This window comes from Labrys sp. LIt4, assembly GCF_017813775.1.
Classification (GTDB): Bacteria; Pseudomonadota; Alphaproteobacteria; order Rhizobiales; family Labraceae; genus Labrys; species Labrys okinawensis_A.
Genome location: NZ_JAGIPY010000014.1, coordinates 57672 through 115342, shown reverse-complemented (window position 1 = coordinate 115342; position 57671 = coordinate 57672). Strand labels below are relative to the sequence as shown.

The following is a 57671-nucleotide window of genomic DNA, read 5'->3' as shown; positions in this document are numbered from 1 at the left end:
GGCAGGGCATCGACAAGGCCTATGGCATCGCCAAGCTGCGCGACCGGCTGGGCATCGCCATCGAGGAGATGATCTTCGCCGGCGACGCGCTCTTCCCGGGCGGCAACGACTATGCGGCCAAGGAGGCCGGCGTCGACTCGATCCGCGTCAGGGATCCCGAGGAGACCAAGAGGGTGATCGAGACCATCATCGCCTGCCTGGGGTGACTGGTTCATTCATTGAGAGCCATATTTCGCCGTCCGATTTACGCAACGCGCCGCAGCGCTGCGATATGCTTGTCCAGCGCCACCGCGACCTTCTTGGCTCCGTAGCAGCGGAAGCGGAACGTGCCCCCGTCATGCTCGACGGCCACGATGCCGGTGACCCAGCCGAATTCCCGCCGGACCTTGCGGATGGCGGTCATCGGAATGTGGACGGGCTGCAGGCCGGTATGAAAAGCCCTGTTCAGGCCATTGGCGGCGAAGGAGACCCCTTCCGGCGTGATCTCGACGCGACCGCCGACCCACAGGCCTCCCGCCTTGCGGCGTATGCGATCGGCCGCATTGATCGCGACGCCGGGCGCCAGCTTCGACGGCGTCGCATCGGGGATGAGAGCGTTGCAAAGCTTGCGGATGTGAAGATCTGACATAGAGGCTCGCCCTATCCGAAAATTCCCATTAGAGATATTTGTCTGACAACGGAAGCGTCGCTCTGCCTTGCGGTACTCCGCCGGGCTGGACCGCGCGTTGCAACACAAATCGAATTGGAATCGGGAGGAACCCATGTCGGGTCAAGGAAAGATCGCCATCGCCACGGGCGCCGCCAGCGGCATCGGCAAGGCCGTCGCGCATGCGCTGCTGGCCGATGGCTGGTCTGTCGTGTTTACGGGGCGTCGCAAGGAGGCCCTGGAAGCCGCCATCGCCGAAAGCCCGCATGCGGCCTCTGCCCGCGCCATCGCCTCTGACGTCACCGATCCCGCTTCGGTCACGGCGCTGTTCGACGCCACCGTCGCCGCGCTCGGCCGCGTGGACCTCGTCTTCAACAATGCCGGCACCATCGCGCCCGGCGTGCCGATCGAGGACCTGCCCTTCGAGCAGTGGAAGGCGGTAATCGATACCAATGTCACCGGCGTGTTCCTGTGCACCAAGGAAGCCTTCCGCGTGATGAAGGCGCAGGAGCCGCGGGGCGGGCGCATCATCAACAATGGCTCGATCTCGGCCACCTCGCCGCGCCCGAATTCGGCGCCTTACACCGCCTCCAAGCATGCAGTGACTGGCCTGACCAAGTCCTCGTCGCTGGACGGCCGCAAATATGACATCGCCTGCGGCCAGATCGACATCGGCAACACGCTGACGCCGATGGCGTCCAAGATGCCGGGCGGCGTGCCGCAGGCCGACGGCTCGATCAAACCCGAGCCGACCTTCGACGTGAAGCATGTCGCCGACGCGGTGGTCTATATGGCCGGCCTGCCGCTCGAGGCCAATGTGCAGTTCATGACGGTGATGGCCACCAAGATGCCGCTGGTGGGGCGCGGGTAGGCGAGGAACCGGGCGCGCCGATGCGGCCGCGCACGGCGTTCGAAGCACGGTGTGCCGATCTCCAGATCGGCACCATCCCCTTGCCGGTGAGCGCTTTGGCGCGAGAATGCCGATCTGGAGATCGGCACACCAAAAAGGGCCTCAGGCCCCTCTTCTCGCCGCCGGCAGCGCGCAGATCTCCTCGCCCGAGAAGGCGCGCGAACGGGTGATGAAGCGCTTTTCCGTGCCGTTCTCCAGGGAGAACATGCCGCCGCGCCCCGGCACCACGTCGATGATCAGCTGGGTGTGGCTCCAGGCGGTGAATTGCGGGGCGCTGATATAGACGGGCGCCTCGCCGATGCTGCCCAGCAGCACGTCCTGGTCCCCGATGATGAACTCGCCTTGGCTGTAGCACATCGGCGAGGAGCCGTCGCAGCACCCGCCCGACTGGTGGAAGAGCACGGGGCCGTAGCGGGCCTGGAGGCTGGCGATCAAGTCGAGAGCGGCGGGCGTTGCCGTTACCCGTTCGAGACTGGCATCGGGCATGATCGCTCCCCTTTTCATAATGAATCACCATCTCGCGTCATTGCGAGCGCAGCGAAGCAATCCAGAAGCCGCAAATGCCGTGCCTGAACAAGCCTGGATTGCTTCGCTGCGCTCGCAATGACGGCAAGGTCGCCGATGTCTCACTATCTTGCAAAAAGGGTCGCCCGGTACGAGACCGGGCGACCAAGTCGATCCGAGCACGGATCAGAAGAAGCCAAGCTTCTTGGGGGAGTAGCTGACCAGCATGTTCTTGGTCTGCTGGTAGTGATCGAGCATCTTCTTGTGGTTCTCGCGGCCGATGCCGGACTGCTTGTAGCCGCCGAACGCCGCATGGGCCGGATAGGCGTGGTAGCAATTGGTCCAGACGCGGCCGGCCTGGATGGCGCGGCCGAAGCGATAAGCGCGCGTGCCGTCACGCGTCCAGATGCCGGCGCCGAGGCCGTAGAGCGTATCGTTGGCGATAGAAAGCGCTTCCTCGTCGTCCTTGAAGGTGGTGACGGAAACCACCGGGCCGAAGATCTCCTCCTGGAAGATCCGCATCTTGTTGTGGCCCTTGAACACCGTCGGCTTGACGTAATAGCCGCCGGCGAGCTCGCCGGGCAGGTCGGCACGCTCGCCGCCGATCAGCACCTCGGCGCCTTCCTGGCGGCCGATGTCGAAATAGCTCAGGATCTTTTCGAGCTGCTCGGAGGAGGCCTGCGCGCCGATCATGGTGGCGGGATCGAGCGGATCGCCCTGCCTGATGGCGGCGACGCGCTTCAGCGCCTTCTCGATGAAGCGGTCATAGATGCTCTCATGCACGAGAGCGCGGCTCGGGCATGTGCAGACCTCGCCCTGGTTGAGGGCGAACATCACGAAGCCCTCGATTGCCTTGTCGAGGAAATCGTCGTCCTCGGCGGCAACGTCCTTGAAGAAGATGTTGGGCGACTTGCCGCCGAGCTCCAGCGTCACCGGAATCAGGTTCTGGCTGGCATATTGCATGATCAGGCGGCCGGTGGTGGTCTCGCCGGTGAAGGCGATCTTCGCGATCCGGTTCGACGAGGCCAGAGGCTTGCCGGCTTCCAGCCCGAAGCCGTTGACAATGTTGAGCACACCGGGCGGCAGGATGTCGGCGATCAGCTCGGCCAGGACCAGGATGGAGGCGGGCGTCTGCTCGGCCGGCTTGATCACCACGCAATTGCCGGCGGCGAGCGCCGGGGCGAGCTTCCAGACCGCCATCAGCAGCGGGAAGTTCCAGGGGATGATCTGGCCGACGACGCCGAGCGGCTCATGGAAATGATAGGCGACGGTGTCGTGGTCGATCTCGGAGATGCCGCCTTCCTGGGCGCGCAGCACGCCGGCGAAATAGCGGAAATGATCGACACCGAGCGGCAAATCGGCGGCCATGCTCTCGCGGATCGGCTTGCCGTTGTCCCAGGTCTCGGCCAGAGCGAGCGTTTCCAGATTGTCTTCCATCACCTGGGCGATGCGCAGCAGCAGCAGCGAACGCTCCGCCGCACTGGTACGGCCCCAGGCGTCCTTGGCGGCATGGGCGGCGTCGAGGGCGGCTTCCACGTCGGCTGCATCGGAGCGGGCGACCTCGCACAGAACCCGACCGTTGACGGGTGAAGTGTTCTCGAAATATTTGCCGCTGCGTGGCTCCGCCCACTGGCCGCCGATGAAATTGCCATAGCGTGGCTTGAACAGCGTTCCGGGCGAGCGGACGATCTCGGGCTTATTCATGCAACTTCCTCCTTGAGCGCGCCAATTGATGGTTCTGGGCTGGCGTCGTCGGGGAAGGAGGATGGGCGTGACGGGGGCGCTTGTCAGGATAGGCGCGGACGATGGCGGCAGCGATGTGTCTCAGGGATGAGACAGGTTGAGATACCAGATCGCCCTTTCGGCATGCCGATTTCCTCAGCTCCATCAAGAGATGGAGCGGGATCGGCACACCGAAGTCAGCTCTCCCGCCCCAGGCCCAGCCGCGCGATCTTGCGATGCATGGTGGCACGGCTGACGCCGAGCAGGCGGGCCGCGGCCGAGACATTGCCCTTCGCCCTCGACAGCGCCTGGCGCACGGCGGCACGCTCACCGGCGAGCAGCCCGTCGCCGGGCCGAACCGTTTCGCCATCGACGAGATCGCTGGCCGGGAAGGGATTGCGCAGATGCTCGTCCGTCAGCCCATAGACGAGGCGCGCGGCCCGGCTGGCGCCGATAACGAGATCCTCCCTGTCGACGGCGAGCAGGCCGGCCGGGCCGGCCCCTGCATCGGGCCCGACCAGGATGCGCGCATGGCGGAAGGCCTCGCGGAAATGCTGGGTCTCGATGCGGGTAGCCGCGTCCCGTGTCGCAGCCGCTACCAGTTTGAGGATGCCAGGCGTCAGGTCGGATCGGCAGGTCGAGACGTCGAGCGTGCCCATCAGGCGGCCATTCGCGTCCCAGATCGGCGCCACCGTGCAGCTCAGCCCGATATTGCGGGTGAGGAAATGCTGGTCGCGATGGATGGTCAGCGCGCGCCCTTCCGCGATGCAGGTGCCGACACCGTTGGTGCCCTCGCTCTGCTCGCTCCAGACCATGCCGGTCCACAGGCCGAGAGCCTCGAAATCGGCATCGTCCCCCGCTACGCCGCGCCGATCCAGCGGCACGCCGTCATCATCGGTGAGGAGCACGCAGCAGCCGGCGTCACCGACCGCCTGGAACAGGCGGTCGAGCGTTCCCTGCGCCAGCCGTACCAGCAGCTCCATGCGCGACAAGGCCGCCTTGAATTCGCTGTCGCCGAGGCGAAGGGGCGGCGGGGCATGGTCGGGATCGAGACCGTAATGGCTCATGGAGCGCGACCAGGAGGCTGCGACCGCTGACTGCGCACTCGAGGTGCCGTCATTCAAGGTGGCATAGACCAGATCCGCGTGATGCGGACGGTCCGACTTACCCATTCCCGGCATTCGCTCCGCCCTCCGCATGCATTCCGACAGGGGGAGCCCGACAGGTCACTCCCGGCATCGACGCGGTTGCCGGTATCTTCCGCCGGAATTTCCCAGCCTGTCAATTGCAGCAGCGATTTTGGCCCATTCCCAAAGCGCTTTGGAGAACGAATTTGTCATTCGATGCGTCAACATCGCGCAGAGGCGGCAGATTCAACCTCCTTCCGGCTTACGATACAGTTGCAGTTCCTGTTCCCGGCGGCCTCTATCGTCATTGCGAGCGCAGCGAAGCAATCCGAGGGCCGAGAAACACGGCATCCGTGGCTTCTGGATTGCTTCGCTACGCTCGCAATGACGGTGGAACAACAGAACTACGACTGTAGTCCTACACACTGATCCTGGGCCGGCCCGACGCCCGGGCCGTCACCAGCGCCTCCACGAACAATTCCCGGCCCTCGGCCACGACCTTTTTCTCGTCGACGCTCACCGAGGTCTCGACGGTAGCGGCGCCCGCGGTAAGCGCGTCGCCCTCGGCCTGGACCCGGGCCGCCTCCTGCGCGTGAACCAAGGCTTCACCGAGATCGAGAATGTCGCGCGTCCCCGAGCGGGTGAACACCCGGAAGATGCCCTCCACCGGCTGCAGCACCTTAACCTCGGCCGAGACATGCACGCCGCCGACCACGGCGCCGACCGCATTGGCGACCTCGGCATGTTCGGGCACCAGCGAGGGCGCGCCGACCAGGCCGGCGATGTCGCCGTAATAGGTCGCGGCGGAAGCGCCGAGCCCGACCACCGGCGCCGTCAGCGACAGGCCGATCCTGACGAGGCCGCTATGGCCGTCGAGTGCCGCCACCGCCAAGGCATGGCGCGACAGGCCTGCTTCTCGGAAGCCGTCCTCGGCCAAAGCGCATTCCAGCAGGAACTCGGCCGAGCGGCGGGTCAGGGTCTCGATGATCCGCCGCGCCAGTTCCTCGGCGCTGTCGGCAAAGGGCAGCCCCATGGCGTTGCGCCGCCTGGCGAACAGCGTCAGGCCCTTCTCGGCCGCCGCCTGGTCCCAGGCGCGATGCAGCCCGAGTTGGTGGGCGGCATCGGAAGGCGTCAGCGCCGCCATGATGGCGAGGCGCCGGTTGACCAGGCGCTGCAGGGCGTTGAACTCGCGCCGGTTGTTGATCAGCTTGTCCGCGGCCATCGGCCCGGCCTCCAGCCGCGCCAGCACCTCAGCCTCCAGCGCGGGCAATTCCGCCAGGGGCGGATGCAGGCGCAAGGCGAAGCGGCCGAAGAGGTCGTTGGGCAGATCGGCCCTGAGCTGGCGCTCGAGCGTCGAATGCACGAGGTCGGCATGGCTTTCGGCGAGCAGGGACAGGGGCACGGCACGGCGGGGGCCGAGCTTGAGTGCGGTATCCAGGCCATGCTGCTCGATCGCCACCTCGCTGTCGCCGCCAAGGCCGCAGGTGCGGATGGCGATGGCTTCCACCATGGTGCGGAAGCCGCCGATCAGGGCGCCGGCCGGATCGATGCGGGGCCTCGCACCGCGCAGCACGACGACATCGGTGGTGGTGCCGCCGATGTCGGAAATCAGGGCGTCCGGGGCGCCGGCGAGGAAGGCGCCGCCCACGGCGCTGGCGGCCGGGCCCGAAAAGATTGTCTCGATCGGCTTGGCCTTGGCGACCTCGGCCGCCACCAGCGAGCCGTCGCCGCGCACCACCATCAGGGGCGCGGCGATGCCGAGTGCGGCGAGCCGCCCCTCGGTCGCGGCGATCAGCGCCTCGAGAAGATGGATCAGGCGGGCATTGAGCACGCAGGTGAGCGCCCGCTTCGGCCCATCCAGCCTGGCGGAGAGCTCGTGGCCGCAGGTGACGGGCAGGCCGGTTTCACGCCGCAGGATCTCGCGGGCCGCGATTTCATGGCTGGGATCGAGCACGGCAAAGCGTCCGGTCACCGCAAACCCGGTCAGCCCCGGCGCCAAAGCGCGGGCCTGCTCGGCGAGGCCGGCCTCGTCGAGCGGCGCGCGGGCCTGGCCCATGGCGTCATGGCCGCCGGCGATCAGCAGGACCGGATCGCCGTTCAACGCAGCCTTGAGATCCGGCCGCTCGGCGTCGTCGGCATCGAAGCCGATATAGACGAGGCCGACGCGCCCACCCTGCCCCTCCACCATGGCATTGGTGGCGAGCGTGGTGGAGAGCGAGACCAGGGCGATATGCGCGGGCGCGACGTCGGACTGGGCCAGCACCGCGCCGACGGCCCCGCCGACACCGATGGCGAGATCATGATGGGTGGTCAGCGACTTGGCCTTGGCGAGAACGCCCTTCTCTTCGTCATAGAGGACGGCATCGGTGAAGGTGCCGCCCGTATCGATACCCAACAAAACAGCCATGATGTCAGCTACGCCCTATCAGATCTTTCTTGCTGATACGCGAATTCGAGGCGCGCCGCTTGCCCATACCGGCATTTTTTTGGACGGTGGCAGTCTTTCCCCGGGGCGTGGCGCGTTCAGGGCAACGCAGGTTTAGGCGAAAACGCTGCTTTGCTCTAACTCTTCGCTTCGATGCGCCTTTGCGATTCGAGGTGAGTCGGTGAAATCGTAAAGCGCTTCGGCTATAGGGCGATGCAGCGCCTCCGGGTGTGGAACTTCCTCCGTCGGCTGCGGATGTCCGCGATATCGATGACTTGAACGTCCTTTCAGTATTTGAGAAATGCGAGGCTGCCCATGATCACCGCTGCCCAGATGCGCGCTGCCCGTGCCCTGCTCGGCATCGACCAGCGCCAGCTCGCTGACCTGTCGGGGGTTTCCCTGCCGACGGTTCAGCGCATGGAGGCGAGCGAGGGCAATGTTCGCGGCGTGGTCGATACGTTGACGAAAGTGATCGAGGCCCTTGATCGAGCCGGCGTCGAGCTGATCGGCGACAACGCCGTCAGCCGCGAGGGTGGGCGAGGCGTGCGCCTCAAGCTGCCCAAATCGCCGGAAAGCCCCTCGGCCTGATCCGGAGTGCGGCTCGCGGCGGCGGCCATCGCGCAGACCGTCGCGCCCGGCTCACGGTACCGAGGGATGCAAGTCCTGTTGTCGCTAGCGTGCAACCTCGATCGTGACGGCAATGTTCTCCGGTGGATTATCTGCTGGATTGATAAAGTCCGTGTGCAATTGAAGCGTATCCACCCCAACATATCCCGGGTTTGATCGATAATTTACCGCCGCCATCGGAACCTTAACACTATTGCATCGATAGTTATCATTCCATTCCGGATAGTTGGTATAGCCCATCTTTCGAATAACGGTGGCCGTTCCATGCTGAGGCGGAACGATGATCTTTACTGAGGGTACAGCCGAATTCGTCTCGCAGGGCCTCTTGAACTGATAGGCCGTGTAAAATTCGACCTCTTTCCCTGATTTCGCATGATGCGTAAAAGCAGAGGTAGCCCTCAGATTGGCACCGACAGGAGCATTGCCTGTCACGCACCCCGCTGAAATTGACGCAACCATGAGAGAGGCAAAAGCAAGAGCGATCTTCACGGCAATGTTTTCCCCGATGGCACCGACTTCATAAATAGAGAGCGAAGCGGGAAAGAATGCGACGACTGGAAATAACATCGCCACGCAAAATATTCCGACCTCGGAATACCCTTGCGGCCGGAATGAAAAAGGCCGGCCGGGACGATGTCCGGCCGGCCAGGCTGCGCCGCGACGGGCCGAGGCGAGGCCCCGTCGTTCGCTGGAAGGAATCAGGCGCCCGCCTTCTGCGGCAGGGGCTGGACCGGCATGCCCGGGAAGATTTTCTGGATGTTGCCGGCGATGATCTGGTCGGTTTCCTTCACCCCCTTGGTCACCGCGATCAGCGGCCCCTGGGCCGGGCCGAGTTCGACCAGGCGCATCTCCACCTTGTTGCCCTCGCCGACGACATAGACATATTTGCCGAGCTGGCTCGAACCGAGGGCGGCCTGCGGCACCAGCAGCGTGTCGGGCCGTTCGCCGATGCTCAGCCGAAGATTGACATATTGGCCGGGCAGCAGGCTGCGGTCGGCATTGGCGGTGGTGGCGCGGGCGGTGATGGTGCCGGTGGCGCGGTCGACGACATTGTCCAGGAAGGTGAGCTCGCCCTGATGGCTCGCCTCGTTCTGGCCGGGCACGATGATGTCGGCCAGGACCTTGCCGGCTGCCTTGGCCTTGAGGATCTGCGTGAGCTCGGCCTCCGTCGGCGTGAACGTCACATAGATCGGGCTGAGCTGCACCAGCGTATTGAGCACGGTGCCGCCAGGGCTGACCAGCGTGCCGGCCGCGGCCTGGTTGCGGCCGAGCCGTCCGTCGAAGGGAGCCTTGATCTCGGTATAGGCAAGGTTGAGTTCCGCCGCCTGGATCGCCGCCTTGTCGGCAAGGAGAGTCGCCTCGCCCTGCTTGACCGCGCTGGTGCGCTGGTCGAACAGGTCCTTCGACAGGAAGCCTGTCTTGCTGAGGTCATTGCCGCGGGTGAGGCTGGTCTTGGCATATTCGAGCGCGGCGGTATCACGCTCGGCCTGGGCCTTCACCTGCGCCAGCGCGGCCTGATAGTCGCGCGCGTCGATCCGGTAGAGGATGTCGCCCTGCTTCACATCGGTGCCATCGGGCACGGCCTGGTCGAGCATATAGCCCGAGACCTTGGCCTGCAGGGCGATGCTGCGGATCGATTCCGTACGGGCGGGATAGTTGAGGAAGAGCGGAATGGACTTCTTGACCACGGAGGCGACCGGCACCGGCATGGCCTGCATGGCCGGTGCCGGATTGGCGGAGGCCGGCTTGCTCAGCACCCCGGCCAGGAGTTCCTGGCCGGCGGCGAGGAGATGCGGCTTGTCCTTGAGGTAGTAGCCGCCGCCTGCGGCGGCGACCACGACGATGGCGGTAGCGATTTTCCAGATACGCATCGGTATCCCCTTATTCGGCGGCCTGGATCCGGGGCGGCACAGCGTCCTCGGACTCGTCAGGCGTGCTTTCGGTATGGCGTGAATCTTTCCTGGCGGAGAGCCGGCGCTCGCGCCAGCGCTCGATGATGGCGTAGAACACCGGCACGAAGAGCAGCGTCAGCACGGTGGCCACCAGCATGCCGCCGAACACGGCCGTGCCGAGCGACTGGCGGCTGGCAGCACCGGCCCCGGTCGCCTTCACCAGCGGCACCACGCCCAGGATGAAGGCGAAGGCCGTCATCAGGATCGGGCGCAGGCGCAGGCGGCCGGCTTCCATCGCCGCCTCGACGATGCCATGGCCCTGCTCGCGCAGATGCTTGGCGAACTCCACGATCAGAATGGCGTTCTTGGCGGCGAGGCCGATCAGCATGACGAAGCCGATCTGCGAATAGACGTCGAGCTGCATGGCGCGCAACCAGATGGCGAGCAGCGCACCGAACAGGCCGAGCGGCACCGCCAGCAGCACCATGAACGGCATGGACCAGCTCTCATACTGGGCGGCCAGGATCAGGAAGACGAACACGATGGCAAGGGCGAACACCGCCGCCGCGATCGAGCCGGCCTTGAGCTCCTGGAAGGTGATGCCGGTCCATTCATAGTTGAAGCCATTCGGCAGGGTTGCGGCTGCCACCCTCTGCATCGCCTCGATGGCCTGGCCCGAGGAGTAGCCGGGCGCGGGAGCGCCATTGATGAGGGCGGCCCCGTAATTGTTGTAATGGGTCACCGTCTCCGGCCCGACGATCGGCTTCAGCGCCCCCAATGTCGACAGGGGCACCATGTTGCCGGTGGCATTGCGGACATAGAGGCGGCTGATGTCGCCGGGATCGGCTCGCGAATCCTTGTCGGCCTGCAGCGTGACGCGGAAGGTGCGCCCGAACTGGTTGAAGTCGTTCACATAGAGCGAGCCAAGATAGATCTGCAGCGTGTTGAAGATGTCCGGCAGATTCAGGCCGAGCAGCTTGGCCTTGTTGCGGTCGAGGTCGTAGTTGAACTGCGGCGTCGAGGTCGAGAAGGTGGTGAACAGGGTCTGCGGGTTGAGCTCTGGCTGCTTGCGCGCCTCGGCGAGCAGGGCCTGCGCCGCCTCGTTGACCGCGAAGGGACCGCGCCCGTTCAGGTCCTCGATCTGGAACTCGAAACCGCCGGTGGTGCCGAGGCCCTGGATGGAGGGCGGTTCGAAGGCCAGCACGAAACCATCGGTAATGCCGAACAGCTTCGGGCGCACCTTGTTGACGATATCGGTGGCGCTAAGGCCGGGTCCACGCTCATCCCACGGTTTGAGGATGGCGAACTCGACCGCGGCGCTCGATTGCTGGGCATTGGTGAGGAAGTTCAGACCGGAGATCGACATGATGTCCTCGACACCGGGCTCGGCCATCAGGATCTGGCGCACCTGCTTGGCGGCGGCGTCGGTGCGTTCGAGCGAGGCGCCGTCCGGCAATTGCAGGACGACGAAGAAGTAGCCCTGGTCTTCCGAGGGAAGGAAGGTGGAGGGCACCCGCGTCGAGATCCAGTAGGTCGCGGCCAGCACGACGGCAAACGCGCCCATCATCAGCCAGCGCAGCTTGATGAAGCCGCGCACCGAGGCGGCATAGCCGTGCGACAGCCTGTCGAAGCCGGCATTGAACCAGCGGAACAGGAAGAAGCGCGAGGCCGGCTTGTGGCTGAGGAAGGCGGCCGACAAGGCCGGGCTCAGGGTCAGCGAGTTGAAGGCCGAGATGCCGACCGAGATCGCCACGGTCAAGGCGAACTGGTTGTAGAGCTGGCCGGCGACGCCGGGAATGAAGGCGACGGGAACGAACACCGCCATCAGCACCGCCGTGGTGGCGACGATCGGGCCGGTGACCTCCTTCATGGCGATCTTGGCCGCCTGCAGCGGGGGATGTCCCGCCTCGAGCTGTCTTTCGACGTTCTCCACCACCACGATGGCATCGTCGACCACCAGGCCGATGGCGAGCACCATGCCGAGCAGGGAGAGCATGTTGAGCGAGAAGCCCATGGCGAGCATCACCACCATGGTCGCGATCAGCGACACCGGGATGGCGATGACCGGGATGAGCACGGTGCGCCAGTTCTGCAGGAAGATATAGACGACGAGGACGACGAGGATGAGTGCCTCGACCAGCGTCTTGACGACATCCTCCATCGCGGCCGACACGAAGCGGGTCGTGTCGTATTTCATCGAATATTCGATGCCCTTGGGGAACCGCGCCGAAAGCTCCTTCATCTTGGCTTCGACGGCTTCCTTCAGCTTGAGCGAGTTGGAGCCGGGCGCCTGGAAGACGCCGAGCACCACCATCGGCTTTTCGCCGTGATAGGCCGAGGAGGAATATTGCAGCGAGCCGAGCTCGATGCGCGCGACGTCACGCAGCCGCACCACCGAACCGCCGGCCGGATTGGCCCGGACGACGATGTTGCCGAACTCCTCCGGATCGCTGAGGCGGCCGGTGGCGTTGACCTGCATTTCGAAAGCGGTGCCCGCCGGCGCCGGGTTCTGGCCGATCTTGCCGGCCGCGACCTGCACGTTCTGCTCGGCGACGGCATTCTGCACGTCCACGGCCGTGATGCCGAGATTGGCGAGCTTGTCGGGATCGAGCCAGATGCGCATGGAATAGCGCCGCTCGCCGAAGATCCTGACGTCGCCGACGCCCGGCAGGCGCTTCAGCGGGTCGACGATCTGCAGATAGGCGTAGTTGCTGAGCGCGACCGAATCCACCGAATTGTCCGGCGAGGTCAGGTCGACGATCAGCACGAAGTTGGGATTGGCCTTGGTGACCGAGACACCGGACTGGTTGACGATCGCCGGCAGCGAGGAGGCTGCCTGGGCCACGCGATTCTGCACGTCCATCGCCGCGATGTTCAGGGGATAGCCGACATCGAAGGTGACGGTGATGTTGGACGAACCGTCATTGGAGCTGGCCGAGGACATGTAGATCATGCCCGGCACGCCGTTGATCTGCTGCTCGAGCGGCGTGGTCACCGTATCGGCGACGACCTGCGAGCTGGCGCCGGGATAGCTGGCGCTGACCTGGATCTGGGGCGGCGTGATATTGGGAAACTGGGCGACCGGCAGCAGAAAATAAGCAATCGCCCCCGCCATCACCATGATGATGGCGATGGCCGAGGCGAAGATCGGACGTTGAATGAAGTAATTGACCATGGTGAAGCTCTGCGTCAGCCGCCTTGGATGCCACCATGTGGCATGGCGGTGTCAGAAAATGTCAGGAGGATCGGCGGCAGGTCCTGCTCTTCGGCGAGACGGCGGGCCTGACTGGCAAGCATCGTCCTCAATGAAACCGGATCGACACCGTCGGCCCGCATGAGGGCGAGCGTCAGCGGATCGTTCAGCAGCTGATCGACGGTCATATTGCAGCCCCGCTGAGCCATGACTCCTCCAGCGCGGAAACATGGGTCCATGCTCCGCCGAATCCGTTTGACGATGTGTCGCTTCCTGGTGAATTGTCTCTCTAACAAGGCTGGATCGCAGTGGGATGACGAAACGGCCTTGACGACGCCTTACCAAGCTGTTACCGATCAGTAACAGCGACACTGTTACAGGTCGGTAACAGTTTGGTCAAGCCATGAGCCAGAAAATTTTGGAACAAAGCGAAGAGTCACTCTGCTGCCCCGGACAGCGTCCGCGAGACCGCATCGTCGTCACTGCGCGTGACCTCTTCCATCGGCATGGCATCAACACCATCGGCGTCGACACCATCGCCAAGGTCGCCGGCACCAACAAGATGACGCTCTATCGTCATTTCGGCTCCAAGGACGATCTCATCGTCGAATGCCTGCGGGCGGCGGAGATCGACAACCAGGCACGCTGGGCCCAGCTCGAGGCCGAGCATCCGGGCGATGCCCACGCCCAATTGCTGTCCTGGGTCGGCAAATGCGCCGACTATATCGAGGCCGATAATCGCGGCTGCGAATTCGCCAATGCCGCCGTCGAGCTCTCGGGCGAGGACCATCCGGCGCGTCGCTTGGTCGAGGAGTTCAAGAAGAGGCATCGCGACCGCCTGGCCCTGCTCTGCCGGCAGGCGGGCCTCGACCAGCCGGATCTGGTCGCCGATACGCTGCATCTCCTGCTGGAAGGCGCCCGCGTCAGCCGCCAGAGCGCCGGTCCGGAAGGTCCGAGCGCCCGCTTCGTGCGCATGGCCGAGGGTGTCATCGCCTCCTTCGGCAAGAGCGCCTGATCCGCCGAAAACCTTCCAACCGGCTGCGAACTTTCGTCGGCCGCCATGGCATTTGGGTCGAATTTTCGCTATCAGCACATGATCTTTCTGCTGTGGGCGATGCCCGATCGCCCCCTTCGGCATTGCAAGGAAGCTCCGCCATGTCCCATCCAGCGCTCGTGCCCGGCGCGGTCGCCGTCGTCACTGGCGGCGCTAGCGGCATCGGTCTCGCCGCGGCCGTCAAATTCGCCTCCCTCGGCCTCAAGGTTGCGATCGCCGATCTCGGCGAGGAGAGCTTGCGGCCGCTGCCGAAACAATCGCGTCGGCCGCGCCGGAAGGACGGCAGGCCGTGCTCGCCTCGGCCACCGATGTCAGCGACGCGGAGGCCCTGCTCGGCCTGCAGCAGCAGGTGAACGAGCGTTTCGGCGGCACGGACGTGCTGATGAACAATGCCGGCATCCAGCCGGGCTCGAAACTGTTCGACGCCCGCGAGGACCGGACCTGGGAGCGCATTTTCTCGGTCAATCTCAAGGGCGTGATCCAGGGCACTCAGATCTTCGCGCCGGGCATGATCGCGCGTGGGCGCCCCGGCCTCATCATCAACACCGGCTCCAAGCAGGGCATCACCACGCCGCCCGGCGATCCTGCCTACAATGTCTCCAGGGCGGCGGTGAAGGCTTTCACCGAAGCTCTGCAGCACGAGCTGCGCAATACCGAAGGCTGCCGGATATCGGCGCATCTGCTGATCCCGGGCTTCGTCTTCACGCCGCTCGCCGCCAAGGGCCGCACCGACAAGCCGGCGGGCGCCTGGACCCCGGAGCAGACCGTGGATTTCATGCTCGGACGTCTGGAAGCCGGCGATTTCTACATTCTCTGCCCCGACAACGAGGTGCCACGCTCGCTCGACGAGCGCCGCATCGCCTGGGCGGCGGGCGACATCATCGAGAACCGCCCGCCGCTGTCGCGCTGGCATCCAGACTATGCCGAAAAATTCGCCGAATTCCTGAAGAGATGAGGACATTGGGAGTGGTCTTCAGAGACTGACTCAATAATCGCAAACAGAGCCGGGAAAAGCTCGGTTTTGTCATGCCCGGGCTTCGTCCCGGGCATCCAGAGACCGCCATTTGTCGAGATTGCGGCGCTGGATTGCCGGGACGAAGCCCGGCAATGACAAAAGTCGAGTTTCACGGATTTTTCGGTCAGGCTCTTCAGACCCGCCCCCCTTTCCACGGGGGCGTCGGGAACAAAGCTCTAGGACGGGGTGACTGCCGAACGGCGGCTGCGCTTGGGCTTGACGGCATGGGTTTCCCGCCCGGCCGCCGTCTGCAATTCGCGGCGGAAGACGTCGCGACGCTCATGGATGGAGGCGATCACCGGCCCGGCCGGCACACCGAGGCCGGCCAGGGCCGCCTCCGACAGCTGAAGGCTCGCCTCGATGGTTTCGGGCACGGCGTCGGTGACGCCGAGCGCGTAGAGCTTGCTGGCGTGATCGGCATCGCGCGAACGCGCCACGATGACGAGATCCGGCCGCAGGCTGCGCGCGGTGGCGACCACGGCCTCGATCTGGCGGGGCTGGTCGATGGTGACGACCAAGGCCGAGGCCTCGGCGAGGCCGCAGCGCTCCAGGAAGGCGGCGTTGGTGGCATCGCCCCAATAGACCGGCTTCTTGCTCTCGCGCCAACGCGCCACCGCCTTGGCGTTCGCATCCACGGCGAGATAGGCGATCTTGTGCTCGGCGAGCATCTCGGCCACCAGGCGGCCGACGCGGCCATAGCCCACCACGATGGCGCGGCGCTGCTTGTCCTCGGGCGGGCCCTCCAGGGCCGCCGCTTCCACCGGCACCGCCAGCTCATAGCGCTTGGCGATGCGGCGGCCGAGCACGCCCAGCACGGGTATGGAGGCCATCGAAAGGGACGCGATGGCCACCACCAGCGCCGACTGCTCCGGCGTGAGGATGGAAAGCTGGGTGGCGAGCGTGAACACCACGAAGGCGAACTCGCCGGCCGAGGCGAGCAGGAAGGCGGTTTCGATCGAGACAGCCTTGGGCACCCGGTAAAGACGGCAGAGACCGAAGATCAGCAGGCCCTTGACCAGCACCAGCGCCAGCACGGCGCCGACGATCAGCAGCGGATAGCGGACCACCACGCCGAGATCGACGCTCATGCCGACGGTGAAGAAGAACACGCCGAGCAACAGGCTCTTGAAGGGTTCGATCGTCGCCTCGATGGCGCGGCGATATTCGGTCTCGGCCAGCAGCAGCCCGGCAATGAAGGCGCCGAGCGCCATGGAGAGCCCCTCGCTCGCCGCCGCCACGCCGGCCCCGATCGCCACGAACAGGGTGGCGGCGATGAAGAGTTCCGGATTCTCGGGATTCGCCACCAGGCGGAACAGCGGACGCAGCAGGAAATGGCCGGCGATCACGATGGCGGCGATGGTCAGCACCGCCAGGCCGAGGGCATAGCCGAGGCCGACCAGCACGGAGCGGTCGGAATGCCCGCCCATGGTCCCGACCAGGAACAGCACGGGCACCACGGCGAGATCCTGCAGGAGCAGCACGGCGAAATTGACGCGCCCGGTGGCTGAGGCCATGCGTTTCTGCCCGGCCAGCACCTCCACCACGATGGCCGTGGACGACAGCGCGAGACCTGCGGCGACCACCAGCGCCGCCTCCGACGGCATCACCAGGCGGGCGAGCAGGGCGACGGCGATGGTGGAGGCCACCACCTGCAGGCTGCCCAGGCCGAAGACCAGGCGGCGCATGGTCATCAGGCGGGCGAGCGACAATTCCAACCCGATGACGAACAGCAGGAACACCACGCCGAACTCGGCGATGCGGGCGATGGTCTCGCGCTCGCTGATGGCGATCCAGTCGATATAGGGCACATAGGAAGACAGGGCACCGACGCCGGTCGGGCCCATCACGGCGCCGGCCGCCAGGAAGCCGATAACCGGGCTGACATGCAGGCGGCGCACGAGCGGCACCACCACGCCGGCCGTGCCGAGCACGACCAATGCATCCTTCAAAGCCGCGAGATCGACCGCTCCAGCCAAACCTGCCCCCGCATTGTTCGATTATGCCTATCGAACAACGAAGGACCCTGCTTCGCCAACCGAAAATCACCGGCGGCGGGCATAAATTTTGGAGTGGAGATAGTAGCCCCAGGGATCGCGAGCGCTTCCGGGCTACAGCTTCCAGCCCGAATGGATGGCGACGATGTTGCCGGTGAGCGAACGGTGGCTGACCTGCGAGAAGCCGGCCTCGCGGATCATGGCCGAGAAGGCGGCAGGCTTGGGGAAATTGCGGATCGATTCGACCAGGTAGCGATAGGGCTCGGCATCGCCGGTGACCATGCGGCCGATCGGCGGGATCAGGTTGAAGGAATAGAGATCATAGATCTTGTCGAGGCCGGGCATGTCGACGGTGGAGAATTCCAGACAAAGGAAGCGTCCGCCGCGCTTGAGCACGCGATAGGCCTCGGCCAGTGCCTTGTCGATGCGCGGCACGTTGCGGATGCCGAAGGCGATGGTGTAGCCGTCGAAGGTGCCCGTTTCGAAGGGCAGTTCCTCGGCATTGGCCTCGACGAAATCGAGTTGGCCGGCGAGGCCGCGCTCCTCGCCGCGCTGCCTGCCGACTTCCAGCATCGAGCCGTTGATGTCGAGCACGGTGACATGGGTGTCGGGGCCGCCGGCCTTCACGATGCGGAAGGCGACGTCGCCGGTGCCGCCGGCCACGTCGAGATGGCGGAAGGGCCGCTGGCGCGGCGGGTTGAGCTTGTTGACCAGATCGTCCTTCCACAGCCGGTGCAGCCCGCCCGACATCAGGTCGTTCATCAGATCATAGCGCCCGGCCACCTTGTGGAAGACGTCGTCGACCAGCCCCTGCTTTTCTTCCAGCCTCACGGTGGAAAAGCCGAAATGGGTGTCGGTGCTGGCGGTCATCGGGTGAACTCCGGACTAGGTCTGCCGGTGCTATAGACCATCGCAAGGCCAAGGTGAACCGCATCTGGCGCAAGGCTGCGCTTCATCCTATCTGTCTGCCTCAGGCTGCGCCGGAGGAATCATGCCCGAACTGCCCGAAGTCGAAACCGTCCGCCGCGGCCTGGAGCCGGCCATGACGGGCGCCCGTTTCATCGAGGTCGAGACGAGGCGGCCGGATCTGCGCTTTCCCCTGCCCCCCGACTTCTCCAAGCGCCTCGCCGGCCAGGCCATCCTCTCGATGGGACGCCGCGCCAAATATCTGCTGGCGGACCTGTCTTCCGGCGAGGTTCTGGTGATGCATCTGGGCATGACCGGCCGTTTCCTGATCACGGCGCCGGATGGCGGCGTGGAGGAGCCGGGCGAATTCGCAAACGAGGTCAAGGAGGATGCCAAGCACGACCATGTCGTCTTCCGCCTCTCCAACCGCTTCACCATCACCTATAATGATGTGCGCCGCTTCGGCTTCATGGATCTGGTGCCGCGCGTCGGGCTGGAAACCTCCCGCCATTTCAAGGCGATGGGCATCGAACCGCTCGGCAACGAACTGAGCGGGGAGACGATCGCCCGCCTGTTCGCCGGCAAGATGGCGCCGCTCAAGGCCGCTTTGCTCGACCAGGGCCTGATCGCCGGGCTCGGCAACATCTATGTCTGCGAGGCGCTGCATCGCGCCAGCCTCGCACCGGAGCGGGCGGCGGGAACGCTCACGGACAAGCAGGCGGTCCGGCTGGCCGAGGTGATCCGCGAGGTGCTGGCCGAGGCGGTCGAGGCCGGCGGCTCGACCCTCAAGGACTACAGGCATACGGACGGCTCGCTCGGCTATTTCCAGCATCGTTTTCGCGTCTATGATCGCGAGGGCGAAGCCTGCCCGACACCGGACTGCCGCGGCACCATCGAGCGGCTGGTACAATCGGGGCGCTCCACCTATTGGTGCCGACACTGCCAGAAATAAGGAAAGCGAGCTTCCGGAGGTACGGGTATCTTGCCCGTTCTCCCGGATTGGCCAATCAGCCCAGCGGAATGGTCGCCTTGACGGTCCAATCCTCGATCGGAATGCTCTGGGCCGAGCGGACCACCGCAATGCGATCGAAGCGGACGGCGCGCCCGGCAAGGCGCTCCTCCACTTGCCGCGCTGCCGCCTGCCGCCGTGGCCCGTCCTCCACGCCATAGGCCAGCGAGATGTGCGGCATGAAACTCTCGATCTGGGAAGCGGCGATCGAGGCGATGGCGCGGCGCTTCAGCTCGAGCACCGGCCCCGCCCGCTCGAAACGGGCATAGAAGGCGCGGAAGAACAGGTCGCTGGTGCCGATTTCCCTGACATCGGCGGCAAAGGGCGCGATGCCCGCGGCGACGGCGACGAGCTGACGCGCCAGGTCCTCCTCCTCGCAATGCCGGTCCTCGACGAGTGTCAGATGCGCCTGGAAGCGCGGCGTGCCGAAGGTCTGCGCCAGTTCGGCGACGATGGCGGCGAGCATGCGCGCGTCCTCGGCCACGGGCATCAGCCAGACGGAATGCATGTTCTTCGTCGTGTCTTCCGCCATCTCAGCGCCCCACCTTGGCCAGCACGTCCGCGCTGAGGAAGCGCTCGACCACGAACATGAAGGCGATGGAAGGCACCAGCAGCACCAAGGCGGTGATCGAGGCGATCTGATAGTTGCCGCCGGCGCTGGCGGTGTAGAGCAGCAGCGGCATGGTCTTGATGTCGGGCGCGCCGACGAAATAGGTGCCGGTGAACTCGTCCAGCGATTCCAGGAAGACGAAGATGGCGCTTGCCATCAGGCCCGGCGCAGCCAGCGGCAACACGATGTCGCGGAAGGCGCGAGGGCCGCTGGCCCCAATCGAGCGCGCTGCCTCCTCCAGATCGGCCGGCACGGCGGAAAAGGACGCCGTGGCGATCCACACCGCATAAACAAGGCCATGCGTGGTGTGGACGAGCACGACGCCGAGCACCGTACCGTTCAGGCCGATCTCATAGAAAAGGCGCGCGATATTGACGTAGACGGGCAGGTTCGGAAAGGCCTGGGGCAGGAGCAGCAGCAGCAGGATGCCGGCGCGGAAAGGCAGCTTCAGCCGGGCGAGCGCATAACCGGCGGGAACCGCGAGGGCGAGGGACAGGGCCACGGTGAGCAGGGCGATGGACACGCTGGTGCCGAGCGAGGCCAGGGCGTCGCCGCGCGGGGCGAACACGCGCGGCCAGAAGGAAAAGCCATATTGCAGCGGCAGGCTGTGCGGAAAATACCAGCGCTCCGCCACCGTCCACAACAGCAGGTTGACCAGCGGGCCGAAGATGGCGAAGGCGAGCAGGCCGAGTCCGATGCCGCGGGGGATCCACAGCCAGTCGATGCGCCAGTTGCGGGCGGCAAGCACGTGACCGGCAGCACTCATCGCGCATTCTCCCTCATGGTCTGCCTGAGATAGATCCAGGCGACCGCCCCGGTGAAGGCAAGCGAGATCAGGCCGAGCGCATTCGCGACGCCATAATCGCCATAGGAATTGATGCGGAAGGCCATATCGGCGGTGATCATGGTGGGGGATTGGGCGTTGATCATCAGCGGCACCGAGAGCACCGACATCATCGTCACCAGGCTGAGCACGGCGCCGACCAGCAGCGTGGAGGCGACCTGCGGCACCACGATCTCCAGGAGGATGCGCAGGCGTGAGGCACCGAGATTGCGGGCCGCCTCGATGGTGGAGCGGTCGAGCGACGCCATGGCGCCGGCGGTGAGCAAAGTGACGAAGGGCATCTGCTTCCAGACGAAGGCGATCACGATGCCCCGCCAGTCGAGGAAACTCACCGCCTGCAGCGGTGTCAGCAGGTCGGCATTGATCAGAATCGAGTTCATCAGCCCGTTCTTGGCCAGGAAGGTGCGCAGGATTTGGCCGACCACGATGAAGGGCACGAAGAGCGGCCAGCGATAGAGCCAGCGCAGCAGGGCGACGGCGAGGGGGTTGTTGCCGAGCGTGAGATAGCCGGCGATGGCGACGGCGATCACCACGATCAGCGCGGTGGAGATCAGGATGATCACCATCGAGAAGACCATGTCGGTCCAGTAGAGCTCGAAGGCCTTGCGGAAATTGCCGAGCCCCGGTCCCTCCGGCGTGGCGAAGGAGCCGGTGACGGAACTTGCCAGCGGCACCACGAAGAGCAGAACCACCACCGCGAGCGCCGGCGCCACCAGCATCAGGCCGGCGAGGGAGGGACGAGGAGAGGCGCTCGGATTTGGCATGGCGGGATGATCGGTAGGGTTGAAGAAAAGCTAGCTCCGAAGGACCTGTGCAGCCCCTCCCAGCTTCGCTGAAGAAAGCAGCCTTCCTACTCCGCCACCTTCTTCTCATAGGCTTCGAGCAGGTCGGCATAGTAAGGCCCGATCGGGAAGGACTTGCCGTATTTGGCGAGGTCGTCGGGCGAGATGTCGGTGAACAGCTTCTGCCAGATCGCCGGATCGAGCTTGTCCTGCACATATTTGGCATCGATGCCGGGATACCAGTTGAACTGCTTGACGATGCCGTTGGCCTGGACCTCTGGGCTGGTGGCGAGTGCGATGAATTTCTCGGCCAGCGCCTTGTGGGCGGTCTTGCCGGGGATGACGTAATGCATCGGCTGGCCCGGCATGCCGGGCGCCGGCAGTACCAGCTTCATGGTGGGCGGCAGCTGGCCGTTGGCCTTCCAGGAATAGAACATGTCGACCCACACCGCGCCCATGGCGATCTCGCCGCGGCTGAGCATGTCGAGCGTGCCGGCATTGCCGGGGGTCAGTGCGACATTCTTGTTAAAGGCCTTCAGCTTGGTGAAGGCATCGTCCCATTTGGCCTTCTCATTGGCGTCATAGGGGCCTTCCTGCAGCTTCTTGGCGTCGCCGGCATAGTTGTAGATCCAGCTGATCACGAAGGAAACGCCGGAGGCGCCACCCTTGATGCCGTTATAGCCGAACTGCTTGGGGTTCTTCTCGGTCCAGGCCACCAGTTCGTCGAAAGTCTTGGGCGGGTTGGCCACCAGGTCCGGATTATAGGCGATGGCGGTCTGGCTGTTGAACATCGGCATAACATAGCCGTCGACATCGGCTCCGAGCGCCAGCCTGGCATTGCCCCGCGTGACCAGCTTGCCGGTATCGATATTGCCGCGATATTTGTCGAGCAGTCCGTCCTGGACCAGCTTGCCCGCCACCTTCTCGTGGATGACGGCGACATCGACGTCATAGACCTCCTTGCCGGCCTTCTTCTGGGCATCGAGCCGCTCGACGATCTTCTGGGAGCCGGCATCGCCGGGGCCGGTGCCGACCACGCGCACCGTCGTGCCCGGATTCTGCTTCTCGAAGGCCGGTGCCAGGAAATTATTGACGTAGTCGACCATGTTCTGGTCGCCGGCCGTGATCACCGTCAGCTCTTCGGCCCGCGACGATGCGCCTGCCAGGGGCAAGGCGGCGGCGAGAAGCCCCGCGACCGCGGACAATGCTGTCAGTCTCATCCGAACTCTCCTGTCTCTCGTTACGGTTCAGCCTGGCTCGCCGGGAAGACGAACAGGCCTGTCTCGGGGATATGAACGTTGACTTTCGCGCCGGCCGCCCAGGCCCTGGGCGCATCGACCACCAGCGGGCCCGCCGGCGTGGCGACGACATGGCGCCAGAAGCCGCCCGGAAAACTGACCTGGACGATCTCCCCCGACAGGGCCAGGAAGCCGCGGGTGGGCTCCGCCAGAGGGGCGGCCGCCTGCAATTCCGCCGCCTCCGCCCGGAAATGGGCAATGCACGGGCCCGAAGCGGCCGGCCCGAAGGTCGCGATCAGGGCCGGCGCACCGCCCGCTCCTTCCAGCCGCGACAGGCCCGCCTCCGAGGAAGCGGGGCTGCAAGTGAGGCGCAGCCTGTTCTCGGCGCCCATGAAGGCGGCCACGAAGGCGGAGGCCGGCTGGTTGTACACTTCCTCCGGCGTGCCGATCTGCGCGATCCTGCCGGCATTGAGGATGACGATGCGGTCGGCCATCACCATGGCCTCCTCGCGGTCGTGGGTGACATGGATGGCGGTGATGCCGAGGCGCCGCTGCAGGGCGCTGATTTCCTGGCGCACGCTGAGGCGGATGCGCGCATCGAGATTGGACAGGGGCTCGTCGAGCAGCAGGATGTCGGGGCTGACGGCGAGCGCCCGCCCGAGCGCCACACGCTGGCGCTGTCCGCCGGAAAGGGCCGCCGGCTTGCGCTCCTCCAGCCCGGACAAGCCAAGCAAAGCCGCGATGTCCTTGACCTTGGCGGCGATCTCGCCGCGCGCCAGACGGCGCAGCTTGAGGCCGTAGCCGATATTCTGCGCCACCGTCATATGCGGCCACAGCGCATAGGTCTGGAACACCAGCGCCATGCCGCGCCGGTCTGGCGGTTCGCCGGTGATGTCGCGTCCCCGCACGCGGATGGCGCCGGAACGCGGCTGGATGAAGCCGGCGATGGTGCGCAGGAGCGAGGTCTTGCCGCAGCCCGACGAGCCGAGCAGGGCGACGAACTCGCCCTCGCCCACCGTCAGGCTCAGATCCTCGAAGACCTGGGTATTGCCCAGCCGCACCGAGGCCCGGTCGACCTCCAGCAAGGGTTGCCGCACGGGCGCCGAAGGAGCCCCCGCCAGGAATTGGTCACTCGGCTTCATGGCGCAACCTCCCGCGGGCGGAACCGGGCGCCGCCCGGCGAGGCAAAATGCCTGCAGCCCGAGGCGCCGTCCCCCTCTCGTTTCCTCATTGCCATGTCTGATTGCACAGCTGTGCAATGCTCGCTCTGCCCGGAACTCCTGTCAATAGCGCAGAGCCATTCCATCGTAATCGGTCGCTCGATCCTGGGTGGTTGTAATCCGCTCCGATGCTCCGAAGCAGGAATAGGGATAGGCCAGCCCCACTTTGCACAGCTGTGCAGAAGCAATGCTGCGTTTTATCCCTGCCGTTTCGGCGTGACAGGCATATGACGGTTCGCCCCCTCGGCAGCCAAAATCATGGCCACCGGACAAGACGGCCATGGCCTCGACCTGACCGGAGCACAAGCAGCATTCCGGGGGGCAGGTCTTCGGACCCGCCTGCGAGCGCAGCGTTTTCTGGGCCTCAGGTCGAGGATCGCCCTTCCGAGGCGAAGCCCTCATCGCCCGCATCGGTGACGATCAGCCGTTTGGGCAGATGCACCTCGACGCCGAGGCCCCCGAGGCTCGATCTGGCGATGTGAAGTTCGCCGCCATAGGCCTCGATGATGTCCTTGGCGATGGCGAGCCCGAAGCCGGTGCCGCGCACGGTCTCGTCGAGACGCTTGCCCCGCTCGATGAAGGACTTTTCGGCATCGGGCGGCAGGCCGGGCCCGTCATCCTCGATCGACAGGAGGATGACGGGCGAAGCCGTCTGCGCCATCAGGCGCACCCTTGCCTGGGAATTCGCCCATTTGCGCGCATTGTCGAGCAGATTGCCGGCAATATTGGTGAAGTCGCTCTCGTCCATTGCGATCACGATGCCCTCAGGAGCTTCGAGGTTGAACGTCATCTCCTTGTCGCGTGACAGCTTGTGCATGGTCGAGACCAGCTTGGACAGCACGGCATGGGTATCGACGCGTCCCGACAATTGCGCCGCCGCGAGGCTCGCCCTCGCCTCCGCCAGGGTGCGTCTGACCTGGGCATCCATGCGCCAGACCTCGTCGCGAATGGCGTTGGCCGCCGCAGCCTGCCCGCTGTCTGCCAGGGAGCGGGCCGTCGCCTCCAGCACGGCGAGCGGCGTCTTCAGGCCGTGCGCGAGATCGCCGGCCCGGCTGCGCGCCTCGATGAGCTGAGCCTCGCGGGAGGCGATCAGCGCATTGAGGTTGTCGATCAAAGGCTGGATCTCGTCGGGATAGCGCCCGCTGATCTTGCGGGCCGGGCGGCTGCGCAAGGACAGCAACTCGACGCTGAGCTTGTCGAGCGGGCGGAAGCCATAACGCAGAAAGGCGATCACCGCCCCCAGCAGCGCCGCCATCAGCACGGCGAGCGAGGGCGCCATGGCATAGAAGAAACGCCATTTCACCGGCGAGAGCTGGGCATTGTCGAGCGCGATCAGGGCATTGACGGTCTGGTCGCCATTCGCGGTCGAAATGACGATGGAGCGCTCGACGGCGAGGAGCTGGCTGCCATTCGGCCCGGTGAGGTCGTTGACCTTGCCGCCCCCCTTGGCCGCCGTCGCCTGCAGCCAGGGCAGATTCTGGTCCCACAGCGATTGCGAGCGCAATTCGACATTGCCCCCGCGCCCGACCTGCCAATAGAGCCCGCCATTGGGCAATTCGAAGCGCGGATCCTGCGGCCCCTCGTCGATGCTCAGCTGGTTGGAGCCGTTGACCTCGATGCTGCCGAGCAAGAGGCGCATCTCGTCCTCGATCTCCGACAGTTCGAGCGCCCGGATCGCCAGGCCCGAAATGGCATCGATGCCGATGCCGGCCAGGATGGTGGCGACCACGATCGCCACCACCGAGCCGAGCAGCATGCGACGCCTGAGGGAGAAGGAGGTCAAGGCCACGGTCAGGCAGACTCGGCCGGGATGAGGTAGCCCTGGCCTCGGCGCGTCTCGATCACGCCATTGTCGAGCTTGCGCCGCAGGCGGGCGACCACGACTTCCAGGGCATTGGAATCATGCTCCACATCCTGGTCATAGATGCTTTCGGTGATCTGGGACTGCGACATCACCGTCCCGGCATTGTGCAGGAGATAGGCGAGCAGGCGATATTCCAGCGGCGTCACCTGCACCGGGCTGCCATGGAAGGAGACGGCCCGCTGGCGGGTATCGAGTTCCAGCACGCCGTTCGACAGCACGGGGGAGGATTGGCCCGAGGCGCGGCGGACCAAGGCCCGCACGCGCGCCAGCAACTCCTCCATGCGGAAGGGCTTGGTCAAATAGTCGTCGGCCCCCGAATCCATGCCGTCGACCTTGTCGCGCCAATCGTCGCGCGCGGTGAGGATGAGGACGGGCATGCCGCGCCGGGCCAGGCGCCAGCGCCTGAGCACCGTCAGGCCGTCGAGCTTGGGCAAGCCCAGATCGAGGATCACCAGATCGAAATGCTCGTTCTCGCCGGCGAAGAGGGCCTCCTCGCCGTCGAACACGGTCACCACGATATATTGCTGGGCTTCGAGGCTGCGACGAATATCGTCGACGATGGCTCGTTCGTCTTCGGCAACCAGAATGCGCATGATGCGGGGCGGGAAGCTCTCAAGGGAATGGCCAGCCGGCGAGAAGAGGGATAGCCGGCCGAACCGGCACGGACATTAGGCCTATTTATCCACCAAAGCCAGCGTCACCGGGTCGACGAGCACGTCGCGGCGTTTGCCGTCCGGCCGGAGGACCCGGACCATATAGAGCAGGCGCCCTCCGCGCCTCAGTTCGCGCACGCGCAGGATGCGCCCAGGCACCTCGCGAGCGACGGCCGCCGAGACATCCTTGAACGAATGGTTGCCCGGCCGGCGCAGCGGCACTGCCGTCGGGACACTATGATGCGCTCCGCTCGCCGAGGCCCCTTCGAGCGGCGGCAGGATGCAAGCAATCGTCAGCAAAAGTCCGGCGCAAGCATGCGACGTGCCCGATCTGGCCCTCATGGGTCTCCCTATGGTTTCGAGATCCTCTTCAATTCCAGAGCAAAGCGCGGTTTCTCCGAACCGCACTTTTTCTCCAGCTCTTTGTTTCGAAGCGTCTTTACGATTGCTGGTAACGCCGTCAAATCGCAAAACGCTATAGCGGAACCAAGCTTGCAATTGGCTTACAGGCGCTGTCAGACGCCCGCAACGCGCTCCTCGCTAGAATAGCTGGAAACGATTTTGGCCACCATCCGAATCGCCGGCCGAAGGATTACGCGTGTGTTGTCTTCTCCTGTACCAGTAAATGCCATCGGGCCGCTCGCCGTGGTCCGCGGCGAGCAGCGTCCCGACCTTCTGCGTGACGAAACCCTGGCGACGATCTTCAAGGCGTCCGCCGCGGCCTTTCCCGACAAGCAGGCCCTCGGTGCGATCGGCACCGGCGAGCGCCTGACCTATCGCGAGCTCGACGAGCGCTCCGACCGGGTCGCCGCCGCCCTGGCCCGTCGCGGCGTGGGGCCTGGCATGTTCGTCGGCCTGTGGTTCCAGCGCTCGATCGGCCTGCATGTCGCCCTGCTCGGTCTCATCAAGACCGGCGCCAGCTTCATTCCCTTCGATGCCGACATTCCGCCCGAGCGGGTGACGGCGAGCCTCGCCGATGCCGGTGCGGGCCTGCTGGTCTCGCATGCGCCGCAGGCCGAGAAATATGCCGCCGTCGAGGCCGAGACGGTAACGCTCGAGACGCTGCTGGCCGATCCGCGCCGCGATGTCCCGGCCAGCCAGGCGCCGGCGCTCAGCGATGCGGCCTATGCCATCTACACCTCCGGCACCAGCGGCAAGCCCAAGGGCATCAAGGTCTCCCATCGCAACATCTGCCACTATCTGCGCGCCGGCAATGAATGCCTGCGCATCACGGCCGACGACGTGGTGCTCCAGCAGGCCTCGATCGCCTTCGACCTTTCGCTCGAAGAAATCTTCATTCCCTATATGGTCGGCGCCACGCTGAAGATCGCCAGCGCCGCCGTGCTGCAGGACATCGACGCCCTGCCCCGGATGCTCGAGGCCGAGGGCATCACCGTGATCGATACGGTGCCGACCCTGCTGTCCATGCTGAGCCGCGACGTCGCCGGGCTGAAGACGATCATCCTGGGCGGAGAAGCCTGCCCGCCTGCCCTGGTCGCCCGCTTTGCACGGCCCGGCCGGCGCCTCCTCAACACCTATGGGCCCACCGAGACCACGGTGGTGGCGACCTCGACCGAACTGGAAGCCGGCGAGGACGTCACGATCGGGCGCCCGATCCCCAACTACACCGCCTATGTCGTCGACGATCAGCTCAATCTGCTGGCGCCCGGCGAAATCGGCGAATTGCTGGTGGGCGGGCCTGGCGTCGCCATGGGCTATCTCAACCTGCCCGAGATGACGGCGGCCAAGTTCATCGCCAACCCCTTTACCACCGACAACTCCGATCCCGTGCTCTACCGCACCGGTGATGCGGTGAGCCTCAGACCGGACGGCCGGATCGTCTTCCAGGGCCGCATCGACAGCCAGGTCAAGATCCGCGGCTATCGCATCGAGCTCGGCGAGATCGAAAGCCTGCTCGCCGCCGATCCCGCCATCCGCGCCGCGGTGGTGACGGCCAATCAGAGCGAGGCCGGCGATACGCTGGTCGCCCATCTGGTGCCGCGGGGCGAAATCGACCTCGACCGGATCAGGCATGGCCTCGCCGCCAAGATCCCGCGCTACATGCTGCCTTCGGCTTTCCAGCTTCACGACGCGCTGCCCGCGCTGCCTTCGGGCAAGGTCGACCGCAAGGCCCTCTCTGCCCTGCCGGTGCCGGAACGCCAGGCCACCGCCGGCGAACAGGAGCCCCCGCGCTCCTGGACCGAAGCCCAGCTGCTCAAGGCCGCGCAGGAATTGCTGCGTGCGCCGGCGGTCGACTTCGAGGCCGATTTCTTCACCGAGCTCGGCGGCCATTCTTTGCTGGCGGCCCGTTTCGTCTCCGAGATTCGGCGTGTGCCGGCTTTGTCGGGCATCGCCCTCCGCGATCTCTATACGCATCGCACCCTGCGCAATCTCGCCAAGGCCCTCGATGAGAGCGTCCCCGCCGCTGCCGCGGCGCCTCCGCCCGACCGCAGCTTCGAGCCCGTGCCGCTCGCCCGGCGTTTCCTGTGCGGTCTCGCCCAGGCCGTCACGCTGCCCTTCATCGTCGCCCTCGTCTCGGTGCAGTGGATCGGCCTCCTGCTCGCCAGCATGCTGCTGGTGGGCGAGGACGCTTCCATCCTCACCGAGCTCGCCGTGCTGTGCGGGGTCTATATCTGTCTCAACCTCGCCACCAAGCTCGTCGTCGTCGGCCTGAAATGGCTGGTGATCGGCCGCACCAGGCCAGGCGTCTATCCGCTCTGGGGCGTCTATTATTTCCGCATCTGGCTGATGCAGCGCATCGTGCAGCTCACCACGCCGAAATTCCTCAAGGGCTCGCCGCTCATCCGCATCTATCTGCGCGCCCTCGGGGCCCGCATCGGCGACGACGCCATGATCGACGACTTCGAGGAGGGCGCGATCGACCTCGTCACCATCGGTGACCGGGCGAGCCTCGGCACCAAGCTCAAGCTCGCCAATGTCGAGGTGGTCGGCAACGAGGTCCATGTCGGGCGCATCGAGATCGGTGCCGGTGCCCGCATCGGCAATGGCAGCGTGATCGGCGCCGACGTCGTCATCGGCGACGGCGCGGAGATCGGCGACCTCACCGCCTTGCCGCAGGGCACCATGGTGGCGCCGGGCACGCATTGGGAAGGAGCACCCGCCGTCGAGGTCGGTCCGGCCGAGCAGGACGATCCGGCGGACCATCCCCGCCTCGGGCGCGTCGGCCGCTCGGTCCAGGCGGTCGGCTATTTCATCGCCTATAATCTGTGCCTGGTCATCGGCCTGCTGCCGATCTTCCCGGCCTTCTCGCTGTTCTCGGAAGTGGAGGCCCTGTTCGGCGCCGATCCCGACCAGCCTCTGTCCTGGAGCCTGGTGGCGGTCGCGGCCTGGCCGGCGGCGCTCGTGCTGATCGTGGTCTCCATGGCGGTGATGGTGGCCCTGCGCTGGCTGCTGCTGCCGAGGGTGCGCGAGGGGGCCTACTCGATCTTCGGTTCGCTCTATTTCCGCAAATGGGTGATCGGTCTGTCCACCGAATCCCTGCTGGAGACGCTCAACTCGCTCTACGCCACCGTGTTCATGCGCAATTGGTACCGCATGATGGGAGCCAAGATCGGCAAGGGTACCGAGATCTCGGCGAGCTTTGCCGGGCGCTACGACCTGATCGAGATGGGCCGCGACAATTTCATCGGCGACGAGACGATCTTCGGCGACGAGGAAATCCGCAATGGCCGCATGATCCTCAAGCGCCTGAAGACCGGCGACCGCTGCTTCTTCGGCAATTCCTCCGTGGTGTCGCAGGGATCCGTGGTCGAGGACGATGCGCTGATCGGCATCAAGTCGCGCCTGCCCGATTCGCTGAGGGTGGGAACCGGCGAGACCTGGCTCGGCAGCCCGCCCATCGCCATGCCGACCCGCCAGAAGGTGTCCGCCGCCGCCGGCACCACCTATGCGCCGCCCTTCCGCATGAAGCTCCTGCGCGTGGCGTTCGAGACGCTGCACACCTCGCTGCCGACGGCGGTGCTGATCGCCGCCGCCTATATCACCGCCGACATCCTGGCCTCGGTGATCTCGCAGGGCGCCTGGCTGGCCGCTACCGGCATCTTCCTGGTGGCCGGCCTCGCCATTTCCGGTCTGATGTATCTGGCTGCCGTCGCGGTGAAATGGCTCCTGATCGGCACCTACAAGCCGATGATGCGGCCGATGTGGTCCTGGTGGGCCATGCGCACGGAAGGCGTTGCGGTGATTTATGGCGGCCTCGCCAGCAAGATGCTGCTCGACTATCTCCGCGGCACGCCCTTCCTGCCCTGGCTCCTACGCCCCTTCGGCGCCAGGATCGGCAAGGGCACCTGGATCAACACCACCGACATCTGCGAGTTCGACTGCACCGAGATAGGCGATCATGCCGTGCTCAACATGGGCTCCTGCCCGCAGACCCACCTCTATGAGGACCGGGTGATGAAGGTGGGCCGCATCCGCATCGGCGAGGGCGCCACGGTGGGCACCGGGGCGACCGTGCTCTACGACACCGAGATCGGCCCCTACGCCCAGGTCGAGCTGCTCACGCTGATCATGAAGGGCGAAGCTCTCCCGGCCTCGACGGTGTGGACCGGCATTCCGGCCCAGCCCCAGGCCCCGGCAAGCACCGAGGCGCATGAGCCAATGCTGGTTCCCGTCCTCGCCGAAGCGGCGGAGTAGTACCCACCCGCCTAGGGACTTGTCGCTTCCGACCCATTTTGGAGGCGAGGTCTTCGTCCGACTGCGTCATGAAGGAGCCGCCTTTCCTGCCCCTCCCCTCGATGGGGAGGGTCGGCTCATGGGGCCGGGGTGGGGTGGTCATACGCAGGCTGCCGTGAGGTAGGCGGTTCATTCTTGCCAAGAAGTCACCCACCCCGACGCTTCGCGTCCACCCCAGGTTATTCCAAGAGGAATGACAGGCCGCCTCGACGGGGGCGGGTAGAGCGTGCTTCCTGACGCAGTGGAGTTCGGCCCCGGCTGCCTGGCGCGGTGTTTCCACGGCGGGGCTGAAGACCCGCCCCGATGCCGCTTGCAGCGGCGCGAATGGCTTGCCAAGCGCCTTGCGATGGCCTAGCGGGGGGTTCCCCCGCCTTCCGGACCTCCAAGCGTGCCGGCTGCAGGCTTTCGCAAGGAAGACGTTCGCTCGTGGACATGACCTGGACTCTCATCGCCATGCTGGGCGCCGTCGGCGTCGTGGCCGGCTTCGTCGACGCGCTCGCCGGTGGCGGCGGCCTTTTGACCATCCCGGCCCTGCTGCTCTCCGGGCTCGATCCCGTGGCGGCCCTGGCCACCAACAAGCTGCAGTCGAGCTTCGGCTCGGGCTCGGCCGTGATCGCCTTTGCCCGGCGCGGCCATATCGACTTTCGCCAGACGCGCTGGATGGTGGCGACCACCCTGCTCGGCGCCTGCCTGGGCGTGGCCGCGATCAGCATAGCGCCGCTGTCGCTGCTGCAGGCGGCCCTGCCCGTGCTGCTGATCGCCATGGCCCTCTATTTCGCCTTCTCCTCGCGCTTCTCGCCCAAGGCCGGCATCGAGGACGGCAAGGCCCGCATGAGCCCTGGCCTGTTCACGCTCACCATGGCGCCGCTGATCGGCTTCTATGACGGCCTGTTCGGGCCGGGCACCGGTTCCTTCTTCATGCTCGCCTTCGTGGCCCTGTGCGGCTACGGCGTCATCCATGCCACCGCCAACACCAAGCTCCTCAACTTCACCTCCAACTTCGCCTCGCTGATCCTGTTCATCCTGGCGGGCAAGATCGTCTGGGTGGTGGGGCTGGTCATGGGCGTGGGCCAGTTCCTCGGGGCGCAGGCCGGCTCCTACATGGCGGTGCGCCAGGGCGCGCGGGTGATCAGGCCCCTTCTTGTGCTGGTGTGCTGCTCGGTCGCCGTCAAATTGCTGCTCGACCCGGCCAATCCCTTGCACCGGGCCGTTATTTCGCTGTTTCAGTGAAGTCCGTCGTTGACGCCGAAGCCATTGGGATGTAAAGAGCCGCCTTCCAATAGCGAGCGCCGACAGCGCCCGCGGCTTATCATTTTCAGGCAACGCACGGCCTTTCGGCGATCTTTCGGGATCGTTATGGATGCGGCCGGCTTAACAGGCAGGGATCATGGCCAATACGAAGTCGGCCAAGAAGGCTACGCGCAAGATCGAAGTGCGCACCGCAGTGAACAAGGCGCGCCGCTCGCGTATGCGCACCTTCATCCGCAATGTCGAGGAAGCCGTGGCTGCCGGCGACCAGGCCAAGGCTGTCGCCGCGCTCAAGAGCGCCGAGCCGGAAATCATGCGCGCTGCCCAGAAGGGCGTGCTGCCGGCCAACACGGCATCGCGCAAGGTGTCGCGCCTGGCCCATGCCGTGAAGAAGCTCAGCGCCTGAGCCGAACGGCGGGACATCGATAGGGCAGGCGACCAAGCCGCTTTATTTAGGTTCCCTTAGGTGAAGAAACCCGGCCTTCGAAGCCGGGTTTTTTGTTGCCTGCCTCCCCCCGGCCGAAGGAACGTGCCGGGTGCAGGCGGGCAGCCCTTTCGGCGCCGCGCGCCATCGTTCCGGTCCCGTCCTCTCTTGGTCCGGCGTTGCCGCCGCCCTCTGCCGGGAGCGTCCGGGACCTTCGGACCCGGTATAGCCCTACCAAAAAGCGCCACTCAGGATTGTCATTGTCTCGTAACAATATTTCGCAATAAAGGTATTATTGTACTCATGATGATGGACTGGGCAATCTTTCCCCTTGACTCAAGGTTTGGCTGCCACAGCCATTTGCCCTCTTTGGTCGGTCAAAATTTTTCTTTATATTTCATAAGCTTATGGGATAAGAGAAAAGCAGCCCGGCGCCCGTCCGGGCGCGACCCGGGCAAAATACGAAGCCTCGCAATCTTTACGCATCCGAAATGAATATTTTTGAGTCATTTTGCCGCCTCCATGATTCCGTCGACTCCTCAACATCTTGCGGCTGCGGCGGCGAAGGCAGCCGCCGTCCGAATCGGGAACATTGAGGGGCCATTAACGAATCATTGAGATTTGCCTGTTGCACCCGACAGGGCCGGTTCGGTATGTTTTTTCTCGGAACGGGTCATGTGTAGGTTCCTTCCCGATATTGCGAGCGGACGTCCGTCCATCCCGGGGCATCGGTGAGGTTTGCTTTAATGGCTGTGTATAGTTTTGAAAACAGTAAGGTAACGGCGTCAGCATTCGCTTGCTGCTTTTGAGACCAATAATGAGGTGGACCTTCTGGTGAAGTGTCCCATGCCGGCATTACACGGCATGTTGTGTATAATACGAACGAAGTCTGAAGAAGACGGAATTGGGGTGTCATGTCGTCGGGGTGGTTGAATGACTATGCGGGAGACGTTTCGGCGCAGGAAGCCTATGAGCTCCTCAGCCAGCAGCCTAAGGCACAGCTTGTCGATGTCCGTACCCGGGCCGAATGGTCGTTCGTTGGCGTTCCCGACCTCTCCGCGCTCGGCAAGGAACCCGTCCTGGCCGAGTGGCAGCGCTATCCCAGCATGGAAGTCGCTTCCGATTTCGTCTCCCAACTCGAGCGCGAACTCGAGCGCCGCGGCGTCGGACAGGACCAGCCCGTCCTCTTCCTCTGCCGTTCGGGCGCTCGTTCGCTCGCGGCCGCCCAGGCCATGTTGGCCGCCGGCTGGAAGGGCGCGCGCAACATAGCCGCGGGCTTTGAAGGTCCGATGGATGCCTCACGGCATCGTGGCAGCGTCGAAGGCTGGAAAGCCTCCGGCTTGCCCTGGATCCAGTCCTGAAAAGCCAATTCGCGCTCTGCCGCCGCCGGTCCGGGACCGGGAAAGGCCGGAGCTGTTTCTTGAACTCATTTTGCCAGACGATAGCCCTATGACCTCGAGCGAGCGCCTGTCAGTCATTGCCAGCCAGACTGCAAAAACGGTTTCCGGCCTGGATTCCGATTCCTCCGTCGCCGATGGCGCGATTCAGCCGGCAGCGGCCTGGGATCGCGTCAAGCGCCGCCTGCGCGCCGAATATGGCGAGGACGTGTTTTCCAGCTGGTTCGCCCGCCTGGAACTTGATGCCGTCGTCGACGAAACCGTGAGCCTGTCGGTACCGACCCGCTTCCTGCGCAGCTGGATTCAGGCTCACTACATCGACAAGATCCTCGGCCTGCTGTCGGCCGAGCTGCCCGGCACGGCCCATATCGCGCTCAACGTCCGCACCGCGGTGGCCCGTCCGCCGGCGGCGCGCGATGCCGCGCCATGCCCCAAATCCGTCGGCGAGTCGGTGGCCGCCAAGCCCGCCGTTCCTTTCCTGCGGGCAGTCGAGACCCCGGCGCGCGAAGACGATCTCGCCGGCTCTCCCCTCGATCGCCGCATGTCGTTCGAGGCTTATTTCATCGGCCGCTCGAACGCGCTCGCCCACGCCGCCGCCCTGCAGGTCGCCAAGGCCGGCGCCGCCGATCCGCTGCCCTATAATCCGCTCTTCATCCATGCCTCGGTGGGGCTGGGCAAGTCGCATCTGATCCAGGCCATCGCCCATCAGTCGGAGGCCCAGGGCAAGCGCGCGCTCTATCTCACCGCCGAGCGCTTCATGTATGGCTTCGTCGCCGCGCTGAAGGCGCAGACGGCGATCGCCTTCAAGGAGAAGCTGCGCGCCATCGACCTGCTCGTCATCGACGATTTGCAGTTCCTGGCCGGCAAGTCGATCCAGCAGGAGTTCTGCCACACGCTCAACGCCCTGATCGATGGCGGCAAGCAGGTCGTGGTGGCGGCGGACCGCCCGCCGGCGGATCTGGAGACCCTGGACGAGCGCGTCCGTTCGCGCCTTTCGGGCGGCCTGGTGGTTGAGATCGGCTCGCTCGACGAGGAGCTGCGCATCAAGATCCTCAAGGCCCGCATCGAGGCGGCCCGCGCCCATCACGCCAATTTCGACGTGCCCGACAATGTCGTGGCCTATGTCGCCCATCAGGTCACGACCAATGGCCGCGACCTCGACGGCGCCGTCAACCGCCTGCTCGCCCACTCCGCCCTGTCCGGCTCGGGCATGTCGCTCGAGACCGCCGAGGCCGCGATCCGCGACCTCGTCAAGAACCGCGAGCCGCGCCGGGTCAAGATCGAGGATATCCAGCGCATCGTCGCCAAGCACTACAATGTCAGCCGAGCCGACATTCTCTCCCTGCGCCGTACCGCCACGGTGGTGAAGCCGCGCCAGGTCGCGATGTATCTCGCCAAATCGCTGACGCCGCGTTCCCTGCCCGAAATCGGCCGCCGCTTCGGCGGGCGCGACCACACCACGGTGCTGCATGCCGTGCGCAAGATCGAGGGCCTCGTCGGCAAGGATACGGGCCTGGCCGAGGAAGTGGATCTGCTGCGCCGGCTGCTGTCGGAATAGAACGCCGGGGATTTGGTTGCGGCGGGAGCCGGGCGATCATCGCGCATCTTGCCATCGGCCAAGCATGGGCTTAACCCAGTTCCTGCTCGCTGCGGGAACTGGAGGTGGATCTATGGCTCGACCGGTGCGGACGAATTCGCTCTCGTCTCCGGCCGCATGCATCCGCTGGCTCGCCTGTCTGGCGGCACTGGCCGTGCCGGGCGCCGGCCATGCCCAGGGCAGCGCTCAAGACGATGATCAGGGCATGGGCGTCCTGAAGGTCTTCATGACGAGCCAGGCCTATCGGGACATCACGGCCCGGGCCCTTTCAGGCATCCCGCCAGCCATCTTCACCCGCTGCGCGACTCTGGTGGCGCGGGATTCCTCCGTCACCATCCTTCAGCCCGTATCCGCCGGCCCGCAGGGCAGCCCGGTTGCGGGACGATGGAAGCAAGCCTTTCCGGTCAGCGGCTGCGGCAACGACACCGTGCTCAATCTCTATTTCTCGGTGGGGGCCGATGGTAAACCCCAGGCTGGCGCCGCCTTGCCCGGCACCACACTCGCCGATCCTCTCCTCCAGCGCGACGCGCTGCTCTATGCCAATCTCGGCGCTACGCGCGCCGTGGCCGACTGCAAGAATTTTCTGGTGATCGATACCAGGGCCCCGGCGTCAGGCACGCCGCCGGGAGCAGGCCGTCTCAAGGCACCCTGGTCCGAAACCTGGACGCTGAGCGGCTGCAATCGCAAGGTCGATGTCCGCATGGACTTCATCCCCGATTCCACCGGCACGACGATCGCGCCGCGCGACGCAGTGATCCGGCCCGACTGATGTCGGCCGGGCCGGCGCCGCCATCTTCCCCCTTGCATCGCCTGCGCGATCCGGGCAAAGGCGCAAACGACCCTTTGTTTCGGCGCTGCCTGCGGTGTCCAACAGATTGAGATGATCGCCATGCTCTGTCTCGGCCTCGATATCGGAACTTCGGCCGTCAAGGCCGTCATCGTCGATGAACGCGAGACCGTGCTGGCCGAGAGCGAGCAGCCTCTTTCCCTGTCGCGGCCGGGGCCGGGACTGAGCGAGCAGAATGCCGATGACTGGATCGCGGCGATCGAAGCCATCCTGGCCCGCTGGCGGGCCGAGCAGCCTGCTTTGCTCGCCGGCGTTGAAGGCATCGGCCTGTCCGGCCAGATGCACGGCTCCGTCTGCCTCGATGCCGAAGACCGGCCGCTCGGTCCGGTGATGCTGTGGAACGACGGCCGCGCCGCCGCGGAGGCGGCCGAGCTCAACCGCGACCATCCCGACCTCGCCTGGCAGCTCGGCGTGCCGGCCGCCCCCGGCTTCACCGCCCCCAAACTGCTGTGGCTCGCCCGCCACCAGCCGGCATTGCGCGCCCGCCTGATGCGCGTGCTGCTGCCCAAGGACTTCGTGCGCCTGTGGCTGACCGGCGAGCATGTCAGCGAAATGTCGGACGCGGCGGGAAGCTGGTGGCTCGACCAGGCCAGGCGCGACTGGTCCGATGCCGCCCTGGCGGCGACCGGCGTCGAGCGCAGCCAGGTGCCGCGCCTGATCGAGGGGACGGAAATCTCTGGCCAGCTGCGTCCGGCGCTCGCCGCCCGCCTCGGCTTCAGGGCCGGCATTCCCGTCGCCGGCGGCGCGGGGGATGCCATGGCGGGCGCGGTCGGCATCGGCACCATTGCCGATGGCTCCTTCCTCTCCATCGGCACCTCCGGCCAGTTCTTCGTGCCCGGCACCGCCTATCGGCCCCTGCCCGACAAGTTCCTGCACACCTTCTGCCATGCCGTGCCCGGTCATTGGGTGCAGATGGCCGCCCTGCTCAACGGCGCCTCCTGCCTCGCCTGGGCCGCGGGGCTGGTGGGCGAGCCGATCGAGAGGCTTTTGGCCGACGTGGCCGCCCAGCCGCCAGGCCCGGGCCGCGTAATGTTCCTTCCCTATCTCGCCGGCGAGCGCACGCCCCACAACGATCCGGAGGCGACCGGCCTGTTCACGGGCATGACCGGCGGCACAGGCAAGGCCGACCTGATCCGCGCCGTGCTGGAGGGTGTCGCCTATTCCTTCGCCGACGCGGCGGCCTGCCTGGCCGAAGCCGGTACGCAGCTCAGCGAAGCGGCGGTCATCGGCGGCGGTGCCCGCAGCGCCTTGTGGGTGCAGATTCTCGCCGATGTGCTCGGCCTCAGGCTGAAGCGCTATCGCGGCGGCGAGAAAGGCCCGGCCTTCGGCGCGGCCCGCCTGGCGCGGGCCGCAGCCAGCGGGGAACCGATTGCCGCCATCGCCACCAAGCCCCCGATTCTCGACGTCGCCGAACCGCGCCCCGAGCTGACGCAGGCCTATGCCGAAAAGGTGGGCGCCTTCCGCCGGCTTTATCAGGCGACGAAGGCGGCGCGTTAGAGCAAGATGCGATTTCTCCGAATCGCGCTTTTCGCCGCCTCGTCGTGGCGGCCCCTCACGCGCTCCGCGCCGCCCCCGCGCTGAGATCGGCCCAGTCGAACTCTTCCTCCAGGACGTAATAGGCGTCGTCGCCGATCGCCCCCTCGCGCCGCAATTCGTTCGTCTTGAGCCGGGCGGCGGCGATCGCCCGCCGCCTGAGCGGATTGCCGGGCAGGTCGCCGATCTCCCCCTGCAACGGGCTTGCCTCGCTGAGCTCCACCACCGCCCCATATTCCTTGCACAGCAGCTTGGCGTGCTTGGACTCGTCGTTCTTGATCGCCTCGATCGCGGCGCGATAGGCCTCCGTGCGGGCCCATTTCACCTCCTGGCCGACCGGATCGCCGTCGCGCAGATTCATCCAGCGGATCAGCGGCTTGAGCGTGAGGCCCTGCAGGACGAGCGTGCCGAACACCACGCAGAAGGCGGTGAACAGGATGAGGTCGCGATAAGGAAACGGCGTGCCGTCGGCCAGGTGTTCGGGCAAGGCGAAGGCCGCGGCCAGGGTGACGATGCCGCGCATGCCGGCCCAGGAGATGACGATGCCGCCGCGCGCTGTCGGCCGTGCCATCGGCCGGGGCGGATGGAAGCCATAGCGGGAAATCTTGAAGCGGACGGCGGTGTTGTAGGTCATCACCCAGAGAAAACGCACCACGATGACCGTGGCCAGCACGGCCAGGGCGACGGCGCCATATTGGAGGCGCAGCCCCATGTCGAGCCGTTCCCAGATCGGGCGCAGTTGCAAGCCGATCAGCACGAAGGCGAAGGCGTTCAGCATGAACACCACCGTCTCCCACACCGCATAGACGGGCACGCGCAGCCGCGCCGGCATGGGGGCATCGCGCCGGCGGGCGATGGTCATGGCGTAGCAGACGATGGTGAGGATGCCGGACAGCCCCGCCGCTTCCGCCACGATCCAGACGCCGAAGGTGGTGGCGAACTGCACGATGACGGCGGTCGGCGCCTCGTCGAACCGCCCGATCACATAGGGAAAGGCCAGGCCCATGGCGATGCCCGCGGCAACAGAGCCGAACACCGTGATGAAGAAGGCCGGGCCGAGGCTGCCGAGGGTGATGCCGCCCGAAACCATGGCGATCACGGCGAGGCGATAGATCAGCAGGGCGCTGGCATCGTTGAGCAGGCTCTCGCCCTCGAGGATCTTGGTCAGGCGATGCGGCAGCTTGACCTGCCGGACGATCGCCGTGGCGGCGGCCGCATCCGGCGGCGCCACGATGGCGCCGAGCGCGATCGCGGCCGCCCAGGGCATGGCAGGCACCAGCCAGCGCGCGACCAGGGCGACGGCAAGCGTGGTGACGCCGACCGCGATCACGACGAGATTGGCGACCGGCACCCAATTGTCGCGCAGGTCCCGCAGCGACGTGTCATAGGCGGCATCCAGCAGTACGGGCGCCACGAACAGGGTCAGAGCCAGATGCGGATCCAGCGTCCATTCCGGGCTGTTGGGCAGGAAGGCGAGGCAGGCGCCGCCAATGGCGAGGAAGGTGGGATAGGGGGCGCCGAGGCGCCGGGCGAGGGTCGACAGCAAGGCCGCACCCAGCAACAGCAGAATGATCCACTCGAAGGTTTCCATCGCGACCTCGACATCGTCTCCCGGTTGCATCCGGCAGTTTGCCGAAAGCGTCAAGAGGACGAGACGCACCGGCCTGTGGCCAGCCGGAGGTTCCGCCCGGGCAGGTGGGTCCAATCGCCATTCCTGTCATGGAGGGGGCTTGCTCCCCCAAGGCGGCGCCAACGATGCGGACCGCCCGGAAAGAAGCGGATGGGGGTCCCCGGTTCCGCCAGGCACCGGTCGATTCGCCGGAGGTCCTGCCTTCTCGCCGAGCTAGGGCCGCAAATAGAGCCAGCCCTCGCTTTGGAGTTCGGCCAGCAGGACCACCCCGCCCTTCTCCGCCACCATAAAGCCCGGCAGCAGGTCGGAGAGGCCGAGCTTCATGCCGTCCATGGTGTGCCGGCAGGCGTGGAAGGCAACACCCTCCTGTACGAGCCGGCCGAAGCGCGTCTTGAAATCCGCATTGCCACTATCCGCACGGAAGGCCCGCAGGGCCGGACCATGCACCACCACGGCGAGCTTCACGCCATCGGGGCCGCCCATGCCATCGACATGGTTGCGCAGATTGCCAAGGACGAAACCCGCCTTCTCCAGATCGGCGAGGTGATAGGCGACGCGTGGCACCGGCTTGGCCTCGGCCGCAAGCGGGGCGCCGGAGCCTGCAACCAGAACGGCCGGACCACCTGCCAGCATGGCCCTCACCGCGGTTCTACGATCCATCGGGGCCTCCTGCGGAGCGCGGACTGCCAGTCCGCTCTCCTTTTCGTCAAAGCCGCTCATTGGCCCCGGCGCAGCATCGCCTTCTCGTCCTCGTCCCCGACCAGGGACAGGCAGTCGGTCAGCGCGGTGCGATCGAGCCGGAACAGCTTGTCGTCGGTGCCGAAGCGCTTGCGTTCGTCGCTGTCCTCGCTGTCGCTGCCGGCCTTCCAGATGCGCGCGCCGTCGGGAATGGCGACGAGGACGGATTTGTCGTCCTTGAGCCTGATGTCGATGGCGCCGCCATCGCAATCGACGCTGCAATGGGCGACGTTGGCCTTGGCTGCCGGCGCGCCCGAGGGGCCGATGGAACCGCAGCCGCCGAACGTCTCGAAATGCGTGCCGGCCTTGCGGAAAGTGACGCCCAGCGCGAGCGTATAGCCGGGATCGGCCCCCTCTTCCGCCGAACCCGCGACCAGCAGCGTCATGGTGCGCACGTTCTGCTGCGGATGACGGCCGAGATGCGGCGCGTCATAGGCCCGCCGGTAGCAGGCATGAATCTTGTCCTTGCCGATGACCCGGCCGAAGACCTGACGCTGGAAGGCTTCGTCCGGCGCCGAGCCGGCCGACCGGGCGTGCGGCGCCTCAGCCGCCATCAGGATGAGCACAGCTTGCGCCAGCAGAACACGCCTCAGCAAATGACGTTTCATGCGGCCCTCCGGACGACGATGCGCAGTTCGGAACATTCTACAACAGTGCGGGCGCGCTGTCCGTGCGCCCGCCCACTGTCAGCCATTGATCGGAAAGCGCACCACCCGGCTCGGCTCTTCCTCTCCCGTGCCGGGATCGTCCGGCACCGGATGGGACGGCACCACCGGCATGGGCGGCGGCGGGCGGCGCGGCGGCGGCTTCAACGGCTCGGGCTTGGGCGGCTCGGGCGACAGGACCTCGATCTTGGCGGGTTCGACCTTGACCGGCTCGATCCTGACGGGTTCGGCCTTGGCCGGTTCCACCGGGGCTGACGGCACTTCGGCGACGGGTTCCATCGGCGCCTGCATTGCCGGCGGCGTCTCCACCGGCTTGGCATGCGCTCCGACCAGCTTGGGCTGTTCGGGTTCGTCGACATCGGCCAGCACATCGTCGGCATAGGAGGCCGCCGGCGCGCCGAGGCGCTCGACCGGCGTCTTCCACTCGAAGGCGTCGATCCGGCCGGTAACGGGCGAGACCGGCAGCCAGACGTCGGAGACCATGCCGTCGGCGGTCCAGACCGGATCGCGGGGGGCCCGCACGGCGCGCGACAGCCATTCGCGCACCTTGCCGGTGGCGCCGTGCTCGGCCTCCTCGATATCGGCCATCAGCAGGCAGACGCGCTCGGTGGCACCCGACGCCAGCAAGGGTGCCAGCGCCGAGCGGGCAACCGCAAAGTCGCGGGCGGACAGGGCGGCGCGGGCCAGCGCGATCGCCGCCTCCGGATTGCCGGCCATCTGGGCGGCGAGGGTCTGGACGCGGGCGTAGCGGTCGCGGGCCGAATCGCCGAGCCGGACATTGGTATAGGCCTCGGCGATGTCGGGATGGGGCTGCAGGCGCCAGGCCGTCTCCAGCACCTTGGACGCCTTGCGGATATCGTTGCTTTCGGAGAGCAGCTTGGCCGCCAGCACAGCGGCGGGCACCAGCCCCGGAGCGAGCTTGAGCGCTTCGAGCGCGCTCGCCTTGGCGCCGGCACGATCGCGCTCGGCCTGCTCGATAGCCTGGGCGGTCAGCAGCACGGCGCGGTGGCGCTTGGCCGTTTCCTTGTCGATCAGGCGATGATTGGCGTTGCGGGCCAGGGTCGAGAGCGCGCCGCTCCAGTCCCTCTCGATCGACTGGAATTCGAGCAGGGCGGTCCCGGCCCAGGGCAAGGTCGGCGAGGTCTTCACCGCCTCGGCGGCGAGCTGACGGGCGGCATGGGCATCGCCGCGGCGCCGGGCCTCGACGAACAGGCCACGCAGGCCCAGCGGCTTGGTCTCGGCCTCCGAGAGCATGGCGCGGAAGGCGGCCTCGGCGCCGGCGCGATCGCCCGAAAGCTGCGAGGCCTGCGCTCGCAGGAGCAGGGCGAGAGGCTCGGAGCCGAGGATGCGCTCGGCATCGGAGGCCTGGCGCTGGGCTCGGCGAACATCGCCCGAGCCGACGGCGATCATACCCTGCGTCACCGCGTTGAAACCCTTGGAACGGCGGCGGGTGCGGAAATAGCCTGCGACATTGGCGGGCGAGCGCAGCAGCCAGCGCAGGAAACCGATGACGGCCATCAGTGCGCCGACCAGCACCAGCACGGCGACGGCGGCCCAGACCAGCTTCACCTTATAGGTGACCTGCCCCACAGTCAGGGCGACATCGCCCGGCCGGCCGGCCAGCAGATAGAGCCCGTAGGCCGCGAGAGCGAGAATGAGAACGGTGACGAGAGCCCGGATCATCGACGCCTCACGGTTGAGAGAATTTCTGCAGGGCGGCGCCGGTCTGCGCCTTGATCAAGGCCAGGGCTTCCGCAGTCGCCGAAGCCTCCGTCAGCCAGGCCGCCCCGGCCTGCTGGCCGGCCTCCGGCATCGCCTTGAAGGCCGCGATGGCCGCCGGCAGATCGCCCTGGTGCAAGGCCTTCGAGACCTTTTCGGCCGAGGCGACCGGATCGCCGTCCCCGCCTTCGCCCTCGCGCGTGACGGTGACGATATTGCCGAGGCTGGCGGTGATGCGGTCCATCACGCCCGCGTCGGGCGATAGCGGCTCGGGCTTGGGCGCGAGCGCTGCCTCGATCTTCGGCTTCAGCGCGTCATAGCTGGTGGCCAGGGCTTCGACCGAGGGCACCCCCGCCGAGGCCCGGCTCGCCAGCGGCGCCAGCGCCTCGGCATTGCCGCCGAGGCCGGTCGCCGTCTGCAATTCGGTGGCGAAGGGTTTGCCGCTGCGGATGGCATCGCTGAGTTGGCCGAGCGCCACGGCATAGGCGGCCGCCTTGTCCGGCGTGGCGCTCACCGTCTGCTTGACCTGCGCGACCTCCTGCGAAAGGCCGTTGGCGGCGGTGCCGACCTGGCGCAGGCTCTCGCCGAGGTTGGCGATCTCGCCTTCGGCCTTGGCGAGGCGTTCGGTCAGGCCCGAAATGTCGGGGCCGGGAGATGGGGACGCCGGCGCGGACGAGCCGGCGGCGCTCGCCGCCTTCTGGGCCTCGCCCGCGAGAGAGAGGGCATTGCTTGCCGCTTCCTGCGTCGTCTTGACGCCGGCTTCGAGAGCGGCGAGGCGGCTGAGCGCCTCGTCCGTGCTCTTTCTGGCGGCAGCGGCGTCCTGCTCGGCAATGGCGAGCCGGGAGGCCAGTCCGTCATCACCGCCGCTCTTGCCGAGTGGGACGAGGTCGAGGGCGCCAGCCAGCACCACCAGCACGCCACCGGCGATACCGCCTATCAGCGCTGCAGCGAGGACCGGCAGGCCCGAGCGTGGCGGCGGGGGCGCGGGTGGGGGCGAAATTTCGCGGTCATGCCGGGGCGGGGGAGCGGCAGCCTCCGGTCCGGCGGCCGCCTCGGTGCGCGGCGCATCGCTGCCGGCCTGTTCGCCATCGGCGGAGGCACGCGCCCAGATGGACGGGCCCGTCGTCTCCCCCGCTTCTGCGGCGCTGGCGAAGTCGGTCTCGCCGGTCTTCGGCGTTTCGGCGGCGACGGACTGCGCCTCGACGGCAGAGTCGGGCGTGACGGCGGGCGCTTCCTCGCCGGCGGCCTGCGGAGGCGGCGGTGTCGACGCTGCCGGCGATTCGGTGACTTCCGTGGCGCTCAAATCCAACGTCGCGGGGCCGAGGCCTGCGCTTTTCTGCTTTTTCGGCCTGCCTTGCGTGCTGTCTTCCCGTGCCATGCGACCCCCATGGAGACCCCCAACAAGCCCAGCCTATAACATGAAAACCCGACAAGCCAATTTGCCCGAACCGAAGCGGGCTAAACCGTGTCCGGCGTCACGGCGTCCGGAAACGGTGGGCCTCGGCGATCTGGAATCACCCTAGATCAAGGCCAGCAGCGCGTCCTCCTCCGGGCGCTCCGGAAAGACGACCTCGGCGGCGCCGGTGGCCGACATCACCTCGGCCACCTTGCGCGACAGGCACAGATGCCGCACCGGCAGCTGTGCCACGGCCTCGGCTCCGCCTGCGCAGGCGATGAAGGCTTCCGCCGTACGCGCCGAATAATGCAGCACGCCGTCGATCTCCCCTCCAGACAGAGCGGCCGCGACCTCCGGCCGGAACCCCATCGCCTGATGCGCCCTGTAGACGACGGCGAGCTCGATGCGGTGTCCCATCGCTCCCAGGGTCCCGACGAGATCGCCGGTCCGGTCGGCCCCCGCCAGATAGAGAGCCCGGTGAGGTTCGCGCCAGGCCTGGCGGACATGGGCGATCAGGCTTGCGACGTCGCGACCGAAGATCTCGACGTCCATAAAGCCCATGGCGCGGGCGACGGCCCCGGTGCGGCGGCCCACCGCGATCAGGGGCGTGGCGGTGAGCCCATGGAATTCCGGCCGCTCGTGGACAGCGGCCAGGGCATTGCCGCTGGTGACGATGAGGGCATCGAACCGCCCCGCCGGCAGGGCATCGCCCCCGAACACGATCTCCAGCATCGGCTCGACCAGCGGTTCGTGACCGAGCCGCACGAGGACCTGCGCCGTCTGCCTTGCTTCCTCGATCGGCCGGGTGACGAGTATGCGCGCCATGTTAGTCTCTCCGCCGAAAAGTCACCGCCCGCGCCATCCATGCAGCAGGATGAGGCATTCCGGCAGGCGCCGCGGCCCGCCCTCCGCGGGCAATCCTAACGCTCACACACGCCGCGGCCGTCAGCTGGCAAAGAACCCCTCGCCTCCTCGGGCGCGCAGTTCCTCGCCGGCCGAGCGTCCGAGCGCCTCGGCCTCTTCGACGCCGCCGCTGCGCCGGGCTTCGTGCACCTCGCTGCCGTCCGGCTTGAGAATGAGGCCGCGAAAGCGGATGGCGTCCCCCTCCACCACGGCGTGGCCGGCGATCGGGGTGCGGCAGGAGCCGTCCAGCACGGTGAGGAACGCCCGCTCCAGCGCCACGGCGAGATGGGTGTCGCGATGGTCGATGCCGGCGACATGACGGTTGGTTTCGCCATCGTCAGCCCGGGTCTCCAGGCAGATCGCCCCCTGGCCGACGGCAGGCAGGAAGTCTTCCTCGGACAGGATGGCGCTGGCATGGGCGAGGAGGCCGAGACGCTTCAGGCCGGCCACGGCCAGCAGCGTGGCATCGGCCTGCCCTTCGGCGAGCTTGCGCAGGCGCGTCTCGACATTGCCGCGGAACAGCACTGTCTTGAGATCGGGCCTGAGATGCTTGACCTGGGCCTGGCGCCGCAGCGCCGCCGTGCCGACCACGGCGCCCTGCGGCAGCGCGGCGAAGGAGGCGATACCGGGCGCGATCAGCGCATCGCGAACATCCTCGCGCTCCAGAAAGCCCGCCAGCACGAGGCCGTCGGGCAGCGCGGTCGGCATGTCCTTGCAAGAATGCACGCCGATATCGACCTCGCCGTCTTCCAGCGCCCGCTCGATCTCCTTGGTGAACAGCCCCTTGCCGCCCACTTCCGACAGCGGCCGGTCACGGATCATGTCCCCGGAGGTCTTGATCACCCGGATTTCGATACGCTCGGGCGCGATCTCCAGGAGACCGGCAAGCAAGGCCTGCGTCTGCCGGGCCTGCGCCAATGCAAGCGGACTGCCTCGCGTGCCGAGGCGCAACAGAATGGACACGATCGAACGTCTCTCCGGATAAGCTCTGTCTCATCCCAAATAAAAAGGCAGCGCCGGAGCGCTGCCCTTATCTGGTGCAGACTGGCTGCTTGTTAACCGCCAGACCGCGATCTCTGAAGGCTTCAGAATAGCGTCTCCATGGCAGGCGTCAATTCCCTATATGCCTTTGCTCAAAATCCAACCTCCATAACGCTGCTGTCACGCGGGGCATCAATAGGATCCTGCCGAGGTCCGCAGGAACGCTGCAGCCCTTACTTCGGTTGGGGAGCTGAAAAATTGAATACCCTGAAATCTCTCCGTTGGCGGCTCGGCATCGATCTCGGCACGAACTCGCTCGGCTGGGCGGCCGTGCGGCTGGACGCCGACGGTGCTCCCGATCACGTGATCGCCGCAGGCTCGCGCATCTTCGCCGATGGCCGCGATCCCAAATCCGGGGCGTCCCTCGCCGTGGACCGGCGGGCAGCGCGCGCTATGCGGCGGCGGCGAGATCGCTTCAAGCAACGCCAGGCCGCCTTACTGAAGCATCTCACACTTACCGGCCTGTTTCCGGCCGATGCCGTCGAACGCAAGGCGCTGGAAGGACTCGATCCCTTCGCACTGCGGGCGCGGGCTCTCGACGAGCCGCTGCCGCTGCATCATGTCGGGCGGGCGCTGTTTCACCTCAACCAGCGACGCGGCTTCAAGTCGAACCGCAAGGCCGATCGCGGCAAGGACAATGAGGACGGCAAGATCCGGATCGGCGTCAACCGTCTCTATGATGCCATGGAGGAGGCAGGCGCCGAAACGCTTGGCGCCTATCTGCACCGGCGCCGGGTTTTGGCGGAAGACGCCAACACCATTCCCGGCGTGCGGGCTCGCCTCAAACCGGGAGCGGCAGAAGGCTACGACTTCTATCCCTACCGGCGGATGCTGGAGGAGGAATTCGAAACGATCTGGGCCCGTCAGGCGCCACATCATCCCGCAGCCCTTACCGAGGAGAATCGCAAGCGGGTGTTCGAGGTGATCTTCCATCAGCGCCCGCTGAAGAAGCCGCGCATCGGCACTTGCACGCTGGTGCCGGGCGAGGAACGCCTGCCCAAGGCCCATCCCCTGTTCCAGGCCCGCCGCCTCCTGGAAGAGCTGAATGCTCTCAAGATCGTGCTGCCTGGCGAGACGGCGCGTGCCCTGACGCGCCAGGAACGCGACCTGCTCTATCTCAAGCTCAAGGACAAGCGCACAGTCGGCTTCGACAATCTTCGCACCAAGGTGCTCAAGCTCGACCCGGAGGCTCGCTTCAACAAGGAAAGCGACAACCGCAAGGAGTTGAAGGGTGCCGAAGTGGCCGCCGAACTCGGCACCAAGACCCGCTTCGGCCCACGCTGGGCGCATTTGTCGCCGGAGAGGCAATGGCAGGTGATCGATCGCATCCGCGAACAGGAGAGCGACGAAGACGAGGCCGCCCTGCTTGCCTGGTTGCTGGCGGAGCACGGCCTTTCGCCCGAACAGGCCGAGGCGACGGCGCGAGCCCGCCTGCCGGAGGGGTTCGGACGCTTCGGCCCCACCGCGACAGCGAGACTGATCGAGGCGCTGCGGGCCGAGGTGATCGTCTATAGCGAAGCGGTGGCGAAGGCCGGGCTCGGCCATCATTCGGATTTTCGCACCTGCGAATTCTGGCGCAACGACAAGGGCGAGATCGAGCTGCCCTATTATGGCGAGCCGCTGGAACGCTTCATCATGCCGGGCTCCGCCGATCCCGGCGAGAACGACGACGCATTGCGCATCGGCCGCCTCACCAATCCGACCGTGCATATCGGCCTCAATCAGTTGCGCCGCGTGGTCAATGCCCTGATCCGACGCTACGGCCCGCCCGAGGAAATCGCCATCGAGCTGGCGCGGGAGCTCAAGCTCGACGACGAGAAGAAGCGCGAGGTGAATACACGCAACCGCCAGAACCGGGAAGCGGCGGAGAAGCGATCGCTCAAGCTGAGGGAAATCGGCAAGGACGACAAGGGCGGCAACCGCAACCTATTGAAATTGTGGGAGGAATTGAACCGCGAGAATGTGCTCGACCGGCGCTGCCCCTATTCCGGCCGGCAAATCTCGATCGAGATGCTGTTCAACGGCACGGCGGAAGTCGATCACATCCTGCCGTTCAGCGCGACTTTGGACGATTCCAACGCCAACAAGACGGTGTGCCTGCGCGAGGCCAACCGCATCAAGCGCAATCGCTCGCCCACCGAAGCGGCCGCCGATCTCGCCGCCAAATTCGGCCCTGACGCCGAGTGGGAGGCGATTGCCGCCCGCGCCGCTCTATTGTCGCGCGAAAAACGCTGGCGCTTCGAGCCGGACGCCCTCTCGCGCTTCGAGGGTCAGGGCGGTTTCTTGGCTCGACAGCTCACCGATACCCAATATCTCTCGCGCTTGGCGCGCGAATACCTCTCCGCCCTCTATCCCGGCTCGGGCGAGGGCAGTTCCAAGGTCTGGGTCTCGCCCGGACGGCTGACGGAGATGCTGCGGCGGAGCTGGGGCCTCAATTCGCTGCTGCCCGACCACAATCTGGCGGGCGGCGCCGACCAGCCCAAGAACCGGCGCGACCATCGCCACCACGCCATCGATGCTTTGGTGATTGCGGTGACGGACCGGGGCCTGCTCAGCCGCATTGCACGCGAGGCCGGGCAGCGCGGCCACGAGGCGGCTAACCGCGTGACCGCCGACCTTCCCGAGCCATGGCAAGGCTTCAGCGAGGAAGCGCGGCAAGTGATCCGCTCCATCGTCGTCAGCCACCGGGCCGATCATGGCACCGTGGCCAGGCAGGGCGGCAGCGGCGCCACCGCCGGCCGCCTGCACAACGACACCGCCTATGGCCTCACCGGCGAGAAGGATGGACGCGGCAACGATATCGTGGTTCACCGCGTGCCCTTGTCAGCCTTGAAAGCGGCTGGCGACATCGAGGCTGTGCGCGACCCCGATCTCAAGGCAGCACTGCTAGCCTGGACCCGAGGCCTCGACGGCAAGGCCTTCGAGACGAGGCTGCTGCAATTTCCAGAACTCGGCCCGCTACCCTTCCGCCGCATCCGGCGCCTGCGCGTGGTCGAGCCGCTCCGGGTGATTCCGATCTGCGACAGACAGGGCCGCGCCTATAAGGGCTACAAGGGCGATTCCAACTATCGCTACGATGTCTGGGAGCTAAAGGACGGCAAATGGATGGCCGAGGTCGTGTCGATGTATGACGCCCATCAACCCGGCTGGACCTCGGCGATCCGGCGCGACAATCCGACGGCACGTAAAGTGCTGTCACTGCACCAGAACGACATGCTTGCAATCGAGCCGGATGGCGGGGAGCGCAAACTGGCCCGTGTGGCGAAATTCGGCCAGAACGGTCAGATCACCTTGGTGGAGGCGCACGAAGCAGGAGACCTGAAACGCAGGGATGCGACCCCCAACGATCAGGATCCTTTCAAATATTTCTCTCCCGGGCCGGGGGGATTGAAGCGAGTGAAAGCCCGGCAGGTTCGTATCGACGCACTCGGCCGTGTCTGGGACCCCGGCCCGCGTGCGCACAGACAAGCCTGACCATCATGGAGAGGATCGTCGACATCGCCACCGATGGTCGCCATCTCCACGCCCTGCGCGGCTTCCTGGTCGTGAGCGAGGGTCGGCAGGAGGTCGGCCGCGTCCCGCTCGACGACATTGCCGCCGTCATCGTCCATGCCCATGGCACGACCTGGACGACCAATCTGGTGGTCGCGCTGGCCGAACGAGCGGTACCAATGGTCCTATGCGCCGCCAATCATGCGCCGGTGGCGGTGTGCCTGCCGCTCGATGGACATCACGGCCAGAATGCGCGCATGCGGGCGCAATGGGAGGCTGGGCGCCCGCTCGCCAAGCAGCTCTGGCGTGAGATCGTCATCGCAAAGATCCGCTGGCAGGCGGCCGTGCTGGAGGCGCGCGGGACGGAAGCCGGCGCCTTCGAGATGCTGGTTCGACGGGTGCGCTCCGGCGATCCCGACAATATCGAGGCACAGGCCGCCCGGCGCTACTGGCCGCTGCTGATGGGCGAGGAGTTCCGGCGCGACCGGGACGCAGGCGGCGCCAACGGTTTGCTCAATTACGGCTACACCATCCTGCGCTCGCTGCTTGCCCGGAGTGTGGTGGCCGCCGGCCTGCATCCCTCCATCGGCATCCATCACGCCAATCGCGGCAATGCCTTCGCCCTGGCCGACGATCTGGTCGAGCCATTCCGGCCGCTGGTCGATGCGCTCACCCTGCAGTTGCTGGCGCAGGGTTGCCAGGAGGTGACCCCTCCTGCCAAGCGGGCTTTTGCCGGACTCATCGCCCTCGACCTTACCGGCGAGAACGGCACCACGCCCGTCTCGGCGGCGGCCACCAGGCTCGCCCAATCGCTCGCGCGTTGCTTCGAAACCGGAAACTCGAACGAACTGGTGCTGCCCAGGCCGCCCTCCCCCATTGAACTCACAGGGTTGGGAGCCCTGATGACATGATCCCCACCCAGCTCAACGGGTACCGCCTTATGTGGATCTTCGTAATGTTCGATCTGCCGGTGACGACCAAGGCGCAAAGCCGAGCGGCCACCAAATTTCGCGAATATCTGCTCGATGAAGGATTCGAAAAGAGCCAGTTTTCGGTCTATGCTCGCTTCTGCAACGGAAAGGAGCAGTTCGAAGCCTATCTCAGACGGATCCAGGCCAATCTTCCGGATCGCGGCGATGTGCACATCCTCACCTTCACGGACAAGCAGTATGAGAACATCGTGCGCTTCTCGGGCCAGCGCCGGAAACGGCAGAAGAAAAACCCCGATCAACTGGCACTTTTCTAGGTCGAATCTGCATTTCGCAATCCTCGACGAGACCGATATTTCCTTTGTTTCCAAAAGGATATCGACTCATCGAGAATAGCGTTTCAGAGATCGCGGTCCAGCGGCAACCAGGCTCGGTCTGCACGTTCTTGAAGGGCTAGAATAGCGTTTCAGAGATCGCGGTCCAGCGGCAACTGTGGTCTCGTTCTTGAAACGATCCATCTTAGAATAGCGTTTCAGAGATCGCGGTCCAGCGGCAACTCTTCCTGCCCGTTGCTAGTTGCGGTTGGGAGAATAGCGTTTCAGAGATCGCGGTCCAGCGGCAACATACCAACTGATCACCAGCAAAAAGGTGATAGAATAGCGTTTCAGAGATCGCGGTCCAGCGGCAACGGGTATGATTTTGCAGCGGAATATTTTAAAAGAATAGCGTTTCAGAGATCGCGGTCCAGCGGCAACGCGCACCGGCATGTGCTCGACGCAGACAGCAGAATAGCGTTTCAGAGATCGCGGTCCAGCGGCAACACGGTTCTGTTCGGGGTCTTGGCCATCAAAGAATAGCGTTTCAGAGATCGCGGTCCAGCGGCAACTGCGGCACTTCGATTGTGCCGTTAATCAAGAGAATAGCGTTTCAGAGATCGCGGTCCAGCGGCAACAACGAGGTGTCAGTGCCATCGGTACCCGTGAGAATAGCGTTTCAGAGATCGCGGTCCAGCGGCAACTCCAGTGGACGCGTCCACCATGTACGGAATAGAATAGCGTTTCAGAGATCGCGGTCCAGCGGCAACGCATCACGATATTGCCTGATGACGAATACGAGAATAGCGTTTCAGAGATCGCGGTCCAGCGGCAACCATCGAGGCACGCGTACACCAGCCTTGGTAGAATAGCGTTTCAGAGATCGCGGTCCAGCGGCAACCGCGTGAGGCCGTCGGGAAGAGCGACCAGGAGAATAGCGTTTCAGAGATCGCGGTCCAGCGGCAACTCCGGCGTGCAGCTCAACCTGCAGCTTGGCAGAATAGCGTTTCAGAGATCGCGGTCCAGCGGCAACCTTCTGACAGGTATGTCGCGGAAGAGGACGAGAATAGCGTTTCAGAGATCGCGGTCCAGCGGCAACTTGCATGGACTGCTGACGATGTTCGTGCGCAGAATAGCGTTTCAGAGATCGCGGTCCAGCGGCAACGAGCAGTTCGAGCGGAACTATGAGGTCTACAGAATAGCGTTTCAGAGATCGCGGTCCAGCGGCAACTAGGAGGCGTGAGATGGCAACAAAGTGGTAGAATAGCGTTTCAGAGATCGCGGTCCAGCGGCAACGGGCGAACGCTCTTGCGCTCCTGGCAATCTAGAATAGCGTTTCAGAGATCGCGGTCCAGCGGCAACAAAGCTGTCCTTGGCCAACGCCTTCTGCTGAAGAATAGCGTTTCAGAGATCGCGGTCCAGCGGCAACCGAGACTCTAGCATCTGCGCATCGTCAGGGAGAATAGCGTTTCAGAGATCGCGGTCCAGCGGCAACGACGCGGCCAGCCCCACGACATAGACATTGAGAATAGCGTTTCAGAGATCGCGGTCCAGCGGCAACTTGAATTCGCCTCGCGCCTTTGGGCTCTCCAAGAATAGCGTTTCAGAGATCGCGGTCCAGCGGCAACTCAAAGGTGCTGTGCGCCTTCCACGCTTCGAGAATAGCGTTTCAGAGATCGCGGTCCAGCGGCAACCCCATCTGGTTCGGCTCAATTGCCTCGAGAGAATAGCGTTTCAGAGATCGCGGTCCAGCGGCAACTGATAGTGCGGGCGCTCTCGCGCTTCACCTAGAATAGCGTTTCAGAGATCGCGGTCCAGCGGCAACTCAGGTTGATCGCCGCCGATTGCGTCAGGAAGAATAGCGTTTCAGAGATCGCGGTCCAGCGGCAACCCCGCCTGGCTGGTCTCCGAAGAGCAAGGCAGAATAGCGTTTCAGAGATCGCGGTCCAGCGGCAACCGTCGCGAGGCCCTGGCGCTGGTGATGAGCAGAATAGCGTTTCAGAGATCGCGGTCCAGCGGCAACGCATCTACCAGATGGTGCACGACGGTTCGGAGAATAGCGTTTGAGAGATTGCGGTCCAGCAGCAACTGACGCGCGCCGCTGCTAGCCAGGCAGAGAAGAATAGGCCGCTTCCCGAGTTGGTACCGAACAATTGCAACGTTTCGGAGGCTGGGCGGCCGTCTGCGCCTAGTGCCGCACCGGGGGTTCGCTCCCGGTGGTGGCGAGCCAGAGGCCGAGGGCGGTATGCAGGGCCTCGGCGGCTTCGGGCGAGAGGGGCACCTTCAGGACGGCGTCCCCGTCGAAATGGAATTCGGCCAGCACGAAGCTGCCGCTGGGAGGCGAGGCGAGGCGCAGCAGGCTGGTCAATACCGGCGCTTCGATCGCTCCGCTCTTGCCGTCGAGGTCATCGATATCATCCATCATGTCGACCTACCTTGTTCCCTGGCCCAAGCGCGTTCTCGCGGCACTGTCGGTGTTCGGCGTGAGATCGGCGTGAAACACCGGCCCGCTCAGCGGGCCTGCATCACACGAAATTCGGCCTTGTCCAAGCCGCTCGCCCCGCTTCCGACCGCCTATTTCACTTAACCGGACCGGAAACAAAAAATTCAACAGAGCCATACAGTTAGCTTCTTGTACGGATTTATAACACTGCTTGTCGTTCCTTCGATAGAGCAAAATCGCCACAGTGGGCCGCAAATCGACTCGACCCTGCACTCCTCCGGCCGGCTGGCTCCGCAAAAAATCACTCGTCCAATGTCGGAAAGGCCCGTTGGCCCGCGTCCTTTGCGCGACAACCGGTGGGCAAAGAACGGCCCGCGCGGCTCGAAGTTCCACCGCCCTCATCCGTCGAGACAGGAGTGACGAACCATGGCGAAAGCCTCCATCCTGAAATCCCTGCTGGCCGTGCTCGTGATCGGCGCCGGCAGCCTTGCTGCCATCCCGGGTGCCGCGGCTGCCGCACAGACGGCGACGCCCGCGCAGGCGCCGGCCAAGAGCGGCCATGTCGAGACCGGCGGCGTGAATTATTACTACGAGGTGCGGGGGAGCGGCGAACCGCTTCTCCTGCTGCACGGCGGCCTCGGCTCCATCGACATGTTCCAGCCCGTCATGCCGGTGCTGGCCGCTCATCGCCAGATCATCGCCGTCGATCTCCAGGGCCATGGCCGCACGCCGCTCGGCCAGCGCCCGATCGATCTCAAGGCCATAGGCGACGATATGGGCCAGATCCTCGCCAAGCTCGGCTACGGCCAGGTCGACGTGCTGGGCTATTCGATGGGCGGCGGCGTCGCCTTCCAGCTCGCCGCCCAGCATCCCGACAAGGTGCGCCGGCTGGTGCTGGTCTCGGCAGGCTTTGCCCAGGACGGCTTCTATCCCGAGATGCTGCCGATGCAGGCCCAGGTCGGCGCCGGTATGGCCGAGATGATGAAGGCGACGCCGATGTACCAATCCTATGTCAAGGTCGCGCCCGACCCCGCCGAGTTCCCGCGCCTGCTCGACGCCATGGGCGCGCTGATGCGCAAGCCCTATGACTGGTCGTCCGACGTGCCGAAGCTGACCATGCCGGTGATGCTGATCTTTGGCGACAGCGACATGTACCGCCCCGAGCATGTGATCAAATTCTACCAGCTTCTCGGCGGCGGCCTGCGCGATGCCGGCTGGCAGCGCGAGCACATGGCCAAGAACCGCCTCGCCATCCTGCCGGGCCGGACCCATTACGACATCTTCCTCTCGCCGCAGCTCACGGCGACCGCCCTGCCCTTCCTCGATGGCACAAACGAAACCGCCAATTGGAGCGACCAGACCGGCAAGTGATCGTTTGGGGTGCTCGCCCCGGGAGGGGCTTGAACGAAGCGGATTTGTTGCCGATTGTCCGGAACCTTTCCGCTTCGGAGCTTCCCCCATGCACGGACAACCTTCCCCCGTCATCGACCAGGCCCGCGCCGGACGCCTCGATGCCCTGATCGATGCCGCCATCGCCGAGGAGCACATCGTCGGCACCGTGGTGCTGGTGGCCGAGGCGGGCGAGATCGTCTATCGCCGGGCCGCCGGCCACGCCGACCGCGAAGCCGGCATCCCGATCAGGGAGGACACCATCTTCCGCCTCGCCTCGGTGACCAAACCGATGGTGGCCGCCGCCGCCCTGGCGCTGGTCGAGGCCGGCCAGCTCAGGCTCGACGATCCTGTGACCCGCCACCTTCCGGCTTTCCGCCCCAGGCTCGCCGACGGCAGCGAACCGGTGATCACCGTGCGCCATCTCCTCAGCCACACAGCGGGCCTGCGCTATGACTACGATGCCGCCGCCGACATCTCCAGCGGTCTCGACCACCCCGGCCGCGGCATGGCGGAAAATCTCGACAAGATCGCGGCCCAGCCATTGGCCTTCGCGCCCGGCAGCGCCTGGCGCTACTCGGTGGCGATCGACGTGCTGGGCGGGCTGATGGAAAAGGCCGCCGGCAAGAGCCTGCCCGAGATCGTGGCCGAACGCATCACCGGACCGCTCGGCATGGCCGACACCGAATTCGTCGCCACCAAGCCTCATCGCCTGGCGACGCCCTATGCCGATGGCGAGCCCCGCCCGGTGCGCATGGGCGAGATCCAAAGGGTATGCCACAATGGCTGGTGGCTCACCTTCGTGCCGCAGCGGGCTTTCGACACCACCGCCTTCCCCTCCGGCGGCGCCGGCATGGTGGGCACCGCCGGCGATTTCCTCGCTTTCCTCGAAGCGGTCCGCAGCGGCGGGGCGCCGATTCTCTCGCCGGAAAGCCAACGCCTCCTGAGCGAGGATGCGATCCCCGATCTCGATATCGAGGACCCCGGCTGCGGCTTCAGCCTCGGCTGGTCGATCCTGCGCGATCCAGCCGCCGCCGGCATGCGCGGCTCGCCCGGATGCTGGCACTGGGGCGGCGTCTACGGCCACAGCTGGTTCGTGGACCCGGCACGCAGGCTTTCGGTGGTGATGTTCACCAACACGGCCGTGGCGGGGGTCGGCGGCGCCTATCCCGACGGCCTCCGCGCCGCCATTTACGGCTAAGGAGACGGCAGGTTTCAGAAAAATCGCACTTTGTGCCAGGAGGCCGGTCCCCTCGCCGCCATCGAAATGAGCGGTTGCCTCAACCTTTTGGGAGGGGGCCGGGGCGCGAGCCCCCCTATCCTTTCGGCGCGGCGATACCGCTCATTCCCAGCTAGTCGGCCCGGCGATCTAAGGGTACATCTTGGTTAACGGCAGTAACGCACCTGAAAGGCCAGTCGTGATAAGAAGTCCCGGTAGGCGGGACCGGTTCGATTGAGCCCCGGCAAGTATGGAAACCAACATGACTCGTGTTCTGGTAACTGGTGGCGCCGGCTATATCGGCAGCCACGCCTGCAAGGCCCTGGCTCTGGCAGGTTACGACCCCGTCGTCGTCGACAATCTTTCCCTGGGCCACGCCGACGCGGTGAAATGGGGGCCGCTGGAAGTCGGAGACATCCGCAACAGCGCCTTTCTCAACAAGGTGATCACCCAATACAAGCCCGAAGTGGTGATGCATTTCGCGGCCAGCTCGACGGTGGGCGAGTCGGTCGCCGATCCCGCCAAATATTATTCCAACAATGTCATGGGATCGTTGACCTTGCTCGAGGCCGTGCGCCTGAACGAGATCGAGACCTTCATCCTGTCCTCGACCTGCGCCACCTATGGTATTCCCACCTGCCTGCCGATCCTGGAAAACGCACCGCGCAACCCGATCAGCCCCTATGGGGCGACCAAGCTGGCGGTGGAGCATGCCCTGGCCGATTACGGCACCGCCTACGGCCTGAAATGGGCTGCGATGCGCTATTTCAATGCCGCCGGCGCGGACCTCGACGGCGAGTTGGGCGAAAGGCATGAACCGGAAACCCATGTCATTCCGTTGGCCATCCAGGCCGCCCTCAGCCATCGGCCCGTCTTCAATGTGTTGGGCCGGGACTACCCCACGCCGGACGGCTCGGCAGTCCGCGACTATGTGCATGTCGCCGACATCGCCGACGCGCATGTGCGCGCCATCGACTATCTCAAGGCGGGCGGCGAAAGCTCGGCCTTCAATCTCGGCACCGGCATCGGCACCTCGGTCATCGAGATCCTCGAGGCGGTGCAGCGCTGCACCGGCCGCAAGCTCGACATCCGTTTCCAGCCGCGGCGGCCCGGCGACCCCGCCAGCCTCTATGCCGCCGCCACCAAGGCCGCCGAATTGCTGGGCTGGCATCCCCAGCACCGCGAGATCGACACCATCGTGGGCAGCGCCGTCTCCTGGTTCCGGCACAATCTGGCGGCCTGAGCCGGCTCTGGTAATTCCGGACTCGCTCGACAGGGTAGCGTCGCACCGCCCCTCACCCTTACCCGCTCCCCGTGATAGGGGCGAGGGTAAGGGTGAGGGGCGGCACAACCTCGCCGAAGAGCGCAGAAACACTTCGCAACCTTGCCGCCCGGCTAGAGCTAAGTGAGGTCTAACTCTTTGTTTTGATGCGTTTTCTTAATCGAAAAGTCTATCGACTTTTCTGGAAAATGCTCTAGGCCTTGAACCGATCCGTGGCGGCCAGGCGCTGCGTCAGGGGCCTCGCTTCCGGCCATTGATAGATCTCGGCGCGAAGGAATTTCAATTCCGCCTCCGCATCCGCCTCGTCGACCTCGGTCCACCAGCTCTTGGGCTGGCCGTTGCTGCCGTCGTTCCAGCGATAGCCGCGCGCCTTGAGTCGCTCCTTCATGTCGAAGGGACTGTTGGTCGCCGAAATTCGAATACGGGCGCGTTCCGACGCCTTGAGGAGCTCGGCGAACGGCGCGGTCCCGCCCGGCCCGTTTGGGCGTGCGAGCACCTCCAGCAACGCATGGCAATCGTCGACGGCCCGATGCCC

At 65.7% G+C, this 57671-nt stretch carries 46 protein-coding genes, 1 pseudogene and 1 CRISPR repeat array (2 of these 48 cut by a window edge); of the genes and pseudogenes, 19 read left to right on the top strand and 28 right to left on the bottom strand.

Translation table 11 applies throughout. The features are described 5' to 3' along the window. Positions 1 to 206, top strand: the 3' portion of a protein-coding gene (locus tag J8I29_RS22925) for an HAD-IIB family hydrolase (protein WP_209433423.1). It extends 541 nt beyond the left edge of the window; 206 of the gene's 747 nt are visible here — the last part of the coding sequence; the start codon falls outside the window, past its left edge; it ends in the stop codon at positions 204 to 206. A gap of 38 nt (positions 207 to 244) precedes the next feature. Here J8I29_RS22925 and J8I29_RS22920 read toward each other — a convergent pair whose 3' ends face one another. Then, the gene (locus tag J8I29_RS22920) at positions 245 to 628 is read right to left on the bottom strand and encodes a hypothetical protein (RefSeq protein WP_209433422.1); all 384 of its coding nucleotides are present in this window, start codon (positions 626 to 628) and stop codon (positions 245 to 247) included. Between the two features lie 133 nt (positions 629 to 761). Here J8I29_RS22920 and J8I29_RS22915 point away from each other — a divergent pair, with 133 nt between their 5' ends. Then, a complete protein-coding gene (locus tag J8I29_RS22915; protein WP_209433421.1) occupies positions 762 to 1517 on the top strand; it encodes an SDR family oxidoreductase in 756 nt (251 codons plus the stop codon). A gap of 141 nt (positions 1518 to 1658) precedes the next feature. Here the strand turns inward: J8I29_RS22915 and J8I29_RS22910 are convergent, their stop codons facing one another. From J8I29_RS22910 to J8I29_RS22895, 4 genes are all read right to left on the bottom strand, one after another. Next, a complete protein-coding gene (locus J8I29_RS22910; protein ID WP_245197262.1) occupies positions 1659 to 2042 on the bottom strand; it encodes a DUF779 domain-containing protein in 384 nt (127 codons plus the stop codon). A 204-nt stretch (positions 2043 to 2246) separates the two neighbouring features. After that, a complete protein-coding gene (adh, locus tag J8I29_RS22905) occupies positions 2247 to 3764 on the bottom strand; it encodes an aldehyde dehydrogenase (RefSeq protein WP_209433419.1) in 1518 nt (505 codons plus the stop codon). A gap of 215 nt (positions 3765 to 3979) precedes the next feature. Then, positions 3980 to 4954 carry a GAF domain-containing protein gene (locus J8I29_RS22900; protein WP_105863558.1) on the bottom strand — a complete coding sequence of 325 codons (975 nt, stop codon included), beginning with the start codon at positions 4952 to 4954 and terminating at the stop codon, positions 3980 to 3982. 373 nt (positions 4955 to 5327) lie between these two features. Further along, positions 5328 to 7316 (bottom strand): hydantoinase/oxoprolinase family protein, encoded by a 1989-nt coding sequence (locus J8I29_RS22895; RefSeq protein ID WP_209433418.1) that lies wholly within the window; start codon positions 7314 to 7316, stop codon positions 5328 to 5330. 333 nt (positions 7317 to 7649) lie between these two features. Here J8I29_RS22895 and J8I29_RS22890 point away from each other — a divergent pair, with 333 nt between their 5' ends. Continuing rightward, complete coding sequence (locus tag J8I29_RS22890) at positions 7650 to 7922, top strand: helix-turn-helix domain-containing protein (protein ID WP_105863560.1); 273 nt, start codon at positions 7650 to 7652, stop codon at positions 7920 to 7922. A gap of 84 nt (positions 7923 to 8006) precedes the next feature. Here J8I29_RS22890 and J8I29_RS22885 read toward each other — a convergent pair whose 3' ends face one another. From J8I29_RS22885 to J8I29_RS22870, 4 genes are all read right to left on the bottom strand, one after another. Next, entirely contained in the window at positions 8007 to 8534 is a 528-nt protein-coding gene (locus J8I29_RS22885) for a hypothetical protein (RefSeq protein WP_209433417.1), read from the bottom strand. Between the two features lie 125 nt (positions 8535 to 8659). Continuing rightward, positions 8660 to 9832 carry an efflux RND transporter periplasmic adaptor subunit gene (locus J8I29_RS22880; protein WP_105863561.1) on the bottom strand — a complete coding sequence of 391 codons (1173 nt, stop codon included), beginning with the start codon at positions 9830 to 9832 and terminating at the stop codon, positions 8660 to 8662. A gap of 10 nt (positions 9833 to 9842) precedes the next feature. After that, positions 9843 to 13028, bottom strand: a complete 3186-nt coding sequence (locus J8I29_RS22875; protein ID WP_209433416.1) for a multidrug efflux RND transporter permease subunit — start codon at positions 13026 to 13028, stop codon at positions 9843 to 9845. Between the two features lie 14 nt (positions 13029 to 13042). Next, a complete protein-coding gene (locus J8I29_RS22870) occupies positions 13043 to 13234 on the bottom strand; it encodes a hypothetical protein (protein WP_146126951.1) in 192 nt (63 codons plus the stop codon). Between the two features lie 215 nt (positions 13235 to 13449). Here J8I29_RS22870 and J8I29_RS22865 point away from each other — a divergent pair, with 215 nt between their 5' ends. After that, the gene (locus J8I29_RS22865) at positions 13450 to 14061 is read left to right on the top strand and encodes a TetR/AcrR family transcriptional regulator (protein WP_105863564.1); all 612 of its coding nucleotides are present in this window, start codon (positions 13450 to 13452) and stop codon (positions 14059 to 14061) included. A gap of 140 nt (positions 14062 to 14201) precedes the next feature. Next, a pseudogene (locus tag J8I29_RS22860) lies at positions 14202 to 15055 on the top strand (SDR family NAD(P)-dependent oxidoreductase). Positions 15056 to 15291: 236 nt separating this feature from the next. On the opposite strand, the gene J8I29_RS22855 reads toward J8I29_RS22860, so the two are convergent. Together J8I29_RS22855 and ubiE are read right to left on the bottom strand one after the other, a co-directional pair. After that, positions 15292 to 17091, bottom strand: coding sequence for a cation:proton antiporter (locus tag J8I29_RS22855; protein WP_209433415.1), 1800 nt, complete (start codon positions 17089 to 17091; stop codon positions 15292 to 15294). A gap of 132 nt (positions 17092 to 17223) precedes the next feature. Next, positions 17224 to 17979 carry a bifunctional demethylmenaquinone methyltransferase/2-methoxy-6-polyprenyl-1,4-benzoquinol methylase UbiE gene (gene ubiE / locus J8I29_RS22850; RefSeq protein ID WP_209433414.1) on the bottom strand — a complete coding sequence of 252 codons (756 nt, stop codon included), beginning with the start codon at positions 17977 to 17979 and terminating at the stop codon, positions 17224 to 17226. A gap of 121 nt (positions 17980 to 18100) precedes the next feature. Here ubiE and mutM point away from each other — a divergent pair, with 121 nt between their 5' ends. Further along, positions 18101 to 18967 (top strand): bifunctional DNA-formamidopyrimidine glycosylase/DNA-(apurinic or apyrimidinic site) lyase, encoded by an 867-nt coding sequence (gene mutM, locus J8I29_RS22845; RefSeq protein WP_209433413.1) that lies wholly within the window; start codon positions 18101 to 18103, stop codon positions 18965 to 18967. 55 nt (positions 18968 to 19022) lie between these two features. Here the strand turns inward: mutM and J8I29_RS22840 are convergent, their stop codons facing one another. From J8I29_RS22840 to J8I29_RS22805, 8 genes are all read right to left on the bottom strand, one after another. Continuing rightward, on the bottom strand, positions 19023 to 19556 hold the full coding sequence (locus J8I29_RS22840) for a 2'-5' RNA ligase family protein (RefSeq protein WP_209433412.1): 534 nt from the start codon (positions 19554 to 19556) through the stop codon (positions 19023 to 19025). A gap of 1 nt (position 19557) precedes the next feature. Next, positions 19558 to 20400, bottom strand: a complete 843-nt coding sequence (locus J8I29_RS22835) for an ABC transporter permease subunit (protein ID WP_105863570.1) — start codon at positions 20398 to 20400, stop codon at positions 19558 to 19560. Next, entirely contained in the window at positions 20397 to 21242 is an 846-nt protein-coding gene (locus J8I29_RS22830; RefSeq protein ID WP_209433411.1) for an ABC transporter permease subunit, read from the bottom strand. The genes J8I29_RS22835 and J8I29_RS22830 overlap by 4 nt, the downstream gene beginning before the upstream one ends. An 86-nt stretch (positions 21243 to 21328) precedes the next feature. Next, on the bottom strand, positions 21329 to 22480 hold the full coding sequence (locus J8I29_RS22825; RefSeq protein WP_209433410.1) for an extracellular solute-binding protein: 1152 nt from the start codon (positions 22478 to 22480) through the stop codon (positions 21329 to 21331). Between the two features lie 20 nt (positions 22481 to 22500). Then, a complete protein-coding gene (locus tag J8I29_RS22820) occupies positions 22501 to 23640 on the bottom strand; it encodes an ABC transporter ATP-binding protein (protein ID WP_209433409.1) in 1140 nt (379 codons plus the stop codon). Between the two features lie 442 nt (positions 23641 to 24082). Then, positions 24083 to 25507 carry a sensor histidine kinase gene (locus tag J8I29_RS22815; RefSeq protein WP_348536133.1) on the bottom strand — a complete coding sequence of 475 codons (1425 nt, stop codon included), beginning with the start codon at positions 25505 to 25507 and terminating at the stop codon, positions 24083 to 24085. Between the two features lie 2 nt (positions 25508 to 25509). After that, on the bottom strand, positions 25510 to 26175 hold the full coding sequence (locus tag J8I29_RS22810) for a response regulator transcription factor (protein ID WP_105863574.1): 666 nt from the start codon (positions 26173 to 26175) through the stop codon (positions 25510 to 25512). A gap of 81 nt (positions 26176 to 26256) precedes the next feature. Continuing rightward, positions 26257 to 26577, bottom strand: a complete 321-nt coding sequence (locus J8I29_RS22805; RefSeq protein WP_209433408.1) for a hypothetical protein — start codon at positions 26575 to 26577, stop codon at positions 26257 to 26259. Positions 26578 to 26835: 258 nt separating this feature from the next. Between J8I29_RS22805 and J8I29_RS22800 the strand changes: the two genes are divergently transcribed. From J8I29_RS22800 to xylB, 7 genes are all read left to right on the top strand, one after another. After that, positions 26836 to 30891 (top strand): Pls/PosA family non-ribosomal peptide synthetase, encoded by a 4056-nt coding sequence (locus tag J8I29_RS22800; protein ID WP_348536132.1) that lies wholly within the window; start codon positions 26836 to 26838, stop codon positions 30889 to 30891. Positions 30892 to 31362: 471 nt separating this feature from the next. Next, entirely contained in the window at positions 31363 to 32160 is a 798-nt protein-coding gene (locus tag J8I29_RS22795; protein WP_105863576.1) for a TSUP family transporter, read from the top strand. Positions 32161 to 32317: 157 nt separating this feature from the next. Beyond that, positions 32318 to 32584 carry a 30S ribosomal protein S20 gene (gene rpsT, locus J8I29_RS22790; RefSeq protein ID WP_105863577.1) on the top strand — a complete coding sequence of 89 codons (267 nt, stop codon included), beginning with the start codon at positions 32318 to 32320 and terminating at the stop codon, positions 32582 to 32584. A 932-nt stretch (positions 32585 to 33516) separates the two neighbouring features. After that, entirely contained in the window at positions 33517 to 33963 is a 447-nt protein-coding gene (locus J8I29_RS22785; RefSeq protein WP_105863578.1) for a rhodanese-like domain-containing protein, read from the top strand. An 88-nt stretch (positions 33964 to 34051) separates the two neighbouring features. Further along, complete coding sequence (gene dnaA, locus J8I29_RS22780; RefSeq protein WP_105863579.1) at positions 34052 to 35557, top strand: chromosomal replication initiator protein DnaA; 1506 nt, start codon at positions 34052 to 34054, stop codon at positions 35555 to 35557. Between the two features lie 112 nt (positions 35558 to 35669). Continuing rightward, a complete protein-coding gene (locus J8I29_RS22775; protein WP_209433407.1) occupies positions 35670 to 36365 on the top strand; it encodes a hypothetical protein in 696 nt (231 codons plus the stop codon). A 111-nt stretch (positions 36366 to 36476) separates the two neighbouring features. After that, complete coding sequence (gene xylB, locus J8I29_RS22770; RefSeq protein ID WP_348536131.1) at positions 36477 to 37940, top strand: xylulokinase; 1464 nt, start codon at positions 36477 to 36479, stop codon at positions 37938 to 37940. 55 nt (positions 37941 to 37995) lie between these two features. Here xylB and J8I29_RS22765 read toward each other — a convergent pair whose 3' ends face one another. The 7 genes from J8I29_RS22765 to hemC form a co-directional block, all read right to left on the bottom strand. Continuing rightward, positions 37996 to 39567, bottom strand: coding sequence for a Na+/H+ antiporter (locus tag J8I29_RS22765; RefSeq protein WP_105863669.1), 1572 nt, complete (start codon positions 39565 to 39567; stop codon positions 37996 to 37998). A gap of 252 nt (positions 39568 to 39819) precedes the next feature. Then, on the bottom strand, positions 39820 to 40266 hold the full coding sequence (locus J8I29_RS22760) for a DsrE family protein (RefSeq protein WP_209433406.1): 447 nt from the start codon (positions 40264 to 40266) through the stop codon (positions 39820 to 39822). A gap of 56 nt (positions 40267 to 40322) precedes the next feature. Next, a complete protein-coding gene (locus tag J8I29_RS22755; RefSeq protein WP_209433405.1) occupies positions 40323 to 40952 on the bottom strand; it encodes a hypothetical protein in 630 nt (209 codons plus the stop codon). A gap of 78 nt (positions 40953 to 41030) precedes the next feature. Continuing rightward, entirely contained in the window at positions 41031 to 42692 is a 1662-nt protein-coding gene (locus tag J8I29_RS22750) for a heme biosynthesis HemY N-terminal domain-containing protein (protein ID WP_209433404.1), read from the bottom strand. A 7-nt stretch (positions 42693 to 42699) separates the two neighbouring features. Then, complete coding sequence (locus J8I29_RS22745) at positions 42700 to 44031, bottom strand: hypothetical protein (protein ID WP_209433403.1); 1332 nt, start codon at positions 44029 to 44031, stop codon at positions 42700 to 42702. A 216-nt stretch (positions 44032 to 44247) separates the two neighbouring features. Then, entirely contained in the window at positions 44248 to 44949 is a 702-nt protein-coding gene (locus J8I29_RS22740; protein WP_209433402.1) for a uroporphyrinogen-III synthase, read from the bottom strand. A 120-nt stretch (positions 44950 to 45069) separates the two neighbouring features. Next, entirely contained in the window at positions 45070 to 45993 is a 924-nt protein-coding gene (gene hemC / locus J8I29_RS22735) for a hydroxymethylbilane synthase (RefSeq protein ID WP_209433436.1), read from the bottom strand. 273 nt (positions 45994 to 46266) lie between these two features. On the opposite strand from hemC, the gene cas9 reads away from it, so the two are divergent. Genes cas9 through cas2 form a run of 3 tightly spaced genes read left to right on the top strand, consistent with a single transcriptional unit; the run spans position 46267 to position 50806 of the window. Continuing rightward, positions 46267 to 49542, top strand: coding sequence for a type II CRISPR RNA-guided endonuclease Cas9 (gene cas9 / locus J8I29_RS22730; protein ID WP_245197261.1), 3276 nt, complete (start codon positions 46267 to 46269; stop codon positions 49540 to 49542). A 5-nt stretch (positions 49543 to 49547) separates the two neighbouring features. Further along, positions 49548 to 50471 (top strand): type II CRISPR-associated endonuclease Cas1, encoded by a 924-nt coding sequence (cas1, locus tag J8I29_RS22725; protein WP_245197260.1) that lies wholly within the window; start codon positions 49548 to 49550, stop codon positions 50469 to 50471. Next, on the top strand, positions 50468 to 50806 hold the full coding sequence (cas2, locus tag J8I29_RS22720) for a CRISPR-associated endonuclease Cas2 (RefSeq protein WP_245197259.1): 339 nt from the start codon (positions 50468 to 50470) through the stop codon (positions 50804 to 50806). Before cas1 ends, cas2 begins: the two co-directional genes overlap by 4 nt. Positions 50807 to 50878: 72 nt before the next feature. After that, positions 50879 to 52892: a CRISPR direct-repeat array (repeat unit 36 nt; unit sequence AGAATAGCGTTTCAGAGATCGCGGTCCAGCGGCAAC). A 99-nt stretch (positions 52893 to 52991) separates the two neighbouring features. Here the strand turns inward: cas2 and J8I29_RS22715 are convergent. After that, positions 52992 to 53228: a hypothetical protein gene (locus J8I29_RS22715; protein WP_209433400.1), complete on the bottom strand. Its 237-nt coding sequence runs from the start codon at positions 53226 to 53228 to the stop codon at positions 52992 to 52994. A 444-nt stretch (positions 53229 to 53672) separates the two neighbouring features. Here J8I29_RS22715 and J8I29_RS22710 point away from each other — a divergent pair, with 444 nt between their 5' ends. From J8I29_RS22710 to galE, 3 genes are all read left to right on the top strand, one after another. Beyond that, on the top strand, positions 53673 to 54617 hold the full coding sequence (locus J8I29_RS22710; RefSeq protein ID WP_209433399.1) for an alpha/beta fold hydrolase: 945 nt from the start codon (positions 53673 to 53675) through the stop codon (positions 54615 to 54617). An 88-nt stretch (positions 54618 to 54705) separates the two neighbouring features. After that, positions 54706 to 55836: a serine hydrolase domain-containing protein gene (locus J8I29_RS22705; protein ID WP_209433398.1), complete on the top strand. Its 1131-nt coding sequence runs from the start codon at positions 54706 to 54708 to the stop codon at positions 55834 to 55836. Positions 55837 to 56116: 280 nt separating this feature from the next. Further along, a complete protein-coding gene (gene galE, locus J8I29_RS22700) occupies positions 56117 to 57097 on the top strand; it encodes a UDP-glucose 4-epimerase GalE (protein WP_105863672.1) in 981 nt (326 codons plus the stop codon). A 232-nt stretch (positions 57098 to 57329) separates the two neighbouring features. Here the strand turns inward: galE and J8I29_RS22695 are convergent, their stop codons facing one another. Continuing rightward, positions 57330 to 57671, bottom strand: the 3' end of a protein-coding gene (locus tag J8I29_RS22695) for a 3'-5' exonuclease (RefSeq protein ID WP_209433397.1). 642 nt of this gene lie beyond the right edge of the window; only the last 342 of its 984 coding nucleotides appear in the window; its start codon lies beyond the right edge, outside the window; it ends in the stop codon at positions 57330 to 57332.

What these genes read in the sequence shown, in the direction of transcription:
- J8I29_RS22910 (WP_245197262.1), bottom strand. Translation starts at nt 2,042, where the DNA reads ATGCCCGATGCCAGTCTCGAACGGGTAACGGCAACGCCCGCCGCTCTC.
- J8I29_RS22835 (WP_105863570.1), bottom strand. Translation starts at nt 20,400, where the DNA reads ATGAGTGCTGCCGGTCACGTGCTTGCCGCCCGCAACTGGCGCATCGAC.
- J8I29_RS22740 (WP_209433402.1), bottom strand. Translation starts at nt 44,949, where the DNA reads ATGGCGCGCATACTCGTCACCCGGCCGATCGAGGAAGCAAGGCAGACG.
- J8I29_RS22880 (WP_105863561.1), bottom strand. Translation starts at nt 9,832, where the DNA reads ATGCGTATCTGGAAAATCGCTACCGCCATCGTCGTGGTCGCCGCCGCA.
- J8I29_RS22795 (WP_105863576.1), top strand. Translation starts at nt 31,363, where the DNA reads ATGACCTGGACTCTCATCGCCATGCTGGGCGCCGTCGGCGTCGTGGCC.
- J8I29_RS22830 (WP_209433411.1), bottom strand. Translation starts at nt 21,242, where the DNA reads ATGCCAAATCCGAGCGCCTCTCCTCGTCCCTCCCTCGCCGGCCTGATG.
- J8I29_RS22825 (WP_209433410.1), bottom strand. Translation starts at nt 22,480, where the DNA reads ATGAGACTGACAGCATTGTCCGCGGTCGCGGGGCTTCTCGCCGCCGCC.
- J8I29_RS22865 (WP_105863564.1), top strand. Translation starts at nt 13,450, where the DNA reads ATGAGCCAGAAAATTTTGGAACAAAGCGAAGAGTCACTCTGCTGCCCC.
- J8I29_RS22805 (WP_209433408.1), bottom strand. Translation starts at nt 26,577, where the DNA reads ATGAGGGCCAGATCGGGCACGTCGCATGCTTGCGCCGGACTTTTGCTG.
- J8I29_RS22890 (WP_105863560.1), top strand. Translation starts at nt 7,650, where the DNA reads ATGATCACCGCTGCCCAGATGCGCGCTGCCCGTGCCCTGCTCGGCATC.
- J8I29_RS22755 (WP_209433405.1), bottom strand. Translation starts at nt 40,952, where the DNA reads ATGAAACGTCATTTGCTGAGGCGTGTTCTGCTGGCGCAAGCTGTGCTC.
- J8I29_RS22840 (WP_209433412.1), bottom strand. Translation starts at nt 19,556, where the DNA reads ATGGCGGAAGACACGACGAAGAACATGCATTCCGTCTGGCTGATGCCC.
- J8I29_RS22765 (WP_105863669.1), bottom strand. Translation starts at nt 39,567, where the DNA reads ATGGAAACCTTCGAGTGGATCATTCTGCTGTTGCTGGGTGCGGCCTTG.
- J8I29_RS22775 (WP_209433407.1), top strand. Translation starts at nt 35,670, where the DNA reads ATGGCTCGACCGGTGCGGACGAATTCGCTCTCGTCTCCGGCCGCATGC.
- J8I29_RS22870 (WP_146126951.1), bottom strand. Translation starts at nt 13,234, where the DNA reads ATGACCGTCGATCAGCTGCTGAACGATCCGCTGACGCTCGCCCTCATG.
- J8I29_RS22820 (WP_209433409.1), bottom strand. Translation starts at nt 23,640, where the DNA reads ATGAAGCCGAGTGACCAATTCCTGGCGGGGGCTCCTTCGGCGCCCGTG.
- J8I29_RS22750 (WP_209433404.1), bottom strand. Translation starts at nt 42,692, where the DNA reads ATGATCCGGGCTCTCGTCACCGTTCTCATTCTCGCTCTCGCGGCCTAC.
- J8I29_RS22900 (WP_105863558.1), bottom strand. Translation starts at nt 4,954, where the DNA reads ATGGGTAAGTCGGACCGTCCGCATCACGCGGATCTGGTCTATGCCACC.
- J8I29_RS22760 (WP_209433406.1), bottom strand. Translation starts at nt 40,266, where the DNA reads ATGGATCGTAGAACCGCGGTGAGGGCCATGCTGGCAGGTGGTCCGGCC.
- rpsT (WP_105863577.1), top strand. Translation starts at nt 32,318, where the DNA reads ATGGCCAATACGAAGTCGGCCAAGAAGGCTACGCGCAAGATCGAAGTG.
- mutM (WP_209433413.1), top strand. Translation starts at nt 18,101, where the DNA reads ATGCCCGAACTGCCCGAAGTCGAAACCGTCCGCCGCGGCCTGGAGCCG.
- J8I29_RS22715 (WP_209433400.1), bottom strand. Translation starts at nt 53,228, where the DNA reads ATGATGGATGATATCGATGACCTCGACGGCAAGAGCGGAGCGATCGAA.
- dnaA (WP_105863579.1), top strand. Translation starts at nt 34,052, where the DNA reads ATGACCTCGAGCGAGCGCCTGTCAGTCATTGCCAGCCAGACTGCAAAA.
- xylB (WP_348536131.1), top strand. Translation starts at nt 36,477, where the DNA reads ATGATCGCCATGCTCTGTCTCGGCCTCGATATCGGAACTTCGGCCGTC.
- J8I29_RS22710 (WP_209433399.1), top strand. Translation starts at nt 53,673, where the DNA reads ATGGCGAAAGCCTCCATCCTGAAATCCCTGCTGGCCGTGCTCGTGATC.
- ubiE (WP_209433414.1), bottom strand. Translation starts at nt 17,979, where the DNA reads ATGACCGCCAGCACCGACACCCATTTCGGCTTTTCCACCGTGAGGCTG.
- J8I29_RS22705 (WP_209433398.1), top strand. Translation starts at nt 54,706, where the DNA reads ATGCACGGACAACCTTCCCCCGTCATCGACCAGGCCCGCGCCGGACGC.
- cas2 (WP_245197259.1), top strand. Translation starts at nt 50,468, where the DNA reads ATGATCCCCACCCAGCTCAACGGGTACCGCCTTATGTGGATCTTCGTA.
- J8I29_RS22785 (WP_105863578.1), top strand. Translation starts at nt 33,517, where the DNA reads ATGTCGTCGGGGTGGTTGAATGACTATGCGGGAGACGTTTCGGCGCAG.
- J8I29_RS22875 (WP_209433416.1), bottom strand. Translation starts at nt 13,028, where the DNA reads ATGGTCAATTACTTCATTCAACGTCCGATCTTCGCCTCGGCCATCGCC.
- cas1 (WP_245197260.1), top strand. Translation starts at nt 49,548, where the DNA reads ATGGAGAGGATCGTCGACATCGCCACCGATGGTCGCCATCTCCACGCC.
- J8I29_RS22915 (WP_209433421.1), top strand. Translation starts at nt 762, where the DNA reads ATGTCGGGTCAAGGAAAGATCGCCATCGCCACGGGCGCCGCCAGCGGC.
- adh (WP_209433419.1), bottom strand. Translation starts at nt 3,764, where the DNA reads ATGAATAAGCCCGAGATCGTCCGCTCGCCCGGAACGCTGTTCAAGCCA.
- galE (WP_105863672.1), top strand. Translation starts at nt 56,117, where the DNA reads ATGACTCGTGTTCTGGTAACTGGTGGCGCCGGCTATATCGGCAGCCAC.
- J8I29_RS22810 (WP_105863574.1), bottom strand. Translation starts at nt 26,175, where the DNA reads ATGCGCATTCTGGTTGCCGAAGACGAACGAGCCATCGTCGACGATATT.
- J8I29_RS22920 (WP_209433422.1), bottom strand. Translation starts at nt 628, where the DNA reads ATGTCAGATCTTCACATCCGCAAGCTTTGCAACGCTCTCATCCCCGAT.
- J8I29_RS22895 (WP_209433418.1), bottom strand. Translation starts at nt 7,316, where the DNA reads ATGGCTGTTTTGTTGGGTATCGATACGGGCGGCACCTTCACCGATGCC.